This window comes from Pedobacter paludis, assembly GCF_003173575.1.
GTDB classification, from domain to species: Bacteria; Bacteroidota; Bacteroidia; order Sphingobacteriales; family Sphingobacteriaceae; genus Pedobacter; species Pedobacter paludis.
In genome coordinates, this window is record NZ_QGNY01000001.1 from 172,636 (window position 1) to 230,306 (window position 57,671).

The 57,671-nt window shown below is 37.8% G+C and carries 41 protein-coding genes, 1 tRNA gene and 1 pseudogene (2 of these 43 only partly in view); 18 read left to right on the top strand and 25 right to left on the bottom strand.

What is annotated here, in order from left to right; translation table 11 throughout:
• On the top strand, positions 1 to 128 hold the 3' end of the coding sequence (locus tag DF947_RS00800; protein ID WP_205940719.1) for a serine hydrolase domain-containing protein. Its footprint begins 1,063 nt before the window's first position; 128 of the gene's 1,191 nt are visible here — the last part of the coding sequence; the start codon falls outside the window, past its left edge; it ends in the stop codon at positions 126 to 128.
• Between the two features lie 620 nt (positions 129 to 748).
• Here the strand turns inward: DF947_RS00800 and DF947_RS00810 are convergent.
• The 7 genes from DF947_RS00810 to DF947_RS00840 all read right to left on the bottom strand — a co-directional run bounded on the left by DF947_RS00810 (position 749) and on the right by DF947_RS00840 (position 16,029).
• Positions 749 to 6,622 carry a DUF3320 domain-containing protein gene (locus DF947_RS00810; protein ID WP_109927795.1) on the bottom strand — a complete coding sequence of 1,958 codons (5,874 nt, stop codon included), beginning with the start codon at positions 6,620 to 6,622 and terminating at the stop codon, positions 749 to 751.
• A gap of 148 nt (positions 6,623 to 6,770) precedes the next feature.
• Positions 6,771 to 9,071 (bottom strand): AAA family ATPase, encoded by a 2,301-nt coding sequence (locus tag DF947_RS00815; RefSeq protein ID WP_109927796.1) that lies wholly within the window; start codon positions 9,069 to 9,071, stop codon positions 6,771 to 6,773.
• Positions 9,061 to 9,741: an ABC-three component system middle component 1 gene (locus DF947_RS00820; RefSeq protein ID WP_109927797.1), complete on the bottom strand. Its 681-nt coding sequence runs from the start codon at positions 9,739 to 9,741 to the stop codon at positions 9,061 to 9,063. The genes DF947_RS00815 and DF947_RS00820 overlap by 11 nt, the downstream gene beginning before the upstream one ends.
• Positions 9,734 to 10,246, bottom strand: coding sequence for an ABC-three component system protein (locus DF947_RS00825; protein WP_109927798.1), 513 nt, complete (start codon positions 10,244 to 10,246; stop codon positions 9,734 to 9,736). Before DF947_RS00825 ends, DF947_RS00820 begins: the two co-directional genes overlap by 8 nt.
• On the bottom strand, positions 10,239 to 11,027 hold the full coding sequence (locus DF947_RS00830; RefSeq protein ID WP_109927799.1) for an ABC-three component system protein: 789 nt from the start codon (positions 11,025 to 11,027) through the stop codon (positions 10,239 to 10,241). Before DF947_RS00830 ends, DF947_RS00825 begins: the two co-directional genes overlap by 8 nt.
• A gap of 30 nt (positions 11,028 to 11,057) precedes the next feature.
• Positions 11,058 to 14,792, bottom strand: coding sequence for an AAA family ATPase (locus tag DF947_RS00835; protein ID WP_109927800.1), 3,735 nt, complete (start codon positions 14,790 to 14,792; stop codon positions 11,058 to 11,060).
• 1 nt (position 14,793) lies between these two features.
• The gene (locus DF947_RS00840; RefSeq protein WP_109928469.1) at positions 14,794 to 16,029 is read right to left on the bottom strand and encodes an exonuclease SbcCD subunit D; all 1,236 of its coding nucleotides are present in this window, start codon (positions 16,027 to 16,029) and stop codon (positions 14,794 to 14,796) included.
• 240 nt (positions 16,030 to 16,269) lie between these two features.
• On the opposite strand from DF947_RS00840, the gene DF947_RS00845 reads away from it, so the two are divergent.
• From DF947_RS00845 to DF947_RS00865, 5 genes are all read left to right on the top strand, one after another.
• Positions 16,270 to 17,028 carry a hypothetical protein gene (locus tag DF947_RS00845; protein WP_146202857.1) on the top strand — a complete coding sequence of 253 codons (759 nt, stop codon included), beginning with the start codon at positions 16,270 to 16,272 and terminating at the stop codon, positions 17,026 to 17,028.
• 104 nt (positions 17,029 to 17,132) lie between these two features.
• Complete coding sequence (locus tag DF947_RS00850; protein WP_109927802.1) at positions 17,133 to 17,402, top strand: helix-turn-helix domain-containing protein; 270 nt, start codon at positions 17,133 to 17,135, stop codon at positions 17,400 to 17,402.
• Positions 17,402 to 17,701, top strand: coding sequence for a hypothetical protein (locus tag DF947_RS00855; protein ID WP_240615290.1), 300 nt, complete (start codon positions 17,402 to 17,404; stop codon positions 17,699 to 17,701). The genes DF947_RS00850 and DF947_RS00855 overlap by 1 nt, the downstream gene beginning before the upstream one ends.
• A 210-nt stretch (positions 17,702 to 17,911) precedes the next feature.
• Entirely contained in the window at positions 17,912 to 18,460 is a 549-nt protein-coding gene (locus DF947_RS00860) for a BfmA/BtgA family mobilization protein (RefSeq protein ID WP_109927803.1), read from the top strand.
• Between the two features lies 1 nt (position 18,461).
• The gene (locus DF947_RS00865) at positions 18,462 to 19,433 is read left to right on the top strand and encodes a DUF5712 family protein (protein ID WP_109927804.1); all 972 of its coding nucleotides are present in this window, start codon (positions 18,462 to 18,464) and stop codon (positions 19,431 to 19,433) included.
• A 203-nt stretch (positions 19,434 to 19,636) separates the two neighbouring features.
• Here DF947_RS00865 and DF947_RS00870 read toward each other — a convergent pair whose 3' ends face one another.
• The 5 genes from DF947_RS00870 to DF947_RS00890 all read right to left on the bottom strand — a co-directional run bounded on the left by DF947_RS00870 (position 19,637) and on the right by DF947_RS00890 (position 24,018).
• The gene (locus DF947_RS00870) at positions 19,637 to 20,506 is read right to left on the bottom strand and encodes a hypothetical protein (protein ID WP_109927805.1); all 870 of its coding nucleotides are present in this window, start codon (positions 20,504 to 20,506) and stop codon (positions 19,637 to 19,639) included.
• 183 nt (positions 20,507 to 20,689) lie between these two features.
• Positions 20,690 to 21,415: a hypothetical protein gene (locus DF947_RS00875; RefSeq protein ID WP_109927806.1), complete on the bottom strand. Its 726-nt coding sequence runs from the start codon at positions 21,413 to 21,415 to the stop codon at positions 20,690 to 20,692.
• A gap of 652 nt (positions 21,416 to 22,067) precedes the next feature.
• Positions 22,068 to 22,199 carry a hypothetical protein gene (locus DF947_RS22570; protein ID WP_262510061.1) on the bottom strand — a complete coding sequence of 44 codons (132 nt, stop codon included), beginning with the start codon at positions 22,197 to 22,199 and terminating at the stop codon, positions 22,068 to 22,070.
• Between the two features lie 312 nt (positions 22,200 to 22,511).
• Positions 22,512 to 23,099 (bottom strand): hypothetical protein, encoded by a 588-nt coding sequence (locus DF947_RS00885; RefSeq protein ID WP_109927808.1) that lies wholly within the window; start codon positions 23,097 to 23,099, stop codon positions 22,512 to 22,514.
• A gap of 4 nt (positions 23,100 to 23,103) precedes the next feature.
• On the bottom strand, positions 23,104 to 24,018 hold the full coding sequence (locus DF947_RS00890; RefSeq protein WP_109927809.1) for a HEPN domain-containing protein: 915 nt from the start codon (positions 24,016 to 24,018) through the stop codon (positions 23,104 to 23,106).
• A gap of 332 nt (positions 24,019 to 24,350) precedes the next feature.
• Here DF947_RS00890 and DF947_RS00895 point away from each other — a divergent pair, with 332 nt between their 5' ends.
• Positions 24,351 to 24,575, top strand: a complete 225-nt coding sequence (locus DF947_RS00895) for a helix-turn-helix domain-containing protein (RefSeq protein ID WP_109927810.1) — start codon at positions 24,351 to 24,353, stop codon at positions 24,573 to 24,575.
• A 23-nt stretch (positions 24,576 to 24,598) separates the two neighbouring features.
• Here DF947_RS00895 and DF947_RS00900 read toward each other — a convergent pair whose 3' ends face one another.
• From DF947_RS00900 to DF947_RS00930, 7 genes are all read right to left on the bottom strand, one after another.
• A complete protein-coding gene (locus tag DF947_RS00900) occupies positions 24,599 to 25,234 on the bottom strand; it encodes a hypothetical protein (protein ID WP_109927811.1) in 636 nt (211 codons plus the stop codon).
• Positions 25,234 to 25,653 (bottom strand): hypothetical protein, encoded by a 420-nt coding sequence (locus DF947_RS00905; RefSeq protein ID WP_109927812.1) that lies wholly within the window; start codon positions 25,651 to 25,653, stop codon positions 25,234 to 25,236. Before DF947_RS00905 ends, DF947_RS00900 begins: the two co-directional genes overlap by 1 nt.
• Positions 25,654 to 26,109: 456 nt before the next feature.
• On the bottom strand, positions 26,110 to 26,655 hold the full coding sequence (locus DF947_RS00910) for an ORF6N domain-containing protein (protein WP_240615291.1): 546 nt from the start codon (positions 26,653 to 26,655) through the stop codon (positions 26,110 to 26,112).
• A gap of 71 nt (positions 26,656 to 26,726) precedes the next feature.
• Positions 26,727 to 27,944, bottom strand: a complete 1,218-nt coding sequence (locus DF947_RS00915) for a site-specific integrase (protein WP_109927813.1) — start codon at positions 27,942 to 27,944, stop codon at positions 26,727 to 26,729.
• Between the two features lie 249 nt (positions 27,945 to 28,193).
• Positions 28,194 to 28,266 (bottom strand) — tRNA-Lys (locus DF947_RS00920).
• 201 nt (positions 28,267 to 28,467) lie between these two features.
• Entirely contained in the window at positions 28,468 to 29,163 is a 696-nt protein-coding gene (locus DF947_RS00925) for an NUDIX hydrolase (protein ID WP_109927814.1), read from the bottom strand.
• A 3-nt stretch (positions 29,164 to 29,166) separates the two neighbouring features.
• Positions 29,167 to 29,838, bottom strand: a complete 672-nt coding sequence (locus DF947_RS00930) for an HAD family hydrolase (RefSeq protein WP_109927815.1) — start codon at positions 29,836 to 29,838, stop codon at positions 29,167 to 29,169.
• A 133-nt stretch (positions 29,839 to 29,971) separates the two neighbouring features.
• Between DF947_RS00930 and DF947_RS00935 the strand changes: the two genes are divergently transcribed.
• The gene (locus DF947_RS00935) at positions 29,972 to 31,123 is read left to right on the top strand and encodes an aldose epimerase family protein (protein ID WP_109927816.1); all 1,152 of its coding nucleotides are present in this window, start codon (positions 29,972 to 29,974) and stop codon (positions 31,121 to 31,123) included.
• A gap of 186 nt (positions 31,124 to 31,309) precedes the next feature.
• On the opposite strand, the gene DF947_RS00940 is transcribed toward DF947_RS00935, so the two are convergent.
• The 5 genes and pseudogenes from DF947_RS00940 to DF947_RS00960 form a co-directional block, all read right to left on the bottom strand.
• The gene (locus DF947_RS00940) at positions 31,310 to 32,479 is read right to left on the bottom strand and encodes an alpha-hydroxy acid oxidase (protein WP_109927817.1); all 1,170 of its coding nucleotides are present in this window, start codon (positions 32,477 to 32,479) and stop codon (positions 31,310 to 31,312) included.
• A 123-nt stretch (positions 32,480 to 32,602) separates the two neighbouring features.
• On the bottom strand, positions 32,603 to 33,424 hold the full coding sequence (locus DF947_RS00945; RefSeq protein ID WP_109927818.1) for an amidohydrolase family protein: 822 nt from the start codon (positions 33,422 to 33,424) through the stop codon (positions 32,603 to 32,605).
• A 3-nt stretch (positions 33,425 to 33,427) separates the two neighbouring features.
• Positions 33,428 to 33,763: pseudogene (locus DF947_RS00950) on the bottom strand (L-rhamnose mutarotase).
• Positions 33,763 to 34,617 (bottom strand): fumarylacetoacetate hydrolase family protein, encoded by an 855-nt coding sequence (locus DF947_RS00955; RefSeq protein ID WP_109927819.1) that lies wholly within the window; start codon positions 34,615 to 34,617, stop codon positions 33,763 to 33,765. Before DF947_RS00955 ends, DF947_RS00950 begins: the two are co-directional and overlap by 1 nt.
• 35 nt (positions 34,618 to 34,652) lie before the next feature.
• Positions 34,653 to 35,417, bottom strand: coding sequence for an SDR family NAD(P)-dependent oxidoreductase (locus DF947_RS00960; protein WP_109927820.1), 765 nt, complete (start codon positions 35,415 to 35,417; stop codon positions 34,653 to 34,655).
• A gap of 337 nt (positions 35,418 to 35,754) precedes the next feature.
• Here DF947_RS00960 and DF947_RS00965 point away from each other — a divergent pair, with 337 nt between their 5' ends.
• From DF947_RS00965 to DF947_RS00995, 7 genes are all read left to right on the top strand, one after another.
• Complete coding sequence (locus tag DF947_RS00965) at positions 35,755 to 38,505, top strand: alpha-d-galacturonidase (RefSeq protein ID WP_109927821.1); 2,751 nt, start codon at positions 35,755 to 35,757, stop codon at positions 38,503 to 38,505.
• Complete coding sequence (locus DF947_RS00970) at positions 38,505 to 40,058, top strand: MGH1-like glycoside hydrolase domain-containing protein (RefSeq protein WP_109927822.1); 1,554 nt, start codon at positions 38,505 to 38,507, stop codon at positions 40,056 to 40,058. The genes DF947_RS00965 and DF947_RS00970 overlap by 1 nt, the downstream gene beginning before the upstream one ends.
• Positions 40,059 to 40,083: 25 nt before the next feature.
• Positions 40,084 to 41,679 (top strand): glycoside hydrolase family 28 protein, encoded by a 1,596-nt coding sequence (locus DF947_RS00975; RefSeq protein ID WP_109927823.1) that lies wholly within the window; start codon positions 40,084 to 40,086, stop codon positions 41,677 to 41,679.
• A gap of 14 nt (positions 41,680 to 41,693) precedes the next feature.
• Positions 41,694 to 44,519, top strand: coding sequence for a glycoside hydrolase family 95 protein (locus DF947_RS00980; protein WP_109927824.1), 2,826 nt, complete (start codon positions 41,694 to 41,696; stop codon positions 44,517 to 44,519).
• Positions 44,516 to 48,022 (top strand): malectin domain-containing carbohydrate-binding protein, encoded by a 3,507-nt coding sequence (locus tag DF947_RS00985; RefSeq protein ID WP_109927825.1) that lies wholly within the window; start codon positions 44,516 to 44,518, stop codon positions 48,020 to 48,022. Before DF947_RS00980 ends, DF947_RS00985 begins: the two co-directional genes overlap by 4 nt.
• A 98-nt stretch (positions 48,023 to 48,120) precedes the next feature.
• The gene (locus tag DF947_RS00990; RefSeq protein ID WP_109927826.1) at positions 48,121 to 49,689 is read left to right on the top strand and encodes a sodium:solute symporter; all 1,569 of its coding nucleotides are present in this window, start codon (positions 48,121 to 48,123) and stop codon (positions 49,687 to 49,689) included.
• Positions 49,690 to 49,747: 58 nt separating this feature from the next.
• Positions 49,748 to 50,680, top strand: a complete 933-nt coding sequence (locus DF947_RS00995; RefSeq protein ID WP_109927827.1) for a dihydrodipicolinate synthase family protein — start codon at positions 49,748 to 49,750, stop codon at positions 50,678 to 50,680.
• Between the two features lie 151 nt (positions 50,681 to 50,831).
• On the opposite strand, the gene DF947_RS01000 is transcribed toward DF947_RS00995, so the two are convergent.
• Entirely contained in the window at positions 50,832 to 51,701 is an 870-nt protein-coding gene (locus DF947_RS01000; protein WP_109927828.1) for an AraC family transcriptional regulator, read from the bottom strand.
• A gap of 227 nt (positions 51,702 to 51,928) precedes the next feature.
• Between DF947_RS01000 and DF947_RS01005 the strand changes: the two genes are divergently transcribed.
• From DF947_RS01005 to DF947_RS01015, 3 genes are all read left to right on the top strand, one after another.
• Positions 51,929 to 53,563 carry a fucose isomerase gene (locus DF947_RS01005; protein ID WP_109927829.1) on the top strand — a complete coding sequence of 545 codons (1,635 nt, stop codon included), beginning with the start codon at positions 51,929 to 51,931 and terminating at the stop codon, positions 53,561 to 53,563.
• Positions 53,564 to 53,578: 15 nt separating this feature from the next.
• Entirely contained in the window at positions 53,579 to 54,250 is a 672-nt protein-coding gene (locus tag DF947_RS01010) for a DUF3826 domain-containing protein (RefSeq protein ID WP_109927830.1), read from the top strand.
• A 482-nt stretch (positions 54,251 to 54,732) separates the two neighbouring features.
• Positions 54,733 to 57,671, top strand: partial view of a SusC/RagA family TonB-linked outer membrane protein gene (locus DF947_RS01015; protein WP_109927831.1) — the 5' portion only. Its footprint extends 331 nt past the window's final position; 2,939 of the gene's 3,270 nt are visible here — the first part of the coding sequence; the start codon lies at positions 54,733 to 54,735; its stop codon lies beyond the right edge, outside the window.

Consider the following 57,671-nt stretch of genomic DNA (forward strand, 5'->3'; position numbering starts at 1 on the left):
TTTCAGATTTAGCTAAAGAAATAGGCATTGTATTATTTGTAAACACGTCATTGAGCGAAAAAGAAGAGCATGTTTATTTTGACATGTATAATGAGCTTTACAAATATGCAAAGACATTGGAAAAGTGAAATGATTTACCTTACGAGTTGATATTTTATAAACTATATTGGATACTTTAAGAGCAGGAATTAAAATTGTCAACTATTTCTACATCTATACGTTGACATAGTTATATCAACATATCCTAACTTTGGTATGAAGCCCGCCCTTTTCTAAAACTAAATGGCCAGCTACTTTCACAGTACTCAATTTTCCTGTTGATGATATTGATGCTGCCGTTGATGCCTTAATTGAAAATGGTGTAACCTTTGAGCAGTATAACGAGGAATATTTAAAAACTGATGAAAAAGGCATTTCGAGAGGGAACGGTGGACCAAATATCGCCTGGTTTAAAGATCTTGCAGGTAACATTTTATCAGTTTTGGAAATAGGGCAATTTTGGTATTTCAAACTTTTTTTAAATCTGCACCTTAAAACAAAAAAGCTTCACATTTCTGTGAAGCTTTCTGTGATCCCGCTGGGATATGAACTTCGTTCATTTTTCAGCGTTTAAAGGCTATCAGGAAAGGTTTTAAAATGTGACTCACCGAATCACTCACCTTTTTGTCTATATTTTTTAGTTGCAATTGCTATGATATAAATATACGGAAATTTTAATAATTCTCAAATTGTTCTATTGCAAATAACTTTAAGCATTGAAAACAATTCTTCCATTGTTTTCCTTTGCAATACCTAAGTCAATAGCTTTGTTTATTCCCTGCGCCATGGCATATTCTACATTTGTACCCACTCTGGCATAACCGAATAGTTTTCCTGTTTCTCTAATTAAATCTGCTTTGGTCAAGCTAATCTGATGACCTAAAATTTCACTAACTGCATTTGCAACCTCTTCCGCTGGAAGGTCATCAGCATCTCTTTTCTCCAAGTCGTTTTTTGGAATGCGATATCGCTTATAATCTTCAGGCTTACTTTCATTTGGCCAAAAGAATTCACGATGTGCATCATTAATTGCTGAAAGATGCATTTCATCTAATAAGGTTTGAAAATGATAGCTGATTCTAGTTCCCATTCTAGAGATATTCCAAGCGTTTAATACACGTTTGCAGAGTAAGTTTTTACTAATTGGCCACTCTGTTTCTAGTACGTCTGAAATTTGCTTTTTAATCTTCTCCCTATTTTGGCCCCAAAAAAACTCATCGCTACTATCTGCATTTATGGCTGCTAGGTTAGTCAAGGTGTAGAAATTAGGAGTTTCTCGATCAGCCTCTACCTTATTAATAATTGAAGTTTGTAACACTTCATCGTTTTTTATCGGCTCATTTTTTGTTAACGCATTTATAGAAACTTCCTTCTCCGGATTCGGGGCAGGTTGTGGTATAATTGCTGCCCTAAGCTCATCATTTTCTGCGAGCCTAATCGCTTCTAAGATATCATTAGTTACTCTATCTGGTTTTTCCCACCATTCTATAGACCAAACTTTATGAATATTCCATCCTAATTGCTGTAAAACACTAAGTTGTGTTACCTCTCTGTCTTTTGAGGTATGCGCACGCTGATAATTTTTCCCATCGGTTAATATACCGAGTATATAGGATGAGCTATTTTTCTTATCTACTATAGCCAAATCAATTTTGTAGGCCGAACAGCCAATCTGACTATGCACCTCATAACCATGTTTAATTAATTCTTGCGCTATTACATGCTCATAGCCCATTCCGTCACTATTACCTATTTTACTTCTAACAGGGAGTGCAACTTTACCTTTCTCGGCATAGGCTAAGAAAGCTTTTAGGCCCATTACACCTTCAGAATTGGTTCTATTTAGATCAATCTGCTCAGATTTAAGCGTGGAGAAAACAATCATTTCGTACCTCGCCCTAGAAACGGCAACGTTAAGTCTTCTCCAACCTCCTTCTCTATTAATGGGTCCAAAATTATGGCTTACATTGCCATTTTCATCCGGACCATAGCCGATTGAAAACAAAATGATGTCTCGTTCATCACCTTGTACATTCTCCAAGTTTTTGATAAATATAGGTTCATCAGCTTCCAATGCGATACGCTCAAGGTCTGGTCGCAAACTAAAGACTTCATTAAGTAGATCTTCTATCAAAGTCTGCTGTACCGAACTAAAGGTTACAATGCCAATACTTTTGGTGGCTAACTCTGCATCAGATAGTCGGCGCACCACTTCATCTATAATGGCCTTAGCTTCAAACTTGTTTTGCCTAGATTTGCCTTTGTCGTAATGTCCAGCAACCGCTACATGTTGAACTTTACTAATGATATCGTCTGTTGATGGGAACGTTAATAACTTGTTTTCATAATATTTGGCATTACTAAAGGCTATTAGACTCTCGTGCTTGCTTCTATAATGCCATAATAGATGTTGCGATGGCATAGATAAGGCAAGGCAGTCGTCTAGAATACTCTCTAGGTCTTCTTTGTCTACATTATCCTCATCAAAATTGTTGTTGCTAAAAAAATTTGTCGGAGGCATTTGTTTAGGATCGCCCACAACGATCACACTGCCTGCACGAGCAATTGCACCTACGGCCTCACATGTCGGCATTTGCGATGCTTCATCAAAAATTACCAGATCAAACTTGGCACTTTCTGCATCGAAGTACTGGGCAACTGAAATTGGGCTCATTAACATACATGGCGTTAATCTCGGTAGCAAATCTGGTATAGAATCAAATAGTTTACGAATAGATAAGGCCCTGCCATTATTTTTAATCGCTCTTTGGAGCATGCCCACTTCTGAACTTTGGGACGCTTCTTTAGTGAAAGACGGAATTTTTGCAGCCAGACGGGCGTATAATTCTGCTTTGGTCAGTTCTTCGAACTTTTTACTGATTGCCCTAAACCTATTGATTTTGTCTTCAAATAATTGGGAGTTAAACGTAGTGAGTAAAGGACTTTGTTCAAAGATGTAATCAGCGGCAGCGCGGTACATGGCTTTGTAGGCTTGCGGTATAATTTCTGCCGTGCTAACACTGCCAGTTTCAAAAGCACTTGTAACTGGAGATAAACCATTATTGGCCGCTTTTGTTCTTAAAGCCGTCCAGTTATACCAGTCTTTAAGTTGTTCTAAATTTGATCGCCAAGAGATGGCTTTTTCATTAAGATAGCTTAGCCAATCATTCGGGCCTTTTACCTCGTCGAAATCAATATTTAATAAACCACTCAGTTTATCGGTTGTGGCTAAAATCTCATCTTTGGTAAGCAATAATGCTTTAAAGGTCTTGCTGTTGCGGTCTAAATAAGCTTTGGTGCCCTCGTCAAATGCTAAAGCTAACTTTTTGCGCCAAGTAGCTGCGCTGCCTGTTTTAACAATAAGTGATGCTGCTTTGTTAATTTGGATCAAATGCTCGCTTGATGTTGCAATTGCTTTCCAGTCCGGACTGCCATCTTTCCACATAAAGCCCAATAGTAGAGGTAAAAAGGTGGCCTTGTCAATGTGTTCCTGCTCGGTTTGGAAATCGATAACCTGTTGTAGTGTCTCTTTAACGCTATCCTTGTCTAATTTTCCGCTTAGGCTTAGTCTTTTTAATGGTTTTAAAAGGCTGTTTTGTTTCATCCAGCGGGGTAGAAACCATTTCTCTTCGGCAATATTCCACTGTATAAGGGTTTGTTGTGCGGAGAAGGAAAGGATTTCTTTTGAATAATTGGCTAAAAGCGATGTGCTTAGTTCATCTCTTTTTAAACCATGTGCGGCCAGACCAATTACTTGGGCATGTACCTGCTCAAAAGAGTCGGTTTCCAACATGCTGGCCGGTAAGTCGGGCAAGTGGGTAAGCAGTTTAGCCATTTGGTTAAAGGCAAGCTGTTCTTCTCTTGTTGCAAGCGTGTCTTCTAGCTTTAAATATTGTTTAGTGCTGTTACAAAGTTGTATTTGTTCACTTAGCAAATTAGTTAAGGTATTCAATAGCTCACCAGCCTCTTGTTTGGTAGATGGAACATATTGTTTGGGTTCCATTTCACTTAAAGGATGTTGGTGTGCTTTACCAATCATTTTGGCTGCTGCTGCTATTTCTTCTACCGTATCCTGCCAATTGCGCAGTTGCTCTTTATCAAATGAAGCAAATGCATTGCTAGGGAAGTAGATGAGGTTTTCTACCGCAGTGATCTTGCTATATTCGGTAAATAGTTCAAATAATGAGAAGTCGAAATTATTTTTCTGATGGAGCGTTTCTACATAACCATTCAGTTCATTTCTTAGCTGATAGAGCCGTTCGGCTTCCATTGCAAAATCTCCGGGTGCACTGTTTTTGGGTGCCTCGCTGGCAGCCTTAAGCTGTTGAAGTACATCAGACTTTTTAGATTTATTGGAATGTAATTCTAAACAGAAAGGTCGAATACCAATAGATTCTAATCTGCTTTCTACCACATCCAAAGCCGCTTTTTTTGCCGCTACGAAAAGTACTTTCTTACCCATGTAGAGGGCGTTGGCAATAATGTTAGTAATGGTTTGCGATTTTCCCGTGCCGGGAGGGCCATGTAAAACAAAACTTTTTCCTTGTGCTGCACTTAATATGGCCTGTAGTTGAGAAGAGTCTGTGCTGATGGGCAATGCGAGCTGTGATGGATGTAACTGTGCATCCGAAATTTCGGTTACACTGGCATTTTCTTCAGGTTCCCATTCTAGCTTTCCAGATACCAAGCTAGCCACCACTTTGTTTTTGCAGAGCTGTTCAGCATTGTTGTGGATATCGTTCCAAAGGATAAACTTGCTAAATGAAAAGGTGCCTAATAATGCCTGTTCTTCTACATCCCACCTCGATTTGGCCATAATAGCCTGGCGAATGATATTAAAAACAGATTGTACATCTACACCACTTTCATCTCTTGGTAAGTTTTCCAGTCCACCAATACTGATCCCAAAATCTTGGCGCAGCATTTCCAAAAGGGTGATGTTCATGATTGTTTCTTCCTCACGACTTCTGATGACATATCCTTTCTGTGCCGATTTTCTGATGATTTCAACGGGTAAAAGCAAGATAGGGGCGTATCTAGGTCGCTCACTTGCATCGGTCTCATACCACTTCAGCATACCCAACGCCACATATAAGGTGTTGGCACCGTTTTCTTCTAACGCAGTTCTAGATGCACGGTAAAGATGTGTAAGTGCGTAGCCAATTTCGTTTTCGCTTAAGTAGCTGCGTAGTCGTTTATGGCTTAGCTCATGCTTTACCAAATCTGCAATAGGATCTGATTGATGTAGCGACTGGTAAACACCGCTATCTCTTACTTGATTGTTCCAGTCGCTGGGTTTGGCCAATACTTGAAACTCTTCGCCATCAGCCAAGGCGTCCTCTAGTTTAGCACAGTTGATGGTGATAAACTGTATCACACTTTTGGTAATGCGGATGTTCAGCAAACTATTCCTTAAAGTAAGATCCAGTAATTTTCTTTCCCAAAGGCGTTGCTTAGAAACTTCAATTTTTTCAGCATGTAACAATCGCTCGCCAATGGATATCTCTTCGGGTAATTGGTTTTCACGCAAGGGTTGGGCCTCTTCCTGTATTTGCCAGCCCAAGTTGGTAAAGGCACGGAGTGGGAGGGGACGAATACTGCCAAATCTGGCTCTTTTGACATCAATAAACAGCACAAAATCAGCTGTGTTTATCATTTTTAGTTCTGCGGAACTCACTGCCTGATCAAAGGTGTATGTTTGTCCGGCGTTCATACAGGTCGCTTCTATCAAGCATATTTCGCCAATGCCGTCCACAACCCTTTTTGTTAATAATGACGGGTCATCGTTCACTACATCGGCAAACGACTCTTCTACTAACCAAGCGCCAGCAAAAGCATGTCCTTTAATCACCACTATAATTGGATGAATGCCTACCGCTTCTAAACAAGCGCCATACAATAAGGATAGGTCTAGGCAGTTGGCTAATTTATTTTCAAAAATGGCATCTGCCAATCTTATTCTTTGGCCCTGTTCTTCAAAACTTGCAGGAACGCTACAATAGACTATTTGTAGGTTGGCGATGGTTTCAAAAATCGCAGCCATCTGTTTCCTCACCCTATTTGGGTTGCGGCTTTGGTAATCGTCAAAAGATGGATTGCCGGTCCACTTGCCCAGTAGGGAAGATGCTTGATGAATAATTTTTGGGATCTGTTGGTTGTTGGGTGTAACAAATGCGGCCATGATTTCAGGCAAAATGCTTACTCCAGGCCATTGATCAAACGGCAGTACATCTATAGTATAAGTTTGCTGAAAAGTAATTTCATCACCAATTCGTATAGTTAAGCTCAACTTCCCAGTTATTCTTTCAGTTAGTTCGGCCAAAAACTTAGTAGATACTAATAATGGTATGTTGGTAAATTGTTGGCTCTGGGCAGGCCCTAAAAATGCTACTTCTGCTTTCCAAATTTCTGCAAAATCTGGTTCGGACGAGATGGTTAAACCAATGTCTTTCCAATCATTTTCACTGTGATTGGTGATGGTAAGTTCCCTAATGGTGGGTACATGGTTTTGCTGAAAAGCATAGTTGATGGCTGGGGTGTAAATAAAGTTTACTTCTTGGCCAGAGCGCATTGTTTTATCCATGAGGTTAAGGTAGTAAAAGTATGTGGGAACTTAAAGGTACTGCGAGCTCATCTTTGTTGGTGAAGATGAGCTGGTGGTAGGGTAGCTTTGGTTAAGGATCGAGGTAGCTTTGTTTCATGATAGGATATTAGAAACACTAATTATCGCTCTATACTGTTGCTAGTTCCTTTAAATTGACACGTTTTTCCGAGAGGTTATAATTTTTAAATTTATACCTCATGAAGGCTGACATCATATCTTCATGAGTGGACATAATAATTTGATTATCGTAGAATTCATTTCTTAGCAAATCAATAAAACCATATAGATTTAATTCGTCCATAGTTTGTACCGGATCGTCTATTAAAATTAATTTGTTTTGGGAGTACTTTTTGTGTAGTGCTAGAGTGAAAGAAATAATTAATGCAGACAATTGCCCAGAACTCATCGTAAATATAGCGTCATAGGTTTTGTGTGATCCTGTTTGGAAACGTATTCCCTCTTTTTCGGAAAAGATAAACAGCCCTATCCCACCTTGAAAAGATTGCATAATCCTACCTGAATATATATGGAATACTGTTTCTATATCTTTAATTATTTTTTTCTCATAAGATTTTAAAGATGAGTTATATGTACTTTTTAATCTATTCAATTTTTGAGAAACCTCCTTTGCTGTGTCTCTCCTTTTTGTTACCTCTAGTAATTGGCCAGATTTAGTTTGTAAAATTTGATTTTGACTTAATGATAATTTATGAGATAGATATCTTTTCTTTGCTTCAATTTGTTTAATAGTCACAGGATCTACTTGATCAAATTCGTTGTTGAAATATTCTCGGAAATATTCTAAAAAATAAGATTCTATCAATTCTGTATTACTCGTGTCTTTTATAACTAAGATTTCGTTCTTGAATAGCTCTAATTTGTTAGCTACATTTAGTATTTGTTCGTCACTTAGATATTGTGAATAATCAATCTCAAGAATACTAAGGACTTTTATAAGGTCATTAAAATGATTGTCCTCTAAATCAAGTAACTGTGAAGCAAATTCTTTATTGTAATTAAGAGAAGTTAGGCGAATATTTATCAGCTCTATTATTTGTTTAATAGTTTCAGATTTAAATTCTGTAAATGTTTCCTGAAGACGATTGTTTTTATCAGAGTTGATCTCCTTGATTTGTTCAGATTTAGTTTCGATTTGAAGAAGTAGCGTTTCAATGTTTTTCCAGTCATAGCCACACAAAACACATTCTCGAGTAGAAACCCCAGCTTCTCTTAGGTCGGTAAGTTCATCGATTAAATCATTTCTGGATTTAGAGATGTCTGAATAAATTCTATCTAATCCAGAGAGTTCCTTATGACTAGAAATAAGTGCCTGTTTGGTTGAAGAAAAAGTAGTTTTTAAATCACTTGGAATGAAGTCATACGGATTCAAGTCTATTGATTCTTCCACTGTATTATGACTCAGTGATTCCAGTTGCTTAATTGTACTTTCAAGACCTGTCACTTTAGTCCGTAGCTCCCTTATTTCTTCTTTTTTAGATAAAAAATTTTGAAATTTAAAAAAGTTATTGACCAGATTTTCATTTTCTAAAAGGTAATCAACAGCTCTATTTTTTCTATATTGAATGAACAGACTTTTTCGTTCAACAAATACTTTTATTCGATCAAGAACTCCATCAACGCCTATAACATTCAAATAGTCGAATGTTGTCGGATCGATTTCCTCCTGATCCCAAAATAAATCTTTTTTTTCTAATAACTTTACAAAAGAAGTTGGAGTTTCATCAGCAATGATATTAATCTTTATTTGATTTATTTCCTGATCAAGAACTTTAATATTTTCGTTTTCTACGGTAGTTATAGCATCAAACCTCTTTTTTAGATCATCAATTCGCTTTATTTTTTGTTCAAATTCATTTAAATCGAATAGGTGACCGATATGGCTTTTTCTTTTTCTGTCATCGTGTTTAAGCAGAAATAAGGCTTCTTCCTGTTCCACATAGTTTAAAAACTGAAAATTAGATTTGTAATTTTTGCCTAATAAGTCTGTTAAAAATAGATTTTCGTCCTCTATAGAAGTTCTATTCTCAGACAAAAAATCATCTTTTGTAAACAGCTTGTATACGGAAAAATTTATGTAAGGTTCTATGTGAGCTGCATCTGCATACCGCTCCAACATATAGAGTTCGTCATTTTTAATAAGTTCAATTGTGACCAAAATATCTTTGCCTATTCCGTTTGAATGTTGAAATGGATTTTCAGAAAAAACCTGTCTTCCATCAATCAGTTTTGCCTTTAGGTCTTCATACCTTCTTATTTTGCCTGTAAAAACTAATTCTATAGCATCATAAATAGTTGTTTTTCCAAATCCATTAGGGCCGTCAAATACAATAATGTCAGATGAATTAAAATTTATCGTAGTGTCTTCGAATACCTTAAAATTCTGAATTCTAATTCTGTTAATCTTCATTTGGTAATATTGCTTTTAATTTTTCAAGAATAGTTTCATTGGTCATTGAGTTAAAATCTTCATCATTTAGCATAAAAAAATCCTGCTCCAAAATTTCGTCAAGTGGATTGTTTCCAATAGACCTTTTGTTTATTTCTTCGAGAGATTTCAGGTTATTTGTTTGTGTAATTCTTATTTTAATAAAAGGTATTTTAATAGCTATTCGATAGACCAATGACTCAAATGAGTTAGCATCAAAATTCGTTTTGTGCTGTTCAAATATTTCGTCTTTTAAAATAAGGGATTCAATGCCAGTAAGTACATTTGATTCGCCAATAGCAGCATTTAAATTTTTTAATTCTTCGTCGGTGTAATAAATTATACTTTTCTTAAAGTGATATGGATTCTCTTCAATTTGTAGCAGATAATCAAATTTAACATCTTCTAGTTTTGGAACCTTATTCAGTATTAACAGGTTTACGTTTTTATCAAAAGTCTGTTCTTGTACGAGTTCTTTCGTTTTTACAAATACTTCTATTTGGTCGTTTAATACATTATTGATGTTATCGCCATCATAATGAGCAATAACCCAGTAATTTTTTTTCTCTTTCAAAACATAGATTTTGAAATCTATATTTGGTTTTTCTTCTAGCTCTGCAGCTACAAATATTCTGGTTATTAGATCAATCATTTAATTTGTTTTTTGCTGTTTCTAAATCAATTAAGCTGACTTTTTTCCATTGGATGATTTTTGTTTCATTTTCAACTTCTCCAGTATCGACATTGTTAACGTGGCTGACATTGTTTGCACACGCTTCAATATCCTCTACATTGCAGGCAGAAGTAATTAAGTAGTCAGAATTAAAAGGAACTTCTACCATTTCACTGAGAGCCGTTTTCATTATGCGTTCACTTACTCTTTTCTTATTATTTTCATCATTGGGATAATTTATGGAAGTTGGGAAATACTGTTTGCTTTGAGAACAAACCCAACCAATTCCATCACCTCTATTAGATTCTTTAATAGCTAATAATGTTTGATAAAAAGAATCTTTCATTTCATCTTCATTGAGGCTTAAGTCCGTATATTGCTGTAAGTTCCCATAAGAAACACTCTTATGAGGTCTTATATTTTGTAGAAATTCTTTGAAAGCGGTAGTATCGTAAGAATTGAAAAGTATCGAATATTTATTCATTTTTGGTTTTTAATTCGGGACTTAATTGATCTTCTACACAATCCACGCAAAACTCCTGGTAATATCGATTAAGATTATTTCTAATCTTGCTTTCAAAATAAATTTCGTCTTGAACAAGCGAAGCTATATCTGTTCTTAATGCATTTAAGAAATTGTGTAGAGGAATAGGATTGTCATACGCAGCATTTCTTATAGCAGTCCCACCATGATTCAGGGCGTGAATATATATTACCTTGTCAGACACATTTTTTTCTAGTATTTCGCTTAATAATTGGACAGTATCTGGATTATTATTACCACCAATATTATACTTTTGAAGTACTAAGCTAATTTGCTCCTTAATTTTTACATCAATATCATTTAAGGAACATGATTCGGCATCATTTTCATATTCATAAATTTCCATCTTTGGATGCAAAACCTTAATTTCTGCTTTAGTTTTTTCATTTTGATTTGCGAGATGAAAAAATGCTTCAACAGTTTGTAGTCCAATAGCTGTCCACTTTTCTTCTAATTGTTCAAAATCTTCTTTATAAGTAGAGTATAACGCACTTTTGACGGCTTTAACCTGATGCATGGAAATAGGAGTATGTCCTCCAGTAGCAATTGATTTTAGTATGGTAAAATCTTCTATGGAATCTATTTGAAGCACCAATTCATTTATTTCATTTTCAGTTTTTATGTTTAGTTGCTTCAATATGTGGTAGAGTGCGACTCTACCCTGGTAAATGAATCCGCTCCATGTTGGTATTGCGGTATGTGGCAATGATTGTTTAGCCATCTTGTTTATTTATTATTGATTAATCTATATTTAATACCCAATCACTTCAACCTTACTCTTTCCGCTCTGCTGCTTACTTACCTTAATCTGCACTGGAATTCTTTCGGTCATTTCCTGTACATGGGAAATGACGCCTACTTTACGGCCTTGATTGTGTAGCCTTTCCAAAGCATCCATGGCGATATTGAGGGTGTTAGGATCTAAGGAACCAAAACCTTCATCAATAAATAAAGATTCCACTTTCATTCGGCTTGATGATAAAGAGGCGAGGCCCAAGGCTAAGGCAAGCGATACCAAAAATGATTCTCCGCCCGAAAGGGAATAGACCGTGCGCACTTCATCGCCCATATCTTGATCTACTACTTGTAGCCCAAGCGATGTTGGGATGCGTTCAATTTTATATCGACTGGTTAATGAATGCAAGTGGATGTTGGCGTAGCCCAACAAAACATCTAAGGTGTATTCTTGCGCAATCTGGCGGAATTTTTTACCATCGGCAGAACCGATAATTTCGTTCAGTTTACTCCAGTTTTCTGTAATGGCAGCCTGTGCTGTGATTTCTTTTAAAAGGTCGCCGATTTTGTTTTTATGGGCTTCGTTTTGTTGCAGACGGAAACTGTTCTCTCCTTTTTGATATCTCTTTTTTTCTACTTCTGTTTTGGCAACGGCGTTGAGGACCAAGAGTTCTTCAAGCGGTTGTTCAGTCGCAACATTTTGCAGATGGTTGTCCATCGCTTGTTTTCGTTCGCTAAGAATGGTCTTCGCTTTGTTTACTTCTTCTTCAATGGTTTGCAATTCCACTCGCTCTGTTTGTATCCAGTCGTTGCTTAAAGCCAACAACTCGTGAAGTGATGCAATGCTTAGTGATTGATTGTTCTTTTGATTATAATCGTTGAGCCAATCCTGCATTTTTTGTGCTGCCTTTTGGGCTTCAGCCTCCAAAGCGCTTAATGTAGCGGTCAATTCTTCTTTTTGGGTATGCGCTTTCGTGCTGTCAATATTTAGTTGTTGCAGGTTGGTTTTAAGTCTTTCCAATTGTTTTTGCGCTTCATCAATGGCTTGTTTGAGCAAGTTTTCCGTTATTGATACAGGTTGTCCGTCAAATATGGCTTTACGTTGATCAACTAGGTTGAGATAGATTTGATGTTGCACCAAGTGAGTTTCGGTTTTTTTATCCGCTTCTATAGCAAGGTTTTTAGCTTGGATTTCCAATTCTTTTAAGGTGGCACTAAGTGCTGCTTGCTGACGCGTATATTGCTCTAGTTTTTCATTATTTTCTTTCCAGTTGCGGGCAAAGCTCTCAATACGTTCCACAAAAGCTACAGGAGCAATTTTCCAATTTGCCATCCAATCTGCGGTTGTAAAGTAAGGTGAAAGCAACTGTGCTACACCATTAAGGTCGGTCTTCGCTTTAGCTTGCTCTTTTGTTTTACTGCTTTGTTGCTCTTTATAAACAGCTAAGCTGTTCTGAATATCCTTTATTTTGTTGGCAAGATTGTCTGTGTGATCCTTTAGCTGGTCTATCCCGGTTTTGGTTGTCTCAAGTTGTTGCTTTTTGTCACTATGTGCTTGTAGTTGAGCTATTAAGTCAGTTTGTTTGGTCTTTAGAGCTTTTAAATTTTCTTCGAGCCAATCTGCTTTTTTGGCATCTGCTATTGAAGCGCTTTCTTTCGAGATATCGAATTTTTCCCAAGCTTGCTTTTTAGCGGCCAATGCCAATTGCTTTGCTTCGATATCTTCGCTTTGGTTTTGGATAACTTGTTTTAATGTATTGCCCTCTTTTACTAAAGTATCATGTTGGCTATGGCAAAGTAGATAATTTTGCTCTTTTTCTAGATAGGATTTTTCCAGTTGGGCCAACACGTTTTCCAATTGTGGATTTTGTGTTACGTAAGGATGGCTGGTGCTGCCACAAACAGGGCAAGGCTCATCGTTAATCAAAGCATCCCGAAGTGTTTCTACATTTTCAGCCGATGCCAAGCGAGCTTGCTGTAGCATTTGGTAGGCTGTTTCTTTTTCCACCTTTATAAGTGGCAGCTGTTGGGTTAAGATGGCTAATGCTTCCTGTTTGGTCTGTTCATCAGCTAGATCTTGTCGTTGCTTGCTGTTTAGGCTTTCTAATTCTGTAAACGCATGATAAAAGAGTTGCCAATGAGACTGTGCCTTTATCCCGTTTTCTATTTGTTCCCCAGTTTCGGATTTGGCCAGGTTTATTTGTTCGATAGGGATTGAAAGCAGTTCCTTAGCTTTGGCTTCGTAGCTTTTCTTTAAGTTCTCCAAACCTGCCGACTGTTGCTTCCAATTATGCTCAATCACCGTCTTTTGATCTTCTTCCGTTTTGATTTTGTTCTGTAATTGAGTTAGATCTGATTCAGAAGAATGTAAGATGTCTAAAAACTTTTTTGCATCCTGCAGTTTCGATAGTATCAGGTCTTTATTTTCGGCAATTGCGCTGCGGTCTATATTTTCTGCCTTCCAGTCGGTAATGGCTTTGATGTTTGTTCCAAGATTTTTGTGTTCTTCCTGCTTAACCGTTAGTGCTGTAAAATGTTTACTATTTATTGTAGTAGCCTTTTCAGCTTCTTCTTGGAGTTGGTCAACCTGTTGTTTTTTTTCGCCAATTAGTGTATCCAATCTTTTCGCCTGTTCCAGTAGGGGCAATGCATTGCTTAGCGCTTTATTTTTTACTGTTAGACTATTTTCTGCTGATTCGACTTCGGTTGCTATATCTACTTTTTGAGCAAGTAGTTTGGTAATGGTTTCTTTTAGTGCTTCAAGAACAGTTGTTTTGTTAGTGTGCTGTTCTTGTGCGTGTTTTAAGGCATCTGCCCAGGTCCTGGTTTGCTGGGCCTGTTCGGTCATCAGCAATTTTTGTTGGCGTGGCAAAGCCAATGCCTTTGCTTCTGTGAATAACTCTAATGAAGTATAGGCTGTATGGTGGGCAATTTGAAACTTGGTAAGCTGCTCTTGCCAGCCAATTGCTGCATTTAGTTGCTCGATGTCCTTTTCCAGCTTAATGATCTGGGTTGTTAAAAGCTCCTGATCGTCTGATAAGACTTTTAATTCTTCTGCTGTAAGGATAATTATGCCTTCTTTTCTTAGTTCAAGCTCACGAAGCTGCTGATCTTCCAGTTTATATTTTTCATAAATCTTTTTGGAGATTTCAGAATAGATATGTGTTCCGGTAAGTTTTTCGAGTAATGAAGATTTTTCGTCTCTATTGGCTTTCATAAAAGCCGTAAAATCGCCTTGTGCCAATAATACCGATCTGGTAAATTGCTCAAAGTTTAAGCCTACAAGTCGTGAAATCTCGTTTAAGGTTTCCTGCTTTTTGCCGGGGATATCAAAATTAAGTGTGATGTTTTTTAAGATAATGGAGTCTGATTGCATGCTGCCTTCAGCTTTATTTCTCGCACGGCGCACACTCCAAGTTGCACGATAGTATTGGTCGTCAATACCTTTAAAATCTACCTGGGCAAAGCCATCGGATGTGCCGTCACGTAAAATGCTGCGTACATCTCCTTGGCTCAGTGTGCTGCCTTGTACATCTTTAATTTCTACTCCTGATTCTTTTGCTTGTAGGTATCGTGGTGTTTTGCCATAAAGGGCAAGGCAAAGGGCATCTAATATGGTAGATTTTCCAGCTCCAGTTGCGCCGGTAATGGCAAATATGCCTGCTGAACATAGGGGCTCAGCTGTAAAATCAATTTCAGTAGTTCCTTCTAATGAAGCCAAATTTTTGATGCGTATAGCTAATATCTTCATCTTATTCGGCTATTTGGTTTACGTCCTGCGCTACCTTTTGGAAGAGCTGCAGGATTTCGGTTGGCACCTCGGAATTGTATCTGGATTGGTATACTTTACCAAATACGTCTATAGGTTGTAGGTCACTTAATTTTTCCGGCGTGATGAATTCTTGCGCTTCTTGTATGGTAGCAGGGTATTTCACATCAATTTTAGCAAGCCTAACTTTTTTGCCTGCCAATGCAATTTCTATTTTATGGCGCAAGGCAGGTTCGGGCCCTTCGAGCAATATTCTTAATTCAAGATAAGGGGTTGTTTCTACAGCTGAATCCATCTTAGGTAAGTGTTCTAATAATGCTATCACTTCATGTAGGGGCTGATGGTTTAGAGGAATTCTCTGCAATGGCACAAATAGCGGGATTTCTACAGGTTTCAGGTTACTTACTTCTTCTTCAAGATCAAAAACGATAACTTGGTGTTTGTAATGGATTTCTGAAAAAGACATAGGTAGGGGACTGCCCGAATAACGAATATGCTCTTTTCCGCCAATGCGTTGCGCTTTATGGATGTGGCCTAATGCTACATATTTGATATCGGGATGAAATGCGTTGACATTAATGCATTCAACACCGCCCATAATGAGCCTTTCGGTTTTGTCAAGTTCAGTAAGTTCGGTATGCTGTGTATGTAAATGTCCCATGCCAATAATACTTTGTCCGTCTTGCTTTTTCTGCGCTGCATATTCAAAGGCTTCTTTGTATAATGCGGTAACACCCTCAGTATAAGGATTGGAGCAATCAGCAATCGTAGGGTAATCGCCCATACGCAAAAAGGGTATGGCTAAGCACCATACTTTAACATTTCCATCTTCGTCATGTATAGGGATAACTAGTTTTTCATAATCAATATTTCCATCAGAATCTTTTTCAACCAAGCCGATGATGTGCACATTGGAGGATTCTAATAAAGGTTTTGGAGCTTCTAAACGAGAAGCTGAATCATGATTGCCGGCAGTAATGATGATTTGTAAATCGGGGTTTGATTTGGTAGATTGATTAAGAAAGCTGTAAAACATCTTAATGGATGCAGCTGCCGGATTGGAAATATCAAAAATATCCCCGCTGATAATCAATACATTTATCTGTTCTGTTTGCAATGTTTGCACCAACCAGTTCAAGAACTGTTGATGTTCATAACTGCGGTCGTATTCGTGAAATAACTGGCCTATGTGCCAGTCGGCTGTGTGAAGGACTTTCATAATCTGATACATAGATTACTACAGGTCCAAGAACAATAAATTTGTATGCCTAAAATTTTTAGGCGGCTGATATTATCCATTGAGCTGAGATTGTTAACTAATGCAATATATTCAATTTTAGTTGCTAAAGTATTATCTTGAACGTTATATTAATTGACAGGATAATACTTTATTAATAAAGGTAGGTTCAGACGTTTATTAATAAATACGGGAAACCGTATATGCAAAAATTATTATATTATGAAACCTAGCTATTTTAAACCCCGTAAATCCTTTTCGTTTTCCGCCCATCAATTTGATTTAGGAACCTTCATGGGCTTGTGGCACAGCCATGATGACAACCATTTTCTGTTGAAGATATACAGAATGGAGGAAAAAGAATTTCCAAATTTCTATAGTTATCATCTGGAATACGCGAAATTTAATAACCTGACCAGTGAAGAGGACTTTTTCCGCCATGTCTGGCAGACTGTACAAACTAGGATCAGACACATCGAGATACAAGATCCTTTTTCTCGAAACCACGCCATGCATAGGCAGCAGCTTGAAAAGCTCCAACAATTCCAAAAATACCTGAACAGCATAGACGAGTGGAACGCAAGGCCATCCCATATCGTAATCGCCGAGAAAGATGAACTCATTCAGAACCAGAAAATAGAGATCGAAAAACTAAATACCAAACTTGCAGAACTAAACGAATACGAAGTTTCACTCAAGGTCCTGATCGATGATGGCCACCTGCCAACTTTCATAGATGTTATTCAACAGCTGCGGGAACTGCAACTTCCATCGGGCAGAAAACTCTTAAAGAGCGACCACAAAATCCCTTATGCTAAGATGATTGCCAAATATTTCTCGCATGGCGGAAAGGACATTCCCATCGAAACCGCTCGAAACTACTTTGTCGACAAAAAAGGAGATGTAACTATTAAAGGTACTTCAATACAACCAGAACATCGGCTCTTCAAAGTTATCCCAATAGACCCTGCCAAAAAGTAGCAGGCAATACATCTATTGTATATGACCAGACCAATCTGACGGTCATTGTTTCCAACCTTTCCCATCACAAATTTGCTTCTGTAAACTTAAAAACGGAGGCAAATATGCAGATCGAGATCCTAACCAGAGAAGAGCTCCAAAGGTTCAAGTCCGAACTTATTGAGGAGATCAAACAGACCATCAGAACGCATGAAACGGTAACCAATAAACAATTCCTTCGAAGTTCGGAGGTAAGGAAGCTATTGAAGATTTCTTCGGGCACATTGCAGAACCTCCGAATCAAGGGGATATTGCCCTATGAAAAGATTGGCGGCATATTCTACTATGCACATGGGGACATCGAACAGTTGTTGGGCGAAATCGGAAATTCGTAATGGGAACGGCAGAACAACTGGCGAGCTTTCTGAAGCTTGCCAGCGGGAACAGGCGTTTCCGTCAATCGCACCTCAGCCTATATTCGGCATTACTCATGTATTATGAAAAAGCATCTCGCCAAAACCCGTTTCGGGTATCAAGGCGTGAACTGATGAAACATTCGGCCATCCGTTCCTATGCGACCTACCACAAATGTATGGGCGAGCTGATCGCAAACGGACTCATCGAATACGAACCGTCGTACCATCCGAACCTTTCCAGCCGTGTTACCTTGTTGGACAATAACGGTGAACCATGAGGGGTAGCCGCATTGCAGAAAAGTCCTTTTCCTTCTTCGGGAAAAGGAGCAAGCGGAAGTTGGGCTGCGCCCTACTTTGCTTGCCCCACGCTGCGCAGTGGGGGTTTCGAGAACCCTCCAAGGGTTCTCGTCCACTGTTAAAGTGCCATGGAAGTGAAAATGGGAACTCCCGTAAGGGTGCGATATAACTGGTTATAAAGATATACGGATATGCAGGAAACATTGAGAACGGTAAAATATTCGGTAAGTGATGATGTTAAGTTTGAGAAGATCGCCCTGAAGCTAGGCAGGTCAAAGCGGCAGGTATTCTCCCAGATGGTGGATTATTTCTATCGGAGCAAAAAAGATCCTACCGACCTTAACGACGAACTTTTGAAAAACACGATTCTAAAAGGACAAAAGGAATACATCGGCTTCATCAAAACACAGGAGGCCGAACTGCTTATTCCCATCAAACGTGATTCGGCTAGGATGATCGAAGCGATGAAGAAGATAATTGACCGCTTCAATGGTCAGATACTGAAGCATAATGATGAGGTGCTGTCAAACCAGTCGGCACAGGTAAAAAGACTGGGCACTTTGCACGAAGTAGCCACCAACATCGAGATGAAAATAATTACAAAGGAAAGGTTGAAAAAGAATTTCATGCTGATACTGAACAGCTACATCAGGGAACGGGAACGAATGGGCATGATGACATCGGGCAAGGAAAAAGAAGAACTAGCCGAACAGACGCGTAAACAAATAGAACTGCTCTGATATGTACATCAATATTACCGATAGCCTAACCGCAAACAACAAGGGAAGCAGCAGGGAGTTGGTGCAATATCTTGAAAAGGAGAACAGGATCAACGATAAACTTGAGCCGGAATTTTGGTTCAATCATAGTGGCAGCAGGATCGAATCCTATGAGGTGCGGCATGCAATAGATAGCAATATTGCAAAGCTCTGCAAGACTGATGCAAAGTTCTTTCTGGTCAACATCAGCCCCAGCCAAAAAGAATTGAAATATCTTGAAGAAAGCTATGGTAAAAAGGAGATGAATAAACAGTTGAGGAAATATGCCGAAAAGGTAATGGACGAATATGCAAGAAACTTCAAGCGTGAAGGAATCAGTTCCGCTAAAGACCTGATGTGGTTCGGCAAGATCGAGAACCATCGCTACTACTGCCACAAGGACAAAGAAGTATTAAACGGTGAAAGGAAACGTGGTGAGAAAAAAGGGGGAAACCAAATGCACATTCAGATTATCGTAAGCCGAAAGGATGCCACCAACAGGATCAAACTGAGCCCGATGAACAATTCGAAGGGCAAGAACGAGGCACATTCCAAAAAGCTTGGACAGTTCAACCGTGTGGCGTTCAAGCAATCGGGAGAGACCATCTTTGATAGGCTCTTTGGTTTTGACAGGGGGCTAAAGGAAACTTTTGCGCATGCTAATGTCCATAAGAACGGTAGCACTGCACAGAGGGAACAGATGGATATTCTTGAACTTTCCAACGATCCACACCACAGTAACGCCCGTATTAATTTACTGGCAAGGGATGTAGCAGATGGGCTTTTTCACTCGGTTGCGGATATGGTCAAGGTAACAGGCCAATCGATCAGTGGATTTATCGAGGCAATGCTGGAACCAGTGCAGTCGATCGAACCTGACGTAAATCCAGTGGAACTTGCAGCACGGAAAAGGCGGAAGCGACAGATGCAACAAAACCAAGGCCTCGGGCGGTAGTGTCAGATTTTCCCCCCCGCGCATTTGCGGCCTTCAAAAACGGCCAGCTCACACAGCCCCACTGTTTTTGCTCTGGTGTTTACGGAAAAGGTTTGGCGGTTTCCTGCCGTTTGTTTTGTTGGTCGGGATAATTCTATTTGATCCTACGCTCTGATGTAATCGCTGCGAATGCCAGTACTGCCGCCACTTTTATCAAAAATCCCTTACCACAATGTCCAGAATTTGTCCTTTTTAATTAGTTTTTTGACGTATAAGGATTTTAATGGTTGTGGTTTTGTTTTTTCAGATTTTAACTGTTTGTCCATCATTTCATTCATGTTCCATCCAGATGTAAATGTTGGCTTGAAGTGGTATCCCTTTCCACTCCAGTTTTTTACATCATATTCAAAATCAATATCGATTTGTCCAATTACTTCATATAGCATCGAATAATTTTTGAAATACAAGTCTGGCATGTACCAAGTCACCTCAACTTTATCTTCCCAGCTGGCAAAATTGAGAATTAATACTTCAGAATTTTTAATGTCATCCAAAGTGGGCTTTGCTGAACTATTCACTCTCGTTGTAGCAACTAAATTGTAAGCTGTTTCAGGATTTTTATCCGAAGCCAAGACTATTGCAGCTCCGAAATTTCCATTGTCCAGTTTGAAGCTTATGCAGTCACCAGTAGAAAATACCGGGGTTTTTAAGTTAGCTTTTTTACGAGGCTTTGGCTTAGGCCTGTTTGTTCTTAATTTGTCTATAAATTTTTCTAATGAAATTCTGCGTTTCTTAATGCCTCCTGCGGTTGCGCCAAGGTCAAGCCAGATTTTCAACTCTTCGCCACTTTCAATTATGTTTTCAATTTTATTTAATATCTGGAGATTGAGAGAATTAGTTTCCCAAAGCGCAAGACCAAGGGCAAACCAAAGACTGTTTTTCTCTTCTTCGATTTCCAGTATTTCCCAATTGTCATTGATTATTTTTTCTGAAATAGCATGTGGCTCTGCACCTTTATTATATTGGTCAAAAAATTCACTATATATGTCAGCAAATGCGTCGTTGTCCTTTATTGTAGTTCCCCAATTTCCCATTATTTATTTGAATAAGTACATGTATAGTCAGGTAGGCATTTTGAAAGATATGTAATGCCCCGAGGCTTGCCGAAGTTGGCGGGCTTGCATTAATTCTATGCGATATAATATGTTGAAGATGAATTTCCCGCCAATTTTGGCAAACCTTTGTTATGTGCAGTTTATTTATGATTCTATTGATTATTATTTTTTCTTCTTTTTTCTTTTTTTCTTTGTTTGCTTATCTTTCTTTAGTTCTTTTTTTAATATTTTCAGTAGAGCTCTCGTTTCGTCAACACTAGGTTTTTCTCTTCGTTTTTGTCCCGCTACCTTTGCAATTTTTCGAAAAACCTCTATAATCCCAGATTTATCATTCGGATCAGATTTGCCCAACAAGTTAGCAAATTCATCTTTCATCTCCTCACTTGCGACATCAGCAAACTCTTCTTCAATTATAGCTTCTTCAACTTTTTTGTCAATTGTAGATACCCCAGCATAATAATTATTTATGTAGATTGTAAACTTATTCAATTGATTGTTATCTGATAAAAAGTTTACCATATCTTGTTCTTTATCAGTTAATGTTTTATTATCAATCTTTGGTTTTAGTAATGTTAAAATTTGTTTACCAACATATTTTACTAAGTCGGTAGCGTATGTCCCTACAAATCCACTTAATGCTGCCATTGCAAGCCACTCATGCCAAGTATCAGGTTGAAACAACGAAAATTTAACTGTAACCTCGCCATTTTTAGAAACTTGATCTTCATATTCAACTCTATAAGTATATCCATAATAAACAGCTCTTCTGGCATAATCACTGAGCTTTTTATATTCTGATTCATCAGTTCTATTTTGACAATTCTGGCAAAGTAGACTGTCATTTATATGGCCACAATTAGTACATAGATATTTAATAGAATTTGACATAACTCTTTTCTTGTGAAATTTCGATAATTCAGATAATATTATTAAATGTATGGAACTTCTTTAATAGTGCACAGTAAATTATCCGATTATATCCGAATAACATCTGACTAGATGTTTCTTATTTCTCATCTTTGTAAAGCGAGATCCTTTGGATAAGCCTAAAGTATTTATTCTATTTACAATATACCTAGGCTAGCAGATGCAAGTTCTGCTTCTTTTTCGGTTATCCGAAATGTCTCGCGGCGACCAAGGTTTTAATTTTCATGTCATGAGAGACCTTATAAACCAAGAAGAATTGGGTTCAATCCCATCAGCGAAATTGTCCATGAACTTCAGACTAAGAAAACGTGCGTTGGCGGAGCCTGCGAGCCAAAAAAGCCGAAGTGTGCTGATGAAAAACGTAGACTCAAAGTTTTCCCGCATCTAGTTGTTCCAACGTGCATGAATAAAGGATGATAGTGTTTACGATTATGTGCCACAAATTCCATTAGTTGAAAAAAGCTAATAAGTACTGGTTTTGAAAGTGGGCAGTACGTTGTTATTTATGCAAAAAAAGGGAAACTTATTATCTAAATTGAGAATGAACAATAACAAAAACTGCCGGCAAATATTGTCGGCAGTTTTTGTTATTACAGGCTATATAAGTATGAAATTAATCTCCCTTCTTATGTTTGTGTGGTTTAAGAGAAGGAACATTTTTAGGAGTTTCCTTATTATCGTGTTGACGTTTATCTGGTTTTCCAGTCGATTCAGCAATTCGTTTTGGTCCTGGCTTAATTCCCATATTTTTTTAATTTAAGTGATTAATAATCTTAAAGTTAGTTAATTAACTATAGAAACAAGACGTAAGTTATCAACACTAGCTCTTCGGTTGCTATGAAAGCTTGCAGATTTGCCAGATGAGCGGTATGCGCCCAATATTGCACATAACTCTGTATTTGCGAATCCTAATACCTTAAACATATATAAACGAATATACTCGTGTATAGCTATTATTAATATATAGTTGAGCAAACTTGACATCGATAAATTATGCAGGTTATTAAACACTATTTAGATCCAGCTGAATTTGAGGCTGGAAGGTGTTAAAACGAATTTAAGCCTTTGTCTCAATGCGCTGACTGATCAGCCACATGGCCTCGAACAGTTTTACCAATTGTTCGTAAACCATGATCACCTCAGCTTTGGTGAGGCTTTCTTCCATAAAGGAATTACTCAGTGCATCATAGAGCCATATATTCAGGATTTTTCTATAACCATCTAATGTATGGAACTTGAACATTTTCCGGATGACAGATGATGGCTTAATGATTTCCCGAATGGTCAGGTTTTCTGGATAGTCAGAGAGTTTTTTCCTTTCCATTTTGACGTACCAATCGGCAATGTTGTTTTCGTTTTTAACATCGATTTTAATCCTGCCGAGCTTTTTGCCCTTCAACAGCCAAGCCGCCTCCATCAGTTTTATGGTCAGTTCATGGTCGTAGAGCAGGCTAGCGGGACTTCGGTTGTTAGAATTTTCGGATTCAAAAGCGGCATCATCGCGCCATTGCTTCAGCATCTTCAAATGGTCTGGCAACCATGAGGCACTAAAAAAATTGTGCACCACTTTAATTGGCTCCGCTATTTCATCATTGTCGAGATAAACGATCCTGTTTTTCGATAGTTTCTTTATATGCTTTTCCATGGCTTCAATCTTCTATTTGTTCAGTGGTTCCAACTTGTACAGCTTCGGTATTTTTTAGGATTGCATGAAGTGCGGCTTCCTGATCTAGCAGTTCTATTTTATCATCACACATCTTTTTAACCAACAAAAGAAAAGATGCCACCCGTTGATAAAGATTTTCCGCATCCTGCCGAGAAACCGTAAAATCATCTTTATAGCGTGAACCAGAATAGCTCTTTGCCATTACATCAAATAACCTTTCATCTTCGGCAGTAGAAAGAAATAGTTGAAAAGGCCGTTCAGAAAAGCATTGGCACAGACGGAGCAAGCGGTAAAGGTTATGGAACTCCGAACGGTAGGCGATATGAACCCTGACCAGACAGATGCAGGCCTGTTCTACGGCCTGATGGAGCATAAAGGCGCAAATTCCAAACTGTTCCTTCTCCAAACATTCGGATGCGCACATCAGAAATCCATCAGCCAGCGGTATGCGATGTTCATAATGTTTAAGTGCTTTTATCGCGCCCTTTGTGGGGATAAACGGAGGTATTGGATCACCGTCTAATAGTCCATCTTTACTAAAGAGCAGTTTTCCAGTTGCAAGTACTGATATAAAAAAGCGACTGTTATGCTGAACCGCATCCATAACCGACTGTTTGCCGTGGCAGATGATGGTAATTGTCCCCTGCCGATAATTGGTATTGGCAAAATCCTGCATTTCGTAATCAACTCGGGTTGCGCTTTCCGTAACTGCTAATAGGCAATAGTCACATTTGAAAGAGACTAGGCTCTCATTGAAGCAGCCTTTGGAAGTATGAGTGTAGCGGTTCTGCGAAAAGTTGAAGATCTGTAGCGGTTCGAACTTCTGGGCGAGCCGTTGGGTAAACTCCCTGAAATGGACAGCGTGGTTGGCTTCTGGTGATAATTTTGATGGTTCCATATTGATCTCATTTTAATTGCTGTTAAATGAGTCTCAGGATGAGCAGAAACATAAATGTGGGATCTGCCAACCATGGTTACATAAAAGTTCTGAAGCCTTACGTCAACATGGATTTACAGCAGATCCCACATCTATGCGGATATACAAATATAGCACATCCAGCCATAGATATGGTATTTTTCTGCTGTCTTGCGTTGACGGCTTCAGATTTTGTAACCGCAAGACTCTTAATAATTGCTATTCTTATTTCTTATACGAATATAAATAAAAAATCATAAAAGAGTGCTATAGCACGGCAAATATTTTTTATTTATTACTTACTTAGATAGCAAATGGGACAAATAACTGAAATAGAACAATACATTATTGACAAGGTGAGGGAGAAAAGAATCAAGGCGGGGTTAACTCAAGCTGTATTATCTGTTGCTATCGATCTCAACCCTAAATTTGTCGGAAATGTTGAAAGGTTGAAGACTGATGACAAGTACAACATCAATCATTTAAAAAAGATTGCTGAAGTTTTGGGGTGTTCGATTAAGGACTTTTTTCCAGAGTGAAAGGAGCAATGTGTTAGTACGAATCAATCTTCATCTAGTATTTTTGCATTCTCGTTTTGTATCCAGACCGACACTAGAGCGTAGTAATCTTTAAAACCTAGTGTATTTACATCTGCCTTCATACTCTGACATAGTATAGGAAGAACCTCCATAAATCTTTGGTATCGATCTTTATAATAAATTGAGCCAGGAAGTTTTTTTGATGCTGCTTCTGATAACCAGTCACGTATTAAGCCTACAGTAATTAATACATCATTCTTGTGCGCGGGGAAGTCATATCCTGCTAAATCGGAAATCATTCTTTTATAACGATGTGGCTCGCTATCTAATACCAAGAAGTTTTTTTTCTTGTGATATGATTCACCATAATACTTGCATCCCATAAATATACCTAACTCATAAGGCATATTATACCTTGGTAATGGGCTGTCATCAGTGATTTCTATGCAAGATAAATCATGAATTCCATAACGACAATCCTGAATTATTTTAACAATTTTGTCAATTCTCACTCCCTCACCGTTTCCAGTTTCCAAGGCACATCTAGCAATAAAACCGCAATCATGGATAGTATAAACAATTGCTCTAAAAATATTTAGAAATGTTCCGTCAAATGCACAATTAATAAAAACGTTACGGTCGTAATCTTTTGTCTTCATTATTTCTTAGAAGTAGCCCTTTTAATGTTTGCCTTTCCTTGACTCTTTTTCACTGTTGATTTCTTCACAACAGTAGCTTTCTTAGTATCGGGCTTAGTTGAAATTCTCGGTGTTTTGATTGTAGATGCCGTAGAAGCTTTTATTTTAGTGGGCGAGGTCTTTTTAAGAATTTTACCACTTATATTAGAAAGTGCACTGACGGCCTTCGATGCTTTGGCAATGGATTTCGAAGATATGGAAGGATTTGTTTTAATCTTCGCACTTTTAGCTTGACTATATTCTTTTCGCAAAGTGGCAAGCTTCTTGTTACTTCGGGCATCGGAACCATCAGGATTTCTAATCGCGCCTGGTTCAAGCCCCAGTTTTTTCTCCAAATTACCGACCTGAATATCAGATCTTACTTTTCTACTTTTGGTCATATTGCAATTTATAACTAATTTTCGATTCAATTATCATATGAAGATGTGATAAGTTAATAAGGTAAGATACATATTATGAACCCAATACCATCACTTCCGCTTTGCTATTAGGAATTTACCGAATTAGTAATAAATTCTATAAAGCAACATGGTCAGTCGTTTGAATTTAGGAATTTTTGCAACAATGTAGGCGCTAACGCGGTCAGAGATGGTCTTGTTAAAAATCCTAATCCAATTGGCCATCAAGCTATTTACTATCCCTTACAAAGAGAGGATGAATGTATTGTCCGTCAAGTGCTATGGGATTTAATTGTTAAACGTATTTTGACTATAGGCGATTTTTATAATGATACATGGCCATGGGTTAGTGTAACGGAACAAGGAAAAGCATTTCTGATATCAAAAAGTGAAAATATTAAATAGACCCTAGCGAGTGCATATAGAATGCTTGACCCTCTAAAAATCATCAGCCTTAAAACCAATCCTTTTCCTTGGGGGATTAGGCCGTTCTTGCTTTTCTAAAAGTTCATCCAGATAACGAAATACGATTTCCATATTCTTATCCTGATTATCCAACTTGTTCTTTATTTTTTCAATCTCCAAACGTATCTCTGTGTTATCCACAAACATCTGACGCATACGGGTAAATATGCGCATAATCTGGATATTCACCGCTATCGCCCTGTCACTATTAAGTATGCCAGAAAGCATAGCGACACCCTGTTCGGTAAATACATAAGGGGCTTTTCTTGTTCCGCCCCAACTTGATGTTCCATTTTGGAACATCAAGTTTTTAAATTCGTCATCGGTTAATTGAAACATGAAATCTTCATCTGGAAAGCGCTTTAGATTTCTGCCGACCGCTTTATTAAGGTTGCGGGTTTGCACCTCATATAGTTCAGCAAGATCTTTGTCGACCATCACTTTCATCCCCCTGATATGATAGATTTTATTCATTACTATCTCGTCAGGCACTAACAACCCATTAGTTTCTCCACTCATATGCTTTGATGTTTTTGTAAATATTAAGCTCAATATTCTTGTGGATGACTGGCTTAAATTTATGTCCAATATTAAATAATTGCTAATTTCTTTTTCAACATCATCATGTCTTCGCTTACCTTCATGTCCAAAATCTTCGCATAGTGCTGGGTAGTCCTGATGTTCGTATGTCCAAGCATCTTGGAAACGCTTTCTATCGGTACACCATTCAATAGCGTAACGGTAGTGGCAAAGGTATGGCGGGCAATATGCGAGGTGAGTTTTTTCTCAATTCCGCAGAGGTCGGCAATTTCTTTAAGGTATTCGTTCATCTTTTGGTTACTGGGAACTGGAAGAAGCAAGCCTTTATTAAGGCAAACCTTGTTGGTGGCATACCTGTCGATGATATTGACTGCCGTAGGCAATAGCGGAACCGATGACCTTGTTTTGGTTTTCTGCCTATTGGTAAAGATCCATCGGTCGCCATCAATTCCCTTTCTGATATTCTCCTGTTTCAGTTTAAAGACATCTACATAGGCAAGACCAGTAAAACAACAGAATATAAAAACATCTCTTACCTGCTTCAATCTCTCCGATAAAAACTCTTTGCCCGCGATATGGGCCAATTCCTCTTTGTTCAGATAAAAGCGGTCGACATTCTTCGTCTTGCCTTTATAAGCGGTAAACGGCGATTTGTCTATCCATTCATTCTCCATACAGATGCGAAGGATTTTTCCGAGGTTTTTGATGTTTTTGACCACATAGTTATTCGCGCAGTTCTTGTCAGACCTTAGATAATGGTCAAATCCGTTGAGAAATGCCTGGTCGATAGTTCTAATGTCCATATCGGCTGTACCATATTTCAAAGGGATAAAAACCTTCAGGTGCGTTTCCAGAACCCTGTAACGGTTCAATGTGCCACGGACATAATCTTTACCCACTAGCTGTTCCATTTTTAGGTTATGGTCTGCAACAGCTTCCAATAAGGTATGGGAATTGGTGAGCGTACCCAAATAACTTGATTTGATGGCGTCGGCAGTAATCGGCAAGCCCATATCGAAAACACATTGATGGGCATAATAAATTGCATTCTGCAACTGGTCAAGATGGGTGTTCAATACCTTGATCTCTTCTTTTGAGCCGATGGCTCGGCCGCCTTTTGCATTCCATCGTTTGGGATCGCAATCACGATTGGTGGCCATCTCTGCACGGTTTCCTTCTACAGTAATCCTCATATAGATCGGCACATTTCCACTTACATAGTTCTTTTGCTTTTTCAGATAGAAAAGCAGACTAAAATTGGTCTTCATAATCTAACGATTAAAGGTGAAACAAAGATAGCTTTGCAACTAAATCTACACAAGATGTTCAGTTTATAACAACCTGTTCAATAGATGATTATGTACCATTCGGTGAGTCAATTTTAACCGTTTTGCCTTACTCACCGAATCACTCACCAAAGTTTTGTGAATTCATGCGATTTTTGGCAGTTCCCTAAAAGCAAAAACCCTGCTAATCGTGCGATTGCAGGGTTTTATACGTTTTGATAGTCTTTGGTGTGATCCCGCTGGGATTCGAACCCAGGACCACTACATTAAAAGTGTAATGCTCTACCAGCTGAGCTACGGAATCATTTCCTTTTGTTTAAGGAGGTGCAAATATAGAAATTAAAATCATTCGTGCCAACATTTTTTTCTAAATGTTTTTAATGTTTTTTGTTTAGGCAAATATGGGCTATTGTAAGTGCTTGATTTTAAAATTTGTACATCCTAAGGATAATGGTTTTTACACGAACTAATTTGAAAAAATTAATCAAAAAAGTTTTTTAACCGATTATTTTGCCTTCGGAATGAAGTTTAAGAAAGACTGAAACTGAGCTTTATGCTTGTTTTTATCTAATTTAAAGTAAAAGGCACCCCGTCTAGAACTCGATTTATCTTTCTCTGTTTGTTTAATTAATAAACCGCTGGCTGTTATTTTACGGATAAAGTTCCGGTTATCAATCGGAGCATCATAAACCTGCTCGTACAAGGCCTGAAGTTGTGGTATGGTAAATTTTTTAGGAAGCAGTTCAAATAAAATGGGATGTAGGGCCGCCTGATAACGGATTTTATCCATCGCGGCTTTAACCATTGCATCGTGGTCGAATATAAGTTGAGGCACATCCTTTAACTTAAACCACTCGGCATGATATTGATCGTTGATCTGCTTGCTGTATTTATTAATGTCAATCAAAGCAAAGTAAACAACAGAAACGGTACGTTCGATTGGATCACGATCTGGACTTCCATAGGCGTGAAGCTGTTCCAGGTAAACATCGTGCAAACCTGTCAGTTCTAGGAGAATCCTTTGCGCTGCACCATCCAGATCCTCGTTAGCACCTATAAAACCGCCCATTAAACTCCATTTGTCTTTAACGGGCTCTATGGCTCTCTTAATTACTAAAAGCTTTAATTGATCGCCATCGTAACCAAAAATAATGCAATCTACTGCAACTAAAACCGGATTTTGATTTATATATTTTGCCATGGATTAAAATAGAGTGTTTAAAATAGGAGCGTTGTAATCGGTAATAAAATCTAAAACATTAGGATAATCATCAAATTCTTCGATTGTATGGGTGGTTGTAAGCACTATACATTTCATTCCTGCATGGCCTGCAGATTCTACCCCTTTCGGCGCATCTTCAAAAACAACACAATCTTTCGGATTAATGTTTAAAAGTTGGGATGCCTTGATGAAGGTTTCCGCATCGGGCTTGCTAATCTTAACATCATCTGCGCTTACAATGGCATCAAGGTAATGTCTGATGTTTAATCCATCCACTACAAAATCGATATTAAATGGGATGGCGGCAGAGCCAATAGCCATTAAGATATTAGCCTGTTTTGCACGTTCAAGAAAATGATCCAAACCATCAATTAAAGCTAAATGAGGGAAGTATCCTGCCTGATACCGCTTTTCCTTATCAATTGATAATCGTTCGATTTCTTCGGCGCTAAACTTATCTTTCCCGAAAACACGTTCTAAAACCTCGTGGTTTTTGCCATACATTTCCTTCTTAACGGAATCGTAGGATAAATCGGCTCCCAGATCATCATTCATGATGGAATGCCAAGCCATAGTGTGGTATTCCATGTCATTGATCATGGTGCCATTTAAATCGAAAAGAAAAGCCTTTGGCTTAAAGGTTAATTGTTGCATACGGAGCCTCTAAATTAGATGATTTTTTTGATCTTGAATAATCTGAACTTGGATCTGAACAATTATGCTTATAATCGTTACAATGACGTTAATTTATTTTTATTACTTTAGCGTTAACCAAAAATAAATCTTTATGAAAAAAATGTTTCTACAAGCATTGCCTATAACGAGCCTTTGCTTGGCTCTCGCTTTCTCTTCTTGCAATTCCAATACTTCTACAAAAAAGCAAACGGCAGAAAAAAGTGATTCCACCCAATATGATACAACTGTTGATGGCAAAAATGTAAAGCTCTATACCTTAAAAAATAAACAGGGGAGTTCTGTTTCCATCAGCAACTACGGAGGGCGGATTGTTTCATTTCTCGTGCCTGATAAGGATAATAAGTTAACAGATGTGGTTTTGGGTTACGATAGTATTGGTGCCTATCGTAAAAAAGGTGAACCTTTTTTCGGCGCTTTAATCGGTCGTTATGGCAATAGAATTGGAAAAGGAAAATTTACTTTAGATGGTAAAACCTATATTTTACAGCTTAATGATGGTGTAAACACGCTGCATGGTGGTACCGACGGTTTCTTTGGCAAGGTTTGGGATGCCAAACAGGTTGATGGACAGAAATTGGAGCTGAATTATGTATCTGTAGATGGTGAAGCAGGTTATCCTGGTAAACTTGATGTAAAAGTAATATACAGCTTGACAGATGACAACGCTCTACAAATTGATTATACAGCTACAACAGACAAAGCAACGGTTGTGAATTTAACCAATCATGCTTATTTTAATCTAAGTGGCGAAGGGCATGAAACCATATTAGATCATGAACTTATGATTGATGCAAATTTTTATACTCCAGTAGATTCGACATTGATTCCTACAGGAAAACTTCAATCTGTAGCGGGTTCTGCATTCGATTTTAATAAAGCGAAAACCATTGGTAAATCAATTGAGGAAAAAGACGAACAGTTAAAATTTGGCAAAGGATACGATCATAATTTCGTGCTAACGCATCATGACGGAAAAACTCCTGTAGCTACGGTTAAAAGCCCGATTACAGGAATTATTTTAGAAGTATACACGACAGAACCTGGACTTCAATTTTACAGCGGAAACTTCTTGACCGGCGCTGATAAAGATGGGAAGGGCGGAAAATCTTATCCTCATCGCTCAGCTTTTTGTTTGGAAACACAACATTTTCCTGATGCGCCGAATCATCCAAATTTTGCATCAACGGTTTTAAAGCCTGGGGAAACCTATAAAACGAGTACGACTTATAAGTTTGTGAAATAGTTCTTTTTATTGCTTTGCTTCTTTTGGTCTTTTCAAAAGAAGCAAGCTTTCCATATTTTGAACAGTTTTGATTTAATAGATTGCCACGGCTCGCTCATGCCTAGGCCTCGCAATGACGTATTTCTGAGGAAATGTTAATTGCCTAAGTTTTTCTGCACCCTGCTTTCAAAGTCCCCTTTAGGGGATTTAGGGGTTCAACAGCCTTTCTGCAAACTGGGCAGGTTTTTCTATCGTAACTTGTTGCATCGCTTGATACAAATGTGCTTTAAACATGTTGATGGTGTGTTCGCCGCCTTCATCGCCCAAAGCACCTACACCATACATAAATGGCCGACCCATAAAGTTAAATTCAGATCCAACCGCATGGGCTCTTGCTAAATCTACTCCAGAACGAATACCGCCATCTAACATAATTTTTAATTTGGAACGATATTCTGGATTTCCCGCCAGTTTGATTAATGATTTAATAGACGATTCTCCGGCATCAATTTGTCTTCCTCCATGGTTGGAAACAATTACACCATCAACACCGATTTGAATGGCGGCCTGCATATCTTCATCTGTCGTAATTCCCTTTAAAACCAATGGACCTTTCCAGATTTCTCTAATGGACGAAACTTTCTCTATATCAACCTTTCCTGTAAAAGTTCTATTCATAAATTGCCCGAGCTGGCTCATATCCAAACCTTTGTCCATATAAGGTTTTAACGTAGCAAAAGAAGGGATGCCATGTTGTAAGGTTTTGATTCCCCATAAAGGACGAGCCACTGCCTGCAACACATTTTTTATCGACATTTTTGGTGGAATCGATAATCCGCTTTTGATTTCTTTATATCTTAGTCCAAAGGAGGGAACATCTACCAGAACTACCAGTACCGGACATTCTACCGCTTTTAAGCGATTTAAAATATCGTCTCTTAACCTGTTTTCTGTTGGGTGATACAATTGAAACCATGCTTTCCCGTCTGATACTTCTGCAATCCGTTCGATACTGCTCGTTGATACCGTACTCAATGTATAAGGAATATCATGTTTGGCTGCAGCTTTTGCCAAAATTTCTGGAGCGTTGGGCCACATCAAACCTTGCAAACCAATAGGCGAAATTCCAAAGGGTGCACTGTATTTTCGCCCAAACAATTCAACCGACATATCAATATCTCCGCCTACGCTCAAATAGTTCGGTTTAAGATAAATATCATCAAAATCGTTTTCGTTTCGGACTAAATTAAGACCTTCATTACAGCCTCCCTCCAAATAATCAAACGCGAATTTTGGGATTCTGCTTTTGGCTTTACGTCTTAAATCGGCTACTGAAGGATATTGAGGATTATAAGGAAAGATTATTTTTTTGCTCATATTTAATTAAGTATCTCTTGAGGTATCTGGTTAAAAAGTGGAAAACTAATGTTTTATATTCTGTTATCCATCCTGTTCTATCTGCACCTTTAACCCGTTCAAGAAAATAATAGATTGTGTGATTTATAAACTATAAAAAGCCTTTGCATTGCCTCCAAATAAAAGGCTTCTTTCTTCTGTGGTAAATCTTTCGGCGTATTTGCTTATTAGATTAAACCAATCAGAATACGGCCGGCTGATTAAAACCACTGGCCAATCGCTTCCATAGAGCACACGCTTAACTCCGAAGTTTTCGAAAATGATATCGAAGATTTTAAACAATTCAGCTTCAGTCCAGTTCTTCCAATCGGCTTCGGCTAACAAACCAGACACCTTGCAATGTACATTCGGGTTTTGGGCCAGGATTTTAATGTTGGCTGTCCAATCTTTAATTTCGCCACTTTTAATATTCGGTTTTCCACAGTGATCCAGAATAAAAGGTTGATCGGGAATTTGATCGACCAATTTTATAAGATGAGTCAACTGATCGTGATAAACCAGTAAATCGTAAGTGTAATTGTAGCTTTTGAGTTTTCTTATTCCGTTTATAAAATCTTTATTCAGGATAAAGGCTTCATTTTCAGCCTGTAAAACATGCCGCCAGCCTTTAATTGACTTAAAGAAACTCCAATAATTTAAACGTTCCTCCAAATTAGGGTTTTGTAGATCTATCCAACCTACAATGCCCTTTATAAGATCGCTTTGCTCGGCTAAAGACAACAGAAAATTATTTTCCTCTTCACTTTGATTTGCCTGTACAGCAACACAGCCTGAAATTTGAAGATCATTAAATACCCGCATTAAATTTTTTGGCGTAAAATCCTTCCTGATGGCATACATGTCTTCTGTAATCCAATTATCTCTTAAGGGATCATAATTCCAAAAATGTACGTGCGTATCGATCATAATTTATGTATTGAGTTCGTAAATTAAATCCATAATCTGCCATTTTTCGCCTGGCTTACTATTGGGCAGAGCTTGCTGAAACTTCCACATTAAAGCTTCCCACTCCTGAACCTTTGCATTTGCCAAATCGGCTTCAGCCTTCTTTTCGAACGAGAAGTTTTCATTTACATCCATAATCATAAAGAGCCGATTACCAAGCTAGTAAATTTCCAGTTCTTCCACTCCGGCAGATTTGATGCTCTCTTTAATTTCTGGCCAAACGGCTTGATGATATTGCCTATAGCTTTCAATGAGTTTTTCATCATTAATCAAATCGAGGGTTAGACAATATCTTTTCATTAGGCTTCGGTATATGACTTAACGGTTTGCTTGCTGCTTCCCAAGCCATCAATTCCCAATTCAACAACATCGCCACTTTTTAAATACCAAGGCTCAGGTTTTTGTCCTAAACCAACTCCAGCTGGTGTACCCGTAGTAATTACATCGCCTGGTAAAAGTGTCATAAACTGACTGATGTAAGAAACCATAAACGGCACGTTAAAAATCAAATTTGAAGTGTTTCCATCTTGAAGTGTTTTGCCGTTAACGGTTAGCCAAAGGCGGAGGTTGTGCACATCATTAATTTCATCTGGTGTGGCAATAAATGGACCGATAGGGGCAAATGTATCGCAACTTTTGCCCTTTACCCATTGTCCGTTTCTTTCCAGCTGAAATTCGCGTTCGCTATAATCGTTGTGCAAAACGTAACCTGCAATGTGTTCCAAAGCATTTTCTTCACTAACATAACTGGCTTTCTTACCGATTACAATGGCCAATTCAACTTCCCAATCGGTTTTTTTACTGTTTTTAGGGATAATTAAATCGTCATTTGGTCCAACAATGGCAGATGTTGCTTTAAAAAATAGGATGGGCTCTGTCGGGATCGGTGCATTGGTTTCCGCGGCATGATCCTTATAGTTTAATCCAACACAGATAATTTTTGATGGACGGGCTAGGGCAGAACCTAAACGTACACCCTGATCTACCTTTGGTAAATTGGTGATTTTAATGTCTTCTGAGAGTTTTTTAATGGCGTCGCCGGCAAAGAAGGCCTCATTGTAATCGCTTACTAAAGACGATACATCGTAATATTGATCGTCGATTATTACTCCAGGTTTTTCAGATCCTGCTTCACCAAATCGTATTAACTTCATTTTAAATCTGTTTTTTTCTCTTAATTAGTACTTTATTAGTTATTTAAAGTGGTAAATCCACCATCAATCGGGTAATCACAGCCGGTTATAAAAGAGGCTTCATCGCTGCAAAGGTATAAGGCCAAAGCGCCGATTTCTTCTGGCTGTGCCATTCTACCAATGGGTTGTGTTTTAGAAAGTTTCTCGAACATTTCGGGGATGTTATCGGGATAGTTTTTTTGCAAAAATCCATCCACAAAAGGAGTATGCACTCTGGCTGGAGAGATCGAATTGCACCTAATGTTTTCGCTAATGTAATCTTTCGCCACACTCATCGTCATTGCTTTAACGGCGCCCTTTGCTGTGCTGTATGCAAATCGATCTGGCAGACCAATTAAAGCGGCAATTGATGCCATATTGATAATTACGCCGCCACCAGATTCGCGGATTTTAGGAATTGCAGCGTATAAACAATTATAAACGCCTTTAACATTTACCCGCATTACACGGTCAAAATCAGATTCTTCCGTATTATCTGCTTTGCCAATGTGTGCTATTCCGGCATTGTTTACCAAGATATCTATCTTTCCAATTTCGTTAAAAACTTTAACTACATCATTATGATTGGAAACATCGCAAGCGTAACTAAATGCTGCATTTCCATTGGCTTTTATTTCTTCCAGCGCTGTTGATGCCTGTTCAATTCCAAGTTCAATGATATGCACTTCTGCACCTTGTTTAGCCAATATTGTTGCAATGGCTTTTCCAATGCCACTTCCGCCACCGGTAACAACAGCTCGTTTATTTTGTAGTGAAAACATATTTTTTAATATAGGTTTAAATTAGAAATATTTTAATAAAATCATGGAAAGAAATAGAACGAAACAAGTTCGAAATATTCATTCATATATTTAGTTAGATTTATGAAGTACAAATAAAATGGTTATTGTTGAATAAAAATTTTAACTTTTTATCTAAAAATTAGCTGATATTGTCATAAGTAATTTGACCGTATTTTCTTTCGCAACCTACAGAAATTTTACAAAAGCAAGTCGCGATAATACTTATATTTGAATATTATTTTTATATTTAAATAATATTTTAACCAAATGTAATTCTAAACCTTCTAAAAAAAGGTTTATTTCAGAGCCAAATCGAATGAGAAATTTTCTGATATTTATTTTTTTTCTTTTGCTTTTTCCATTCTTTTCACAAGCATCAACTGATCGATTTGAAAAAAATAAAACGATTGTAATTTCGCCAGATCATAACCCTAGGATCGATTTTGGAGTAGATAAAGTTTCTAATGCACTTAAAGATGTAGGCTTTCAGGCTTTAATAAAAAACATAAACTTAAAGTTACCATTTCCAGGGGTGAAGGGTTCAATTATAATCGGAGAGCTTAATGATGATTTAATTTCTAGAAATCTTCCATTAACAGTTAAAAAGCAAGTTCAAACAGCTGGCAAAGAGGGTTTTTCAATTTACAACAATCCAAACGGTTTGCTTTATGTGATAGGTTTCGATCCATCAGGAACTTTATATGGCTGTTTGGAATTGGTTGAGCGTATTAAGGCCAGGGGCGAAATTCCGACTCAGATTGAATTAACAGATCATCCTGAAATGGTTATGAGGGGAACCTGTATTGGTCTGCAAAAAACAGATTACTTGCCCGGTCATGATGTTTACGAATATCCATACACGCCAGAAACCTTCCCTTGGTTGTACGATAAGCAATTGTGGATTAAGTATTTAGATATGATGGTGGAAAACCGTTATAATTCGCTATATCTTTGGAATGGTCATCCTTTTTCATCATTGGTAAAATTGAAAGATTACCCGTATGCAGTTGAGGTAGATGATGCAACCTTTAAAAAGAACGAAGAAATATTCCGTTTCCTTACAGCAGAGGCAGATAAAAGAGGGATTTGGGTAATTCAGATGTTTTATAATATCATAATTCCAAAGCCTTTTGCCGATAAATTTGGAATGAAAACCCAGGATCGGAACCGCCCAATTGTTCCGGTTATTGCCGATTACACCAAAAAATCTATCGCTGCATTTGTAGAGAAATATCCTAATGTAGGTTTAATGGTTGCCTTAGGAGAAGCTATGGAAGGTGTTGGGCAGGACGATATCGATTGGTTTACCAAAACCATTATTCCGGGGGTTAAAGATGGTTTAAAGGCGGCCGGAATTAAAAATGAACCCCCAATTGTTTTAAGAGCACATGATACCGATGCGCCGGAGGTAATGAAAGCTGCTCTACCTTTTTATAAGAACCTATACACCGAAAATAAATTTAACGGCGAAGCTTTAACAACTTATGCGCCAAGAGGTGCCTGGGCAGAACTAAATCGAAAGTTAGCTTCGATTGGAACGATGAATATTTCAAACGTTCATATTTTAGCGAATTTGGAACCTTTTCGTTATGGTTCTGCAGATTTTATTCAAAAATCCGTTCAGGCCATGAATAAAATTTATGGTGCAAAAGGACTTCACTTATATCCACAGGCCAGTTATTGGGATTGGCCATACACTGCAGATAAAACCAAAACCCGCGAACTGCAAATAGATCGCGACTGGATATGGTATAAGGAATGGGCTCGCTATGCCTGGAATTCTAACCGGGATCGATCAGCCGAAATTAACTACTGGGGAACTGAGCTTGCCAAAAAATACGGAACAGATTTAAGTGGTGGCAAGGCAATCTTAAACGCTTACGAAGAATCTGGTGAGATTTCGCCTAAACTTTTGAGGCGTTACGGAATTACCGACGGAAATAGACAAACGCTAACCCTGGGTATGTTAATGACACAGCTCATCAATCCATATCGCTATGGCGTTTTTACTTTAATGTACGAATCTGAAGCACCTGAGGGAGAAATGATTATAGATTATGCAGAAAAAGAATGGAAGAAACAGAGCCATGTTGGTGAAACGCCTGTTCAGATTGCAAAAGAAGTCATCGGGCACGGAAAAATGGCCGTTGAATCTATTAATCGAGCATCTGTTACTAAAGATACCGCAGAGTTTAGAAAACTTAAAAATGATATGTATTGCTACAATGCAATGGCAAATTTCTATGCCGAAAAGGTAAAGGCTGCTTTATGGGTTTTGCGGTATAAATATTCGAATAATGTGGCCGACTTGGAAAAGGCTTTACCCTTTTTAGAAAGCAGTGTGAAGTATTATACGGAGCTGGTAAGACTAACAGAGAACGATTATCTGTATGCAAATAGCATGCAAACCAAGCAGCGGAAAATCCCCATGCGGGGTGTAGATAAAACATTCATCCACTGGAAAGAAATGTTGCCTGTTTTTACAAAGGAATTGGATCATTTTAAACATAGCATCGATTCGCTTAAAAATTTAAAGGGCGATTTAACGGCGAAAATTATTCCATACAAAAATGCTGACGTAAAGATTTTATCTTCAGGTACTGAAAGTTATATATTGGATAAAAACGTTCAGGTATTTTCAGATACATCTGCTCAGATTAAAGAAATTACCGAACAGCTGGTTGGACTAAATGGGATCAAGTTATCCAAAGAACAACAGATTAAAGTAGGTACCGAAATTAAATTTAGCACGAAAATACCTGTGAAGCTTTTGGTGGGCTATTTCAATCAGAAAGATGGTAAAACGCTTTTGCCACCTCAATTAGAAATAGATGCAAGCGCAAATAATTATGGTCAAAGTGAAATAAAGATTTCCAATGCCATTGTGGTTAACGGTTTTGCTCCAATAAATGTTCATGCTTATTCTTTTCCCGCAGGAACACACACCTTAAATTTAGGAAAAGGCGCTTGCTTATTGTTGGGCTTTATTGACGATAAGCAGGAACTGCGGATTTTTAATGCAGGTTTAGATGGTCATGGGAAAGATATTGATTGGTTGTTTGAATAATGATAAATACAAAGAATTTTACAGTAATGGCTTTGTTCCTATTTTGGGGATTAAGCGGTTTTGCTCAGCAAAAATCGATTTTAGGTACAGAAAAATTAAACAGGTATGTAACCTACTTCAATTCTATTGATACGGAAGCCGTTAAGAATTTTGTGCCAAACGCACAAGCATTTAATTGGTTATCAGATAATGTTCCACTTTTCGAATGTCCGGATTCCGTTTTAGAACAAAACTACTATTATCGTTGGTGGTCGTTTAGAAAACATTTGGTAAAAACACCAGAGGGTTTCATTTTCACCGAATTTATTGAACCTGTAAAGCATGCGGGAAAATACAACTCCATCAGCTGTGCGCTTGGTCATCATATTTACGAGGGTAGGTGGCTAAAAAACACCAGCTACTTAAAAGATTATATTAATTTTTGGCTTTATCATGCTGATGTTGGACAAACCAAGCAACGGTTTCATCAATTTAGCAGTTGGGTAGATGATGCGGTTTATCAGAATTATCTGGTAAAACCCGATCAAGAATTTCTAAAAAATATTCTTCCAGCATTGGATGCAGATTATACCAAATGGGAAACCGAGAGACAATTAAAAACTGGGCTTTTTTGGCAGAACGATGTTAAGGATGGGATGGAGGAATCGATTAGCGGATCCAGAAAAGACCAGAATATGCGTCCCACCATCAACAGTTATATGTATGGAAATGCAAAAGCTTTAACCAATATCGCAACTCTTCTAAAAGATGAAAATCTAAAAATTAAGTATCAGAATAAATCCATTCAGCTTAAAAAATTAATACAGGATAGCTTATGGAATTCAAATTCATCTTTCTTCGAAACTAAGCTTGCTAAAGGTGGTTTTGCAAACGTAAGAGAGGCGATTGGTTTTACGCCATGGGATTTTAATCTTCCTGATGACCGAGCCAATTATGCCAAAGCCTGGGATCAATTGTTAGACACAGCGGGCTTTAAAGCGCCTTGGGGCTTAACAACTGCCGAAAGAAGAAACCCAACTTTTAGGACTAGAGGAACTGGGCACAGCTGTGAATGGGATGGTGCATTATGGCCATTTGCAAGTTCCCAAACTTTAAAAGGACTATCAAATTTGCTGGTTAATTATAAAAATCATGGTAAAATGACCTCAGAAATCTTTTATCAAGAACTTCATCAATATGCATTATCGCATATTAAGAATGGAAAACCGTATCTTGGTGAATATCAGGATGAAAAGACGGGCGAATGGCTAAAAGGCGACAATCCGAGAAGTAGTTTTTATAACCATTCTACTTTTAACGATTTAATTATTAACGATTTAATTGGCGTAAAACCTAGAGTGGACAACGTTTTAGAAATTTATCCATTAATTCCAAAAGGAAAATGGGATTGGTTTGCGTTAGATAATTTATCTTATCATGATAAAACAATAACTTTGGTTTGGGATAAAACGGGCAAAAAGTATAATAAGGGGAAGGGTTTCCTAATTTATGTTGATGGCAAGCAGATTTATCAAGCGAAAGAACTTAAGCCTGTTCGTGTTCCCATGAATTAGTAATTATCCATTTTTAAAATCTTCAATGAAATCTCCCAATTTGCCAAATAGCATTAAAATTTTAGTAATTCTCTGTGGAACTGTATTCTTCAATCTGAATGTTGGTGCACAGTCTTATTTCAATGTTGTAAAATATGGCGCAAAAAACGATAGTAGCCGGTTAGCCACCCAGGCCATAAAAAAAGCAATTGATGCCGCGGTGAAAGAAGGTGGTGGAACCATTTATTTTCCAGCTGGCAAATATTTAACAGGTCCAATTCATTTAAAAAGCAACATTACCATTTTAATTGATGCCGGGGCAGAGCTTCATTTCAGCGATAATTTTGATGATTATCTGCCAATGGTTCAAAGCCGTTATGAAGGTGTTGATGTAATGAGTTTTTCACCTCTGTTTTATGCCTATAAAGCCGAAAACATCTCCATCATGGGTAGAGGGATTATTGACGGCCATGGAGAAAAATGGTGGAATTTTGTTGAGGGCTATAAAGAAGATCAACCTAGAAGCAAATGGCAATTAACCTTTGATAAACAAAACAAGGATATTCTTTTGCCAGACGATGCGAAGCAGATGCATCGCGGATTTCTGCGCCCGCCCTTTATTCAGCCGATGTTTTGCAAAAATGTATTGATCCAGGGGATTACCATTCGCAACTCGCCATTTTGGACGGTTAATCCTGAATTTTGCGAAAATGTAACCGTTCATGCGGTAACCATAAATAATCCGCCATCTCCAAATACAGATGGAATTAATCCCGAATCCTGCAAAAATGTTCACATCTCCGACTGCCACATTAGCGTGGGCGATGATTGCATTACCATAAAATCTGGCAAGGATGAACCGGGAAGAAAAATGGCTGTACCGGCAGAAAATTACACCATTACGAACTGTACCATGCTTTCTGGTCATGGTGGTGTAGTAATTGGCAGTGAAATGAGCGGAGACGTAAGGAAAATTGTGATTTCCAATTGCGTTTTTGATGGTACGGATCGAGGAATCAGAATTAAAACCGCTCGTGGAAGAGGCGGCGTAGTAGAAGAAATCCGTGTGGATAACATCGTTATGAAAAATATTGGTTTGCAGGCCATTGTTCTGGATATGCAGTATGCCAAAACCAATGTAGAAAAGGTTTCAGAGCGCACTCCGAAATTTAGAAATATCCACTTTAGTAACATTACAGGGCAGGTTAATCAGGCTGGATATCTGAATGGCTTAGAAGAAATGCCGATTGAGAACATCACCTTTACGGATGTTAATATGGAAGCCAAAACGGGGTTCAACATTGCTTTTTCGAATAAAATTGAGTTCCACAATGTTCAGGTTAACACCGAAACCGGACCATCTATAACGGCTACAAGAGTTAATAATTTAACCATTAACGGGTTTAAAAGTTACAAGCCTCATGCAAATGTCCCAATTGTAGATTTAAAAAACGTAAGCGATTTATTTTTATATAATGCTATTCCTATAACTGGAACCTCAATTTACATGAGGTTGAGCGGTGCCGGCACAAAAAATATCGCCATCGGGAATAATAATTTTAGAAATGCACGCTTAGGAATCCGCAAGGAGAAAGATGTTTTTGAGAACATCGACGTAATTTCTGGAGATAAGGGCCAATAATTAAAAAATTTTAAATGTTTACAGCGCTAACCAAAACCACGAAGTATTTTTCTGTTTTATTTCTTTTAAGCTTGGGTTGCGTTAACGTTTTCGCACAAAATAATCAGCTTTGGTACAACAAACCTGCTGAAAAATGGACGGATGCACTCCCAATCGGGAATGGCAGGTTGGGCGCTATGATTTTCGCAGGTCCAATGGTAGATCATATTCAGTTTAACGAGGAAACCCTTTGGACCGGAAAACCGAGAGATTATAATAAAAAAGGTGCTTCGGCTTATCTTCCACAAATTAGAAAACTGCTTTTTGAAGGTAAACAGAAGGAAGCGGAAGATCTGGCCCAGCAAGAATTTATGGGGCTTTTAAGTGAAACCGGAGATCGAAGCAAATGGGTTAAGGAAATGCAATCTGGCAAGGGAATACAGGGTAATCCAGCTTCAGAAAGTTATGATGATAAACTTTGGAAAACCATTCAGGTGCCATCTTACGAGGGTTGGGAAGCGGTTGGTTTAGCCAATTTGGATGGTGCAGTTTGGTTTAGAACAACTTTTGATGTTCCGGAAAACTGGCTAGGTAAAGATCTTGTTTTAGATTTAAATCGAATCCGAGATCAGGATTTTACATACATAAACGGGCAATTGGTTGGCAATACCGATAGCAATGAGCCTAGAAAATATACCATTCCAGCAAAGCTGATTAAGAAAGGAAAAAACACAATTGCCATTCAGGTACTCAATTACTATGATAAAGGCGGTTTGGCTGGCTATAAAGACACCAAAAAGAAGATTGGAATTTATCCTGTAGGTTTAGATGTAGAACAAGGAATTTCTTTGGTAAAAACATGGAAATATAAAATTCAAAACGAAGATCCACCAGAAGTGGCCCAGTATCAGGCAAGTTATCAACCCTTTGGCGATCTCAATCTTTATTTTAAGCAGACGAAGTTACCCATTACCAATTACAGGCGTTCGCTAGATTTGAGTACTGCCATTTCCAAAACATCCTACAGTTTGGGCGGTGTTGCTTACGAGCGGGAATATTTTTCAAGCGAGCCGAATCAGGCAATCGTTATCCATTTATCTGCAAGTAAATTAGGCTCGATTAGTTTTGATGCCGAATTATCCAGTGTGCATCGAAAATCAGAAATCAGGGTATTAAAAGATCATAGCATTGCATTAACCGTTCAGGTAAAAGATGGCGCATTAAGAGGCGAAAGCAGATTAACGGCAATTGTTAAGAAAGGAACTGTAAAAATCATTAACAATAAAATCAGTATAAATCTTGCTGATGAAGTAACACTTTACTTAACAGCAGGAACCAATTTTGTAAATGCAAATGATGTTTCGGGTAATCCTGAGCTTGCAAATATTAAAGCTTTGGATGGGCTAAAAGGTAAAAGTTATGCAGAAGTTAAGGCAGATCACATTAAGGAATATCAATCTTACTACAATACATTTAGCGTAAACTTTGGTTCGTCGGAAAATGAAAATCTACCTACTGACGAGCGTTTAGAAAAGTTTGCAACTTCAAATGATCCGGCTTTCGCCGGTTTGTATATGCAATATGGCAGATACTTGCTCATCTCCAGTTCGCGTCCGGGAACTCAGCCTGCTAATCTTCAAGGAATTTGGAACGATTTATTAAGTCCACCATGGGGAAGCAAGTACACCACCAACATCAATTTGGAAATGAACTATTGGCCAACAGAAGTGTTGAATTTATCTGCATTAAACGATCCACTTTTCAAAAAGATAAAAGGTTTATCCATTTCGGGCAAAGAAACAGCCAAAGAATATTACAATGCAAAAGGTTGGGTTTTACATCACAATACAGATTTATGGAATGGAACAGCGCCTATAAATGCTTCCAATCATGGTATTTGGGTTTCTGGCGCAGGCTGGTTAAGTGAGCATCTTTGGGAGCATTATTTATTTACCAGGGATAAGCAGTTTTTAGAAAACGAAGCTTATCCGCTGATGAAAGAATCGGCCCTGTTTTTTGAAGATTTCTTGGTAAAAGATCCAAAAACGGGATGGTTAATCAGTACGCCATCAAATTCGCCTGAAAATGGTGGCTTGGTTGCAGGCCCGACGATGGATCACCAAATCATTCGAACCCTGTTTAGAAATTGTATTGAAGCATCAAAAGTGCTAGGAAAAGATGAAGCATTTAGAAAAGACTTACTTACAAAAGTACAGCAGATAGCGCCAAATCAAATTGGAAAATATGGGCAGTTGCAAGAGTGGCTTCAAGATGTAGATGATACCACAAATAAACATAGACATGTATCGCATTTGTGGGGTGTTTTTCCGGGGAATGATATTACATGGGATGGCGATGCCAAAATGATGAATGCGGCTAAACAATCTTTAATTTATCGTGGAGATGATGCTACAGGGTGGAGTTTAGCTTGGAAAATAAATTTTTGGGCACGGTTTAAAGATGGTGATCATGCCATGAAACTGGTTAAAATGTTAATCAAGCCAGCGGGAAATGGTGCTGGATCTTATGTTAATTTATTTGATGCACATCCACCGTTTCAGATTGATGGAAACTTTGGCGGTTTAGCCGGAATTGCCGAAATGATTGTTCAAAGTCACCAGGGGTATATTGATCTTTTGCCGGCCTTACCGAGCGATTTGCCTTTTGGAGAAGTTAAGGGTTTATGTGCAAGGGGAGGCTTTGAATTAAATATCAATTGGGATAAAGGAAAGTTAACGGCACTAGAGGTTAAATCTAAATCAGGTGGTATTTGCAAGATAAGATACAAAAATCAGGCAATCAGTATCGATACAAAAGCCGGTAAAGTGTATAAGGTTAGTGGCGAATTGAAAGCATTATGATTAGGTTTTTAAAATATTTTTCGATTTTACTTTTCGTTGTAACGTTTAAAAATGTTTCTGCGCAATCTCCTGTACGAAAAGACATTTCCTTAAACGCAGATTGGGTAACCACAGCTGACGAAAAAGGCATCCATGCTTTTGATGGTTTTCAAGCCGAAAAATACAATACATCTAATTGGAAGAAAGTAAATGTACCCCACAATTGGGATCAGTATGAGGGCTATCAGCGCAAACTTCATGGTAATAAACACGGTTACGCCTGGTATCGGAAAACTTTCAAGAGCAATGAAATCAAATTGGGAAAGCGCTTTTTTCTTTATTTCGAAGGTGTGGGTTCTTATGCTACCATTTGGCTTAACGGCAAAAAAGTTGGCTATCATGCTGGTGGAAGAACCACTTTTACCCTAGATGTTAGCTTGGCGATAAAATTAAACAATCAGCAGAATATTCTGGCCGTAAGAGCGGATCATCCAGCAAATATTCAGGATTTACCCTGGGTTGATGGAGGCTGTTCTACCGAAAGAGGTTTTTCTGAAGGCTCTCAACCAATGGGGGTCTTTAGGCCTGTTCATTTAATTATTACAAGCGAAACCAGAGTTCAGCCATTTGGGGTTCATGTTTGGAATGATGATAAAATTTCAAATCAATCTGCCACACTAAACATAGAAACTACCCTAAAAAACTATAGCGTTAAAACCAAATCTATTGTTGTTTCAACCCAACTTTTAGATCAGAATGGAAAAGCGGTTTCCGAACTAAAGCACACAGAAAATGTATCCTCAGGTAAAGAAATTGTCTTTTCTCAGCAAACAGATAAAATTGTTAATCCTAAACTTTGGTCGTTGGAGAACCCATATTTGTATACTTTGAAAACGACTATTTTTGAAAAAGGAAAGTTGGTTGATGAAGTAAAAACGCCTTATGGAATCCGTTGGATCAGCTGGCCGATTGGCGACAAAGCAAATCAAAAAGTATTTCTACTAAACGGAAAGCCAGTTTTTATAAATGGCATTGCAGAATACGAGCATTTGATTGGGCAAAGCCATGCATTTGGCAAAGAACAAATTCGATCTCGGGTGATGCAGATCAAATCGACAGGCTTTAATGCCTTTCGTGATGCCCACCAACCGCATAATCTGTTGTACTCTGATTATTGGGACCAGCTTGGTATTCTCTGTTGGACACAAATGGCCGCACACATTTGGTACGATACACCAGAATTCAGAAAAAACTTCAAATCACTTTTAACAGATTGGGTTAAAGAAAGAAGAAATAGTCCGGCGGTAGTTTTATGGGGATTGGAAAACGAAAGTACCTTGCCAGAAGATTTCGCAAAAGAGTGTACCGAGTTGATCCGTAAGTTAGATCCAACAGCATCTTCACAAAGAAAAGTAACTACATGTAATGGTGGAAAGGGTACCGATTGGGATGTGCCACAAAACTGGACCGGAACTTATGGTGGTAATCCTTTAACCTATGGCGAGGATTTAAAAAGGCAGGTTTTGGTTGGGGAATATGGTGCTTGGCGCACGCTTGATCTTCATAATTTAGGCCTTGCCGAAAAGGGTTATACAGAAAATAGCATGACGGATTTGATGGAAACAAAAGTTCGTTTAGCTGAATCGGTAAAGCATGAAACTGCTGGTCACTTTTTTTGGCTTTATAGTTCTCACGATAATCCTGGAAGGGTGCAGGGAGGCGAAGGTTTAAGAGATTTAGACAGAGTTGGACCGGTAAATTACAAAGGCATGTTTACCCCTTGGGAAGAACCAACCGATGTTTATTACATGTTTAGAGGCAATTATGCACCTAAAGATACGGAGCCAATGGTTTACATTGTTTCGCATACCTGGCCAAATCGTTGGTCTTCTCCCGGAATAAAAGACAGTGTTGTTGTGTATTCAAATTGCGATGAGGTTGAACTTTTTAATGATGTTGATGGTCAATCGTTAGGGAAAAAGACGAGAAAAGGAGTAGGGAGCCATTTTCAATGGAATAAACCAAATATTCAATATAATGTACTTTATGCAGTGGGTTATGTAAATGGAAAGGCAGTAGCTAAAGATGTTATCGTTTTAAATGGTTTGCCAAAAGCACCAAATTTTAACCGCTTAGTGAATGATACTGAGGTTATCGAACCTCAAAAAAATTACAATTATTTGTATCGATTAAATTGTGGCGGACCAGAATACACAGATCGCTTTGGGAAAGTTTGGTCTGCAGACCAGCAATTAAATTCAAATAATAAAAATTACGGTTCAAATTCTTGGACAGCGGCATACCCAGGTGTTCCATCTTTTTTTGCAAGTCAAAGAAGAACTTTTTCTCCAATTGATGGAACTTCAGACTGGAAATTGTTTCAAACTTTTAGATATGGAAGAGATCAATTGAGTTTTAATTTTCCTATTCCTGCAGATGGTGAGTATTTAGTAGAAATGTACTTTATAGAGCCTTGGTTAGGCATCGGTGGCGGTCTAAATGCAGAAAAAATGCGCTTATTTGATGTTGCGGTAAATAATAAAACAATTATCAAAGATTTAGACATCTGGAAGGAAGTTGGCCCAAACAAAGTTTTAAAGAAAACAGTAAGAGTTTACAGTAAAGCCGGCCAACTTATAATTTCATTTCCGCAGATAAAAGCAGGTCAAGCGGTAATATCAGCAATTGCCATTGGCACTTTAGATAAAAGAATTAAAATTGGTGGGCAAAGTAATTCCATAATAAATGCTTCACAAAGCGATGAATATAAAATTTCCAGTTGGATGGATATTGGCGATAAGCAGTTTCTAAACAATAGTGAAGAATTTACCTCGCTCCCGAACAATTTCTATGGTGCAGAATGGATTCAGTTTGCTTCAAAGCATGATCAGATCTCTTTTAAGGTAAACCAAGATGCAGATGTGTTATTTGCACTTGATGCATCCAATCAAAAACAGGACTTAAATCTAAAGGAATTCGAAGATACCAAAACCAGCATCTCAAATAGTTTAGGCAAAACATTTTCCATTTACCGCAAACGATATAAAAAAGGAGAGCAAGTAGCTATTGAAAGTTATATTTCGACTGTAGCGGTTATTCCACCAAGCAATTTAGAACCCGCTTACGATTTGAAAACCGTAACGAGTTATAAGGCTACAGATGCAAATTTAAAAGGTCAAAATATTGTTAAGGAAGATTTAATGGGCAAAGCCCGGGTTACTTTTAAGGCACCAGCTGGAGATGTACTTGAATTTACGATATCGGTAGGCGTGGCCGATACCTACTCGCTTACACTAAAATACCATAATCCACTTGAGCAAAATTTAACCGCTACATTAGAATTTTTATCGGCTGATGGAACGGTTATGAAAACAGAAAAGGCAACATTTGCACCTACAAAAGACGGCAAATGGAATTATCTTAATACAAATACAGGAAGTATGATTAATGCCGGAACTTATAAATTAAGAATTATAGCAGAAAATTCTAAAGGACTTATCATTGATGCTTTAGATGTTCAATAAGATAAGATGGTATAATATGTAGCCAAAATCTTATATTAATACTCATTCTTAGACATGCATATTTGTTTTAACCAAATTAATACAAGAGCCAACAAATAATGAAAGGTCTTCCTATACTCGATCTTGCGATCATCTTCATTTATCTTGTTGGAATGATATTAGTTGGGGTTTATTTTTCTAGAAAAAATAAAAACTCCGAGCAATTTACAAAAGCCTCGGGCCTTATTCCCGGATGGGCAATAGGTTTATCTATTTATGCCACATTTTTAAGCAGCAACACATTTCTAGGTGTTCCCGGTAAAGCTTTCGGCGGAAATTGGAATGCATTTGTTTTTAGTATTTCTATGCCTTTAGCCGCGTGGATTGCCTCAAAATATTTTGTTCCGTTTTATAGAAATACTGGAGAAATTTCGGCCTATACACATTTGGAGAAACGATTTGGCGCTTGGGCAAGAGTATATGCTGTAATTTGTTTTCTGCTCACCCAATTGGCTAGAATGGGATCTATCTTTTTTGGAATCGCATTAAGCCTGCAGGCTTTAACAGGTTATTCCATGCAGATCATTATGATTGTAATGGGCATCTGTATCATTATTTACACGGTTTTAGGAGGAATTGAAGCGGTAATATGGACAGAAGTTGTGCAAGCAGTAGTAAAAACCTTTGGTGCTCTACTAATCTTGTATCTTATTATGACAAATATGCCTGGAGGTGCATCAAAAATTATTGAGATTGGCAAATCGGCACACAAATTTAGCCTTGGCAGTTTTAAGCTAGATTTTGTAAACTCATCATTTTGGGTAGTGTTGCTGTACGGTTTTTTTATCAACCTGAATAACTTTGGGATGGATCAAAACTACATTCAGCGATACCATACGGCATCGTCGAGTAAGGCGGCTTCAAAATCAATTTGGCTATGTGTTTACCTTTATGTTCCAGCATCTTTGTTGTTTTTTATTATAGGATCTTGTTTGTATGCTTATTATGATGTTAATCCAGATTTGGTCCAATCGATTAAACATCAGGTGGCATTGGAAAGGTTACCAATTCATGCTTCTACAACAGAAGTTTTTAAATTGGAAAGTACACTTCAACCAGCAGATTATGGCGATAAGATTATGCCACATTTTATGGTAACAAAAATTCCGATGGGTTTGGTTGGCTTAATTGTTTCGGCCATATTATCAGCTGCAATGAGCACAATAAGTTCTGGAATGAATGCTTCTGCAACGGTTTTCTCTGTTGATATTTATAAAAGATACATTAAGCCAGAGGTGAGCGAAAAACAGAATTTATCGCTGTTGCACATGGCAACAATCGTATTTGGTTTATTGGGGATGATTGCCGGAATAGCCATGATTGGTGTGAAAAGTATTTTGGATGTGTGGTGGGAACTTTCGGGGATTTTTGCAGCAGGTATGTTGGGTTTGTTTCTTCTAGGTATCATCAGCAGGCAGACCAAAAATCACGAAGCCATAACAGCAACGGTAATTGGAATTTTCGTAATTATATGGATGACATTTTCTTCGCTTCTTCCTCCAGAATACGAAGTTTTTAGAAATCCACTACATAAAAATATGATTATTGTGGTAGGCACCTTAACGATATTTTTAACAGGATTGTTCCTAACAAAAATTAAAAGCAAAAAATTAAAAATAGTGAATTAGCCATTCGAACCTAATTCAGACAGTCATTTAAATAAGAATTTAAATCATCATTTAACAAATGGAAAACTCACAAAAAGGGTTCATCCCGGTCATGCTTACGCCTTTTTTAAGCAACGGAAATATCGATTATCCTGCACTTACACAGTTAACAGAGATTTACTTGCAAGCTGGATCATCTGGTTTATTCGCAAATTGCCTCTCTAGCGAAATGTTCGAACTAACAGATAAGGAGCGGATTCAGGCCATAAAACATGTTATAAAAGTTGTGGATGGAGCAGTGCCGGTAGTCGCAACGGGGACCTTTGGTGGAGCAATTTCCAAACAGGCAGATTTTGTTAAAGAGGTAAGCGATCAAGGTGTTGAGGCTGTTATCGCCATTACAAGCTTGTTGGCTGATGAAAATGAATCTGATGAAGTTTTTGATGATCGTGTTTTTGATTTGCTGAAACAGACTGGCGAAATTCCCATTGGTTTTTATGAGTGTCCGGTTCCCTATAAAAGGGTTTTAACGCCAGAGCAACTTGCTAGTTTTGTATCAACAGGCAGGGTAATTTACCATAAAGATACCAGCCTGGATTTGGAACAGATTAAGCAAAAACTAAAACTTACAGAGGGTTATGCTTTTGGTTTGTACGATGCTTATATTGTTCATGCCGTGGAATCGTTAAAAGCGGGTTCTTCTGGATTATCCTGTATTCAGGGCAATTATTTTCCGGAGTTAATTGTTTGGCTTTGCGATCATTATAATGATGAAAGCCTGAAAAACGAAGTTCAATCGGTACAACAGTTTTTAATTGACAATATGGATGTGATGCATAATGTTTATCCAATTGTATCAAAATATTTTCTGCAAAAAAGAGGCTTAAATATCTCGACCTTTACACGGAGAGCAGTGGGCTCATTTACCCCAACTGTAGTAAAAGAAGTTGAAAAACTATTTGAGGATTACTCGGCGCTGAGAAGTGATTTAAATATTCAGGTTTTTATTTAACACATTCTAAATCTCGCGGTTTTTGAAAAGTAGAAGGTTCATAGATTCTTCCTTCAGCCGTAGCGGAAAAATCCTTGAAACTAATGTTTGAAGGTTCTCCATTACGCTGTGCTGTTGAAATGACGGAAACGGAAAAGATAAATTGAAATCCTTAATTCAAGTACTTTCTTTTATAATCCAATGGCGTCATTCCGGTTACTTTTTTAAAGTGACGATAAAAATTGGATACATTATTGAAACCGCAATCAAAACAGATCATTTCGGTTGGAAGCTTGTTTTCAATTAAAAACCGACAGGCATGACTTACCCTAATTTCGATTAAAAAATCATAAAAGGTTTTTTTTGTCATCAACTTAAAATACCTGCAAAAAGAGGTCACGCTTAAATTACTCAATGACGCAACCTCATCCAGTGTAATATCCTTTTTATAATTGCTCAGGGTGTAGTTGCAAATTTTGTTAATACGCAATGTTTCCGATTCGTTAGATTGATAAAAAGTATTTTTACTCGTTACAATAGTGTCGTATTCATCTGTTTCTGCCAGGGTTTTAAGAATGGAAAGTAATATGATAATGCGATCCAGATTAGTTGCATCAACAGCTTTTCTCATTAAATCAACCAGTTTCTCTTTTGCCTTTCCAGAAATAACCATTCCGCTTTTGGCTTTTTCAAATAATTTCGGAATCAAATAAGCCTCAGGTAAACTCAATAAATACTTGCCTAAACAATCGGGCAAAAAGTGAATCACCATAGCTTCGGTATTCAGATCTGGATTTCCCTGAAAATATTCATCCTTACATCGCCAGGTATGCGGTAAATTTTCACCAATCAATACCATTTCATCAGGCTCGAAATTGCTAATGTTGTCGCCAACAAAACGAACGCCCTCGCCTTTAATTACGTAATGCAATTCCAATTCTGGATGGTAATGCCAAATGTTTCCAAAATCTGGTTTAATATCATGGCGGATACTGAAAGAGCTTTGGAGCGTAACGGGAACTTTATGAAAATGAGGTTTCATATAAATTGTAAATATTTGGTTATTGGCAAGGCGATATGTTTAGCAAATCATAAGCATTGCGACACTAAAGTTAGGTTATAATATGATAACATCCTATATTAATTTGCTAAAAACTACTAGTAATTACTGTTATTGATTGCAGAGTTTTGTATATAGCCTCTTAGGCGATAACCAAAATATAAACCGATAAATTATTTATATAAAAATAATTTGTTCATTAATGAATTATGAAGCAAGGTATTCAAGCGCAAATTCTGTTGGTTTCTAGTGGAGATCTACGACTTTCAGCAAATCAAAATTGTTGGGAAGCGCAGCTACAGATGGAACAAAAACTAACCGCTGCAGTTGAGAAATTTGGCTACACCATAAAACGTGCACATCCTTACGACGCTACAAAAAAACATGGCTTTATCGATTCGCAAAGAATGGGTATGGATATTTTTAGAAATATCGATCCAGAACAGCCTTTAATCGTTGCAGAAAGCGTTTGGCAATATTCTCATCATGTTCTTGCTGGTTTAACTACACATAAAGGCCCTATACTAACGGTTGCAAACTGGAGTGGCCAATGGCCAGGTTTGGTTGGCATGTTAAATCTAAACGGCTGTTTAACAAAAGCCGATATAACGTACAGCACACTTTGGAGCGAAAACTTTACTGATGATTTTTTTACCGATGGCTTGCAAGAATGGCTTTTAACAGGTAAAATAAATTATGATCAAAGTCATGTTAAAAGTTTTGCCTTAAATAAAATTCCTGCATCCGATGAAAAGATTGGAAGAGCCTTTGCCCGTAACTTAAAAGAACGCAAGGTAATTATGGGCGTTTTTGATGAAGGTTGTATGGGAATGTACAATGCTATCATTCCAGATGAACTGTTGCATAAAACCGGCTTTTTTAAAGAACGTTTAAGCCAATCTGCCTTGTATGCTGGTATGCTTCAGGTTACAGATGCTGAAGCTCAAACAGTTTTAGATTGGTTACTTAATAAGGGCATGACTTTTAACTGGGGAACTGATGAAGATACGGAACTAACCAAAAATCAAACCTTGGAACAATGTAAAATGTACATTTCTGCCTTGCGTATAGCCGATAATTTTAGTTGCGATACGATTGGAATTCAGTACCAACAAGGTTTAAAAGATTTAACAGTAGCCAGTGATTTAGTTGAAGGTTTATTAAACAATGAAGATCGTCCACCAGTTTTTTCAAACGATGGGAAAGAATTATATGCAAAAAAAGCACTTCCGCATTTTAATGAAGTAGATGAATGTGCTGGTTTAGATGCTCTGGTTACTTATAATTTATGGAATGAGTTAGGAATGACCGGAGAAAATACCCTGCACGACATCCGTTGGGGAGAAAATTATAAGGGAGAAGATATTGATGGTTTTGTTTGGCTTTTCTTAATTTCGGGTGCTGCACCGCCAGCACATTTTATAAATGGTTACAAAGGCGCAAGTAGCGATAGGCAACCTTCTATGTATTTTCGTTTAGGCGGAGGATCGTTAAAAGGAATTAGTAAACCTGGTTTTATTGTTTGGAGTAGAGTGTATGTATTAGAAAATGAACTACATTGCGATCTTGGAGTAGGTGAGGTTGTGGCATTGCCTAAAGCAGAAACAGATAGAAGATGGAACTTAACTACTCCAGAATGGCCAATAATGCATGCTATTTTAAAAGGCATAAGCCGCGATCAAATGATGGCAAGGCATAAAGCAAACCACATTCAAGTTGTGTATACCAATTACGAGGCCAGCGCTCATGAAGCCTGCAGAATTAAGGCCGCCGCGATGGACGAACTCGGTTTAAAGGTGCATTTCTGTGGAGATGTCAATTTAATTAAAAAAAGCAATTCATAATAAAAATATCCAATAATGAAATTATCCATTTTAATCCTTTTATTAACCTGCGCTTCTCTAACCGCTACTTTTGCGCAAGATAAAACTGCAGAAGAAAAGCTTGCCTATGTAAAGGTAATTACCGAGCGTGCAGATAAGATTGTAGCCAATATCGGAGTAACCGATCAAAAGAAAGCAACGAAGGTAAGGGATATTATTAGAGACCAATACAGTAACTTAAATGATATCTATGCAAATCGAGATCTGAAAGTTAAAGATCTGAAAGAAAAAAATGCATCCAATAAAGTAGAAAGAGATTCTGCCTTAGCAAAAGAAAATCGCATAGTAGAAGCCGAGCTGGCTAAGCTTCATGCTAAATACATTAATAAATTATCAGCTCAGTTAACTACAGACCAGATAGACTTGGTTAAGAATGGCATGACTTACAATATTCTTCCCATCACCTATAAAGCTTATCAGGAAGAAATTTTAACCCTTACCGAAGACCAGAAAAAACAAATTATGGTTTGGCTAATCGAAGCAAGGGAACATGCTATAGATGCAGAATCATCAGATAAAAAGCACGCATGGTTTGGTAAGTACAAAGGCAGAATCAATAACTATTTATCGGCCCAAGGTTACGATTTAAAGAAAGAAGGTGCAGAGTGGGAGAAGAGAAGAAAGGCTGCTGCTGCACAGTCGAATTAAAAATAAATTTGATGGATTAATGTAAATGAATCTCCATCAAATTTTTTTATTTTTTTTTATTTAAGAATATTGCATTTATATATGAATTTTATATTTATATTGTAATGATTTTAAAATGATCCAATATTAGCATAGAGTTATTTGGTTTGCATTGGTAATAATGTATAGAAAATAATAATAGTTAAGCCTTTTGAAGGTCATTTTATAAACCAAAGAAGTATTTAATATACTTTCTAACCAACATATAGAAACAACAAGATTAGATAGATGAGCCATCTTTATCATAAAATTCCTACAGGTTTTTCGCGAAAAACTGATGTGCAAAATCTTCTTGATATAAAAAGCATCAATAAATATGAGATTGTGAGTGACAATTGCTATTAAAAAAATATTAATTGTTAAGCCGTCGCTATAAAAAATTATACCTCTTAGCTCAGATTAAATAGGAGTAAAATAGATTAAAAACTAACCAAATAATAAATATGAACTTAAAATTTTTACGCAAAATTTCATTGTCTTTACTGGTGATGCTACTGGTAAGTACAGTCCTCTTTGCACAAGACCGAAAGGTTACGGGTAAGGTTGTAGATCAATCGGATGGTACCGGAATTCCCGGGGTTAATGTAAGCCTAAAAGGAATTCCAAGTAATGTAAGTACCAATGCCGATGGCGTTTTTACCATTCAGGTAAAATCCAATACCGATGTTTTGGTGTTTTCTTATATAGGTTACATCAGGCAACAAGTTACAGTAGGTACACAATCTACAGTAAACGTTAAATTGGTGCCAGATAATAAAAATCTTGATGACGTGGTGATTGTGGGTTATGGCACACAAAAGAAAAGCTCTTTAACAGGATCGGTTTCATCGCCAGATTTAAAAACAGTTGAAGATATTCCTGCTTTAAACATTACTTCAGCTTTAAAAGGAACAACGCCAGGTTTAAGCGTTTCCGGAGGATCGCAAAGGCCAGGGCAAGGAACTACAATTACGATTCGTAATCCGGTTGTATTTGCTAAAGATGGTGGACAGGGAACAAATCCGCTGTTCGTAATTGATGACATCATCAGAACACAGGCAGATTTTGATAATCTTGATATTAACGAAGTAGAAAGTGTAACTATCCTAAAAGATGCGGAAGCCGCTATTTTTGGTATTCAGGGAGCAAATGGTGTGGTTATGATTCGTACCAAAAAAGGTAAAATCGGTGCGCCTAAGTTTAACATCAGTAATTCACTTGGTGTTTCTACAGCGACCATTATGCCTAAATTTATGAATTCGTTAGAGTTGGGAACTTTTTCAAATGATTATACAAACGCATCCGCATACATTCAAACTGTCCCTGGTGTGCCAGTAGATAAGTTTTACAATGCCGATGGTTATTTAGTTACGGCAGGTGTTCCCGCAAATACCAGAACCGCAACTTGGTACACGCCAGATGAGTTGGATTATTTTTCTACCCACTCACACAACTATTTCGATGATGCATTTGGTCCGGCTTACGTTTGGCGTACGGCAGCTAATATTAGCGGCGGTACGGAGAAGGTAACCTATTTTATCGGTGGCGATTTTGTAAATCAGAATAGCAACTTTAAAGGAATCAATTCGCATAAATATGGTTTAAGAGCTTCAGTTGAAGCAAAACCAGCCAAAGGTTTGGTTACATCACTATCTTTAAATGCAAACATTGGCTATTCTAGAAGTTATTGGTATAAATTAGCCAGTACTTCAGAAAACTTAGATAATGATGCTGCATCGTTACAAAACGTTCAGCCTTGGCAAGAATATTTTATAAATGGTAATCCTGTTGTAATTGGTGGAAGTAATACTGGTGGTAATGATAACATTAACTTCTTCCAGATTCAAAATTCAAATAACTACACAGGGGGTACCAACACTTCAACAAATATATTAGCGAAAGTAACCTACGAAATTCCAGGTATTAAAGGCTTAACAGTAACAAGTACATTTAATAAAAACTTAAATGCTGCCAACAATAAGCAGTTCGGTACTACATTCGTTTATTATAAGTATGCTGGTTTGGGTGCAAATAGCCATATTCCTGGCGGTGCATTAACGGGTACATTTAATGTGTTAAATGGTGATAAGGTTCGTTTAACACCAACATTTGCAGATTCTTACCAGGTAAATGGCGGTTTAACTTACAGCCGTACATTCGGTAAACACAGTGTTTCGGCTTTAGCCTTATTTGAGCAACGCGAACAATATAGTGAAAGTGTAAACGCTGAAGCAACCGGCTTAGTAGCTGGCGCTTTAGATTATCAGTCTTTCGCAGTTGGTGCTTCAAGTTCTAATCAATCGTCTGCTGTAAGTACTTTTGGCTTTCAGTCTTTCATTTCCAGATTTAATTACGATTACGATCAAAAATATTTATTTCAATTTATTTTCAGAAGAGACGGAAGCTCAAGATTTGCACCAGGCAATAACTGGGGTAATTTTCCAGCAGCGTCTGTGGGATGGGTTGCATCAAGAGAACCTTTCATCGCAGATAATTTTAAATGGTTAGATTTGCTAAAGTTCAGAGCTTCATTTGGTTTATCAGGAGTTGATAATACAAAAGCATACCAATATTTAGCCAACTACAACTTAGGAACAGGAAGTGCTGGTGGAGCTGTATTTAACGGTAACGATAACAGAACAATCGCAATCAAACCTAACTTAGCCATTCCAAATGCAGATGTTACCTGGAATAAAGAGTTCAAAACATCATACGGTATCGATATGGCTTTCTTAAAAAATCGTTTATCATTTACTGGAGAATACTATTGGAATCATGGAACAGATATCTTAACTTCATTAAGCTCATCGGTACCAGCTACAATTGGAGCAAGTACCCCAACTGAAAATTACACCAATGCAAATACATTTGGTTACGAATTTTCACTTGCTTGGAGAGACAAAATTGGAAAAGATTTTACATATAGTTTTAGCCCATTCTATACTTGGATGGATAATAAAATGTTAAAAGTAGATCAATCTGCGGCAATTGTCGGCACAGTTGAGGATGTGACAGGAAGATCATCTGACTTGGGTGTATTCGGATACAAATCACTTGGTATTATTAGAACGCAAGCCGATGCCGATGCTATTATTGCACAAAGAGCCGCTGCTGCTGGTGGTGCTCAAAATGTTAAGATTTTTGGACAACCACTTCAACCTGGTATGATCAACTATGAAGATGTAAATGGTGATGGTGTAATTAGTACCGATAAAAAAGATCAGGCTTTTATTAAAAGCAGACAGAATAACCACAATGCTTTGGGTTTAAACTGGAGCGTAGGATATAAAGGTTTAGTGCTAAATGTAATTATGGGTATGTCATGGGGTGGCTGGACAAGTATTGATGGTCAGAAACCAGCAAACCAATCTAGTGCTGCAACTGGTGCATCAATTTATGATAA

Coding starts and splice junctions, on each gene's coding strand:
- DF947_RS00885 (WP_109927808.1), bottom strand. CDS start 23,099: ATGGAAAAGCATATAAAGAAACTATCGAAAAACAGGATCGTTTATCTC.
- DF947_RS00825 (WP_109927798.1), bottom strand. CDS start 10,246: ATGAATAAATATTCGATACTTTTCAATTCTTACGATACTACCGCTTTC.
- DF947_RS00995 (WP_109927827.1), top strand. CDS start 49,748: ATGGAAAACTCACAAAAAGGGTTCATCCCGGTCATGCTTACGCCTTTT.
- DF947_RS00820 (WP_109927797.1), bottom strand. CDS start 9,741: ATGATTGATCTAATAACCAGAATATTTGTAGCTGCAGAGCTAGAAGAA.
- DF947_RS00990 (WP_109927826.1), top strand. CDS start 48,121: ATGAAAGGTCTTCCTATACTCGATCTTGCGATCATCTTCATTTATCTT.
- DF947_RS00865 (WP_109927804.1), top strand. CDS start 18,462: ATGTACATCAATATTACCGATAGCCTAACCGCAAACAACAAGGGAAGC.
- DF947_RS00940 (WP_109927817.1), bottom strand. CDS start 32,479: ATGAGCAAAAAAATAATCTTTCCTTATAATCCTCAATATCCTTCAGTA.
- DF947_RS00835 (WP_109927800.1), bottom strand. CDS start 14,792: ATGAAGATATTAGCTATACGCATCAAAAATTTGGCTTCATTAGAAGGA.
- DF947_RS00955 (WP_109927819.1), bottom strand. CDS start 34,617: ATGAAGTTAATACGATTTGGTGAAGCAGGATCTGAAAAACCTGGAGTA.
- DF947_RS00910 (WP_240615291.1), bottom strand. CDS start 26,655: ATGAGTGGAGAAACTAATGGGTTGTTAGTGCCTGACGAGATAGTAATG.
- DF947_RS00970 (WP_109927822.1), top strand. CDS start 38,505: ATGATAAATACAAAGAATTTTACAGTAATGGCTTTGTTCCTATTTTGG.
- DF947_RS00965 (WP_109927821.1), top strand. CDS start 35,755: ATGAGAAATTTTCTGATATTTATTTTTTTTCTTTTGCTTTTTCCATTC.
- DF947_RS01000 (WP_109927828.1), bottom strand. CDS start 51,701: ATGAAACCTCATTTTCATAAAGTTCCCGTTACGCTCCAAAGCTCTTTC.
- DF947_RS00895 (WP_109927810.1), top strand. CDS start 24,351: ATGGGACAAATAACTGAAATAGAACAATACATTATTGACAAGGTGAGG.
- DF947_RS00850 (WP_109927802.1), top strand. CDS start 17,133: ATGCAGATCGAGATCCTAACCAGAGAAGAGCTCCAAAGGTTCAAGTCC.
- DF947_RS00845 (WP_146202857.1), top strand. CDS start 16,270: ATGAAACCTAGCTATTTTAAACCCCGTAAATCCTTTTCGTTTTCCGCC.
- DF947_RS00875 (WP_109927806.1), bottom strand. CDS start 21,415: ATGTCAAATTCTATTAAATATCTATGTACTAATTGTGGCCATATAAAT.
- DF947_RS00890 (WP_109927809.1), bottom strand. CDS start 24,018: ATGGAACCATCAAAATTATCACCAGAAGCCAACCACGCTGTCCATTTC.
- DF947_RS00870 (WP_109927805.1), bottom strand. CDS start 20,506: ATGGGAAATTGGGGAACTACAATAAAGGACAACGACGCATTTGCTGAC.
- DF947_RS00840 (WP_109928469.1), bottom strand. CDS start 16,029: ATGAAAGTCCTTCACACAGCCGACTGGCACATAGGCCAGTTATTTCAC.
- DF947_RS00980 (WP_109927824.1), top strand. CDS start 41,694: ATGTTTACAGCGCTAACCAAAACCACGAAGTATTTTTCTGTTTTATTT.
- DF947_RS00860 (WP_109927803.1), top strand. CDS start 17,912: ATGCAGGAAACATTGAGAACGGTAAAATATTCGGTAAGTGATGATGTT.
- DF947_RS00960 (WP_109927820.1), bottom strand. CDS start 35,417: ATGTTTTCACTACAAAATAAACGAGCTGTTGTTACCGGTGGCGGAAGT.
- DF947_RS01010 (WP_109927830.1), top strand. CDS start 53,579: ATGAAATTATCCATTTTAATCCTTTTATTAACCTGCGCTTCTCTAACC.
- DF947_RS00985 (WP_109927825.1), top strand. CDS start 44,516: ATGATTAGGTTTTTAAAATATTTTTCGATTTTACTTTTCGTTGTAACG.
- DF947_RS00915 (WP_109927813.1), bottom strand. CDS start 27,944: ATGAAGACCAATTTTAGTCTGCTTTTCTATCTGAAAAAGCAAAAGAAC.
- DF947_RS00945 (WP_109927818.1), bottom strand. CDS start 33,424: ATGATCGATACGCACGTACATTTTTGGAATTATGATCCCTTAAGAGAT.
- DF947_RS00855 (WP_240615290.1), top strand. CDS start 17,402: ATGGGAACGGCAGAACAACTGGCGAGCTTTCTGAAGCTTGCCAGCGGG.
- DF947_RS00900 (WP_109927811.1), bottom strand. CDS start 25,234: ATGAAGACAAAAGATTACGACCGTAACGTTTTTATTAATTGTGCATTT.
- DF947_RS00815 (WP_109927796.1), bottom strand. CDS start 9,071: ATGAAGATTAACAGAATTAGAATTCAGAATTTTAAGGTATTCGAAGAC.
- DF947_RS00925 (WP_109927814.1), bottom strand. CDS start 29,163: ATGGCAAAATATATAAATCAAAATCCGGTTTTAGTTGCAGTAGATTGC.
- DF947_RS01005 (WP_109927829.1), top strand. CDS start 51,929: ATGAAGCAAGGTATTCAAGCGCAAATTCTGTTGGTTTCTAGTGGAGAT.
- DF947_RS00810 (WP_109927795.1), bottom strand. CDS start 6,622: ATGGATAAAACAATGCGCTCTGGCCAAGAAGTAAACTTTATTTACACC.
- DF947_RS00905 (WP_109927812.1), bottom strand. CDS start 25,653: ATGACCAAAAGTAGAAAAGTAAGATCTGATATTCAGGTCGGTAATTTG.
- DF947_RS00930 (WP_109927815.1), bottom strand. CDS start 29,838: ATGCAACAATTAACCTTTAAGCCAAAGGCTTTTCTTTTCGATTTAAAT.
- DF947_RS00975 (WP_109927823.1), top strand. CDS start 40,084: ATGAAATCTCCCAATTTGCCAAATAGCATTAAAATTTTAGTAATTCTC.
- DF947_RS22570 (WP_262510061.1), bottom strand. CDS start 22,199: ATGGGAATTAAGCCAGGACCAAAACGAATTGCTGAATCGACTGGAAAA.
- DF947_RS00935 (WP_109927816.1), top strand. CDS start 29,972: ATGAAAAAAATGTTTCTACAAGCATTGCCTATAACGAGCCTTTGCTTG.
- DF947_RS00830 (WP_109927799.1), bottom strand. CDS start 11,027: ATGGCTAAACAATCATTGCCACATACCGCAATACCAACATGGAGCGGA.